The 57,671-nt window shown below is 70.6% G+C and carries 44 protein-coding genes (2 of these 44 cut by a window edge); 25 read left to right on the top strand and 19 right to left on the bottom strand.

Features of this window, described 5'->3' with window-relative positions:
* On the bottom strand, positions 1-84 hold the 5' portion of the coding sequence (locus OG780_RS13175; protein ID WP_328447825.1) for an aldo/keto reductase. 924 nt of this gene lie to the left of the window's left edge; 84 of the gene's 1,008 nt are visible here — the first part of the coding sequence; it begins with the start codon at positions 82-84; the stop codon falls past the left edge of the window.
* Between the two features lie 73 nt (positions 85-157).
* Between OG780_RS13175 and OG780_RS13170 the strand changes: the two genes are divergently transcribed.
* From OG780_RS13170 to serA, 6 genes are all read left to right on the top strand, one after another.
* The gene (locus tag OG780_RS13170) at positions 158-1,099 is read left to right on the top strand and encodes a 2-hydroxyacid dehydrogenase (protein WP_328447823.1); all 942 of its coding nucleotides are present in this window, start codon (positions 158-160) and stop codon (positions 1,097-1,099) included.
* 391 nt (positions 1,100-1,490) lie between these two features.
* A complete protein-coding gene (locus OG780_RS13165) occupies positions 1,491-4,691 on the top strand; it encodes an EAL domain-containing protein (protein ID WP_328447821.1) in 3,201 nt (1,066 codons plus the stop codon).
* Between the two features lie 227 nt (positions 4,692-4,918).
* Positions 4,919-6,775 carry an acetolactate synthase large subunit gene (locus tag OG780_RS13160; protein WP_328447819.1) on the top strand — a complete coding sequence of 619 codons (1,857 nt, stop codon included), beginning with the start codon at positions 4,919-4,921 and terminating at the stop codon, positions 6,773-6,775.
* Between the two features lie 20 nt (positions 6,776-6,795).
* Positions 6,796-7,323 carry an acetolactate synthase small subunit gene (ilvN, locus tag OG780_RS13155; RefSeq protein ID WP_037622651.1) on the top strand — a complete coding sequence of 176 codons (528 nt, stop codon included), beginning with the start codon at positions 6,796-6,798 and terminating at the stop codon, positions 7,321-7,323.
* A gap of 135 nt (positions 7,324-7,458) precedes the next feature.
* Positions 7,459-8,460, top strand: coding sequence for a ketol-acid reductoisomerase (gene ilvC, locus OG780_RS13150; RefSeq protein ID WP_326785360.1), 1,002 nt, complete (start codon positions 7,459-7,461; stop codon positions 8,458-8,460).
* Between the two features lie 309 nt (positions 8,461-8,769).
* Positions 8,770-10,359, top strand: coding sequence for a phosphoglycerate dehydrogenase (gene serA / locus OG780_RS13145; RefSeq protein WP_328447815.1), 1,590 nt, complete (start codon positions 8,770-8,772; stop codon positions 10,357-10,359).
* A 102-nt stretch (positions 10,360-10,461) separates the two neighbouring features.
* Here serA and OG780_RS13140 read toward each other — a convergent pair whose 3' ends face one another.
* Together OG780_RS13140 and OG780_RS13135 are read right to left on the bottom strand one after the other, a co-directional pair.
* Positions 10,462-13,434, bottom strand: a complete 2,973-nt coding sequence (locus tag OG780_RS13140) for an ATP-binding protein (RefSeq protein ID WP_328447813.1) — start codon at positions 13,432-13,434, stop codon at positions 10,462-10,464.
* Positions 13,435-13,725: 291 nt separating this feature from the next.
* A complete protein-coding gene (locus tag OG780_RS13135) occupies positions 13,726-15,321 on the bottom strand; it encodes an MFS transporter (RefSeq protein WP_328447811.1) in 1,596 nt (531 codons plus the stop codon).
* Positions 15,322-15,443: 122 nt separating this feature from the next.
* Here OG780_RS13135 and OG780_RS13130 point away from each other — a divergent pair, with 122 nt between their 5' ends.
* Positions 15,444-16,019, top strand: coding sequence for a TetR/AcrR family transcriptional regulator (locus OG780_RS13130; protein ID WP_326785356.1), 576 nt, complete (start codon positions 15,444-15,446; stop codon positions 16,017-16,019).
* An 84-nt stretch (positions 16,020-16,103) separates the two neighbouring features.
* Here OG780_RS13130 and OG780_RS13125 read toward each other — a convergent pair whose 3' ends face one another.
* Entirely contained in the window at positions 16,104-16,310 is a 207-nt protein-coding gene (locus tag OG780_RS13125) for a hypothetical protein (protein ID WP_328447807.1), read from the bottom strand.
* Positions 16,311-16,360: 50 nt separating this feature from the next.
* A complete protein-coding gene (locus OG780_RS13120; protein WP_328447805.1) occupies positions 16,361-17,605 on the bottom strand; it encodes a PucR family transcriptional regulator in 1,245 nt (414 codons plus the stop codon).
* Between the two features lie 164 nt (positions 17,606-17,769).
* Between OG780_RS13120 and OG780_RS13115 the strand changes: the two genes are divergently transcribed.
* Both OG780_RS13115 and pruA read left to right on the top strand, forming a co-directional pair.
* The gene (locus tag OG780_RS13115; RefSeq protein ID WP_328447803.1) at positions 17,770-18,696 is read left to right on the top strand and encodes a proline dehydrogenase family protein; all 927 of its coding nucleotides are present in this window, start codon (positions 17,770-17,772) and stop codon (positions 18,694-18,696) included.
* Between the two features lie 39 nt (positions 18,697-18,735).
* Complete coding sequence (pruA, locus tag OG780_RS13110; RefSeq protein ID WP_328447801.1) at positions 18,736-20,367, top strand: L-glutamate gamma-semialdehyde dehydrogenase; 1,632 nt, start codon at positions 18,736-18,738, stop codon at positions 20,365-20,367.
* A 115-nt stretch (positions 20,368-20,482) separates the two neighbouring features.
* Here pruA and OG780_RS13105 read toward each other — a convergent pair whose 3' ends face one another.
* Positions 20,483-20,689, bottom strand: coding sequence for a DUF5988 family protein (locus OG780_RS13105; protein ID WP_328447798.1), 207 nt, complete (start codon positions 20,687-20,689; stop codon positions 20,483-20,485).
* Positions 20,690-20,741: 52 nt separating this feature from the next.
* Entirely contained in the window at positions 20,742-21,647 is a 906-nt protein-coding gene (locus OG780_RS13100; RefSeq protein WP_328447796.1) for an alpha/beta fold hydrolase, read from the bottom strand.
* A gap of 197 nt (positions 21,648-21,844) precedes the next feature.
* Here OG780_RS13100 and OG780_RS13095 point away from each other — a divergent pair, with 197 nt between their 5' ends.
* Positions 21,845-22,387: a GNAT family N-acetyltransferase gene (locus OG780_RS13095; protein ID WP_328447794.1), complete on the top strand. Its 543-nt coding sequence runs from the start codon at positions 21,845-21,847 to the stop codon at positions 22,385-22,387.
* A 269-nt stretch (positions 22,388-22,656) separates the two neighbouring features.
* Positions 22,657-22,788, top strand: a complete 132-nt coding sequence (locus OG780_RS13090) for a hypothetical protein (RefSeq protein WP_103550476.1) — start codon at positions 22,657-22,659, stop codon at positions 22,786-22,788.
* 102 nt (positions 22,789-22,890) lie between these two features.
* Here OG780_RS13090 and OG780_RS13085 read toward each other — a convergent pair whose 3' ends face one another.
* Positions 22,891-24,459: a purple acid phosphatase family protein gene (locus tag OG780_RS13085; protein ID WP_328458088.1), complete on the bottom strand. Its 1,569-nt coding sequence runs from the start codon at positions 24,457-24,459 to the stop codon at positions 22,891-22,893.
* A 175-nt stretch (positions 24,460-24,634) separates the two neighbouring features.
* On the opposite strand from OG780_RS13085, the gene OG780_RS13080 reads away from it, so the two are divergent.
* The 4 genes from OG780_RS13080 to OG780_RS13065 all read left to right on the top strand — a co-directional run bounded on the left by OG780_RS13080 (position 24,635) and on the right by OG780_RS13065 (position 29,635).
* Positions 24,635-25,678, top strand: a complete 1,044-nt coding sequence (locus OG780_RS13080; protein ID WP_328447789.1) for a 3-isopropylmalate dehydrogenase — start codon at positions 24,635-24,637, stop codon at positions 25,676-25,678.
* Positions 25,679-25,965: 287 nt separating this feature from the next.
* The gene (locus OG780_RS13075; protein WP_328447787.1) at positions 25,966-27,054 is read left to right on the top strand and encodes a branched-chain amino acid aminotransferase; all 1,089 of its coding nucleotides are present in this window, start codon (positions 25,966-25,968) and stop codon (positions 27,052-27,054) included.
* Positions 27,055-27,210: 156 nt separating this feature from the next.
* Positions 27,211-28,281: a hypothetical protein gene (locus tag OG780_RS13070; protein WP_328447785.1), complete on the top strand. Its 1,071-nt coding sequence runs from the start codon at positions 27,211-27,213 to the stop codon at positions 28,279-28,281.
* A 13-nt stretch (positions 28,282-28,294) separates the two neighbouring features.
* Positions 28,295-29,635 (top strand): KamA family radical SAM protein, encoded by a 1,341-nt coding sequence (locus OG780_RS13065; RefSeq protein ID WP_328447783.1) that lies wholly within the window; start codon positions 28,295-28,297, stop codon positions 29,633-29,635.
* Here the strand turns inward: OG780_RS13065 and OG780_RS13060 are convergent.
* On the bottom strand, positions 29,582-31,015 hold the full coding sequence (locus OG780_RS13060) for a cytosine permease (RefSeq protein WP_328447781.1): 1,434 nt from the start codon (positions 31,013-31,015) through the stop codon (positions 29,582-29,584). The genes OG780_RS13065 and OG780_RS13060 overlap by 54 nt on opposite strands.
* A gap of 164 nt (positions 31,016-31,179) precedes the next feature.
* Between OG780_RS13060 and ureA the strand changes: the two genes are divergently transcribed.
* The 5 genes from ureA to cimA all read left to right on the top strand — a co-directional run bounded on the left by ureA (position 31,180) and on the right by cimA (position 37,196).
* Positions 31,180-31,884, top strand: coding sequence for an urease subunit gamma (gene ureA / locus OG780_RS13055; protein ID WP_328447779.1), 705 nt, complete (start codon positions 31,180-31,182; stop codon positions 31,882-31,884).
* Entirely contained in the window at positions 31,881-33,590 is a 1,710-nt protein-coding gene (locus OG780_RS13050) for an urease subunit alpha (RefSeq protein WP_328447777.1), read from the top strand. Before ureA ends, OG780_RS13050 begins: the two co-directional genes overlap by 4 nt.
* A 26-nt stretch (positions 33,591-33,616) precedes the next feature.
* Complete coding sequence (locus OG780_RS13045; protein WP_328447775.1) at positions 33,617-34,654, top strand: agmatine deiminase family protein; 1,038 nt, start codon at positions 33,617-33,619, stop codon at positions 34,652-34,654.
* Positions 34,655-34,670: 16 nt separating this feature from the next.
* On the top strand, positions 34,671-35,261 hold the full coding sequence (locus OG780_RS13040; protein WP_328447773.1) for a TetR/AcrR family transcriptional regulator: 591 nt from the start codon (positions 34,671-34,673) through the stop codon (positions 35,259-35,261).
* Positions 35,262-35,591: 330 nt separating this feature from the next.
* Positions 35,592-37,196 carry a citramalate synthase gene (gene cimA / locus OG780_RS13035; RefSeq protein WP_328447771.1) on the top strand — a complete coding sequence of 535 codons (1,605 nt, stop codon included), beginning with the start codon at positions 35,592-35,594 and terminating at the stop codon, positions 37,194-37,196.
* 88 nt (positions 37,197-37,284) lie between these two features.
* Here the strand turns inward: cimA and OG780_RS13030 are convergent, their stop codons facing one another.
* A complete protein-coding gene (locus OG780_RS13030; protein ID WP_328447769.1) occupies positions 37,285-39,147 on the bottom strand; it encodes a ricin-type beta-trefoil lectin domain protein in 1,863 nt (620 codons plus the stop codon).
* A gap of 289 nt (positions 39,148-39,436) precedes the next feature.
* On the opposite strand from OG780_RS13030, the gene OG780_RS13025 reads away from it, so the two are divergent.
* Together OG780_RS13025 and OG780_RS13020 are read left to right on the top strand one after the other, a co-directional pair.
* Positions 39,437-42,478, top strand: a complete 3,042-nt coding sequence (locus OG780_RS13025) for a glycoside hydrolase family 3 protein (RefSeq protein ID WP_328447767.1) — start codon at positions 39,437-39,439, stop codon at positions 42,476-42,478.
* 123 nt (positions 42,479-42,601) lie between these two features.
* Positions 42,602-43,957, top strand: coding sequence for a hypothetical protein (locus OG780_RS13020; RefSeq protein ID WP_328447765.1), 1,356 nt, complete (start codon positions 42,602-42,604; stop codon positions 43,955-43,957).
* A 171-nt stretch (positions 43,958-44,128) separates the two neighbouring features.
* Here OG780_RS13020 and OG780_RS13015 read toward each other — a convergent pair whose 3' ends face one another.
* On the bottom strand, positions 44,129-44,752 hold the full coding sequence (locus OG780_RS13015) for a YceI family protein (protein WP_328447763.1): 624 nt from the start codon (positions 44,750-44,752) through the stop codon (positions 44,129-44,131).
* 290 nt (positions 44,753-45,042) lie between these two features.
* Here OG780_RS13015 and OG780_RS13010 point away from each other — a divergent pair, with 290 nt between their 5' ends.
* The 3 genes from OG780_RS13010 (at position 45,043) to OG780_RS13000 (ending at position 47,652) form a co-directional block, all read left to right on the top strand.
* Positions 45,043-45,540, top strand: a complete 498-nt coding sequence (locus OG780_RS13010; RefSeq protein WP_328447761.1) for a hypothetical protein — start codon at positions 45,043-45,045, stop codon at positions 45,538-45,540.
* A gap of 252 nt (positions 45,541-45,792) precedes the next feature.
* Positions 45,793-47,400, top strand: coding sequence for an acyl-CoA carboxylase subunit beta (locus OG780_RS13005; RefSeq protein ID WP_328447759.1), 1,608 nt, complete (start codon positions 45,793-45,795; stop codon positions 47,398-47,400).
* A 57-nt stretch (positions 47,401-47,457) separates the two neighbouring features.
* Entirely contained in the window at positions 47,458-47,652 is a 195-nt protein-coding gene (locus OG780_RS13000; protein ID WP_261709981.1) for an acyl-CoA carboxylase subunit epsilon, read from the top strand.
* Positions 47,653-47,953: 301 nt separating this feature from the next.
* Here OG780_RS13000 and OG780_RS12995 read toward each other — a convergent pair whose 3' ends face one another.
* From OG780_RS12995 to OG780_RS12960, 8 genes are all read right to left on the bottom strand, one after another.
* The gene (locus OG780_RS12995) at positions 47,954-48,535 is read right to left on the bottom strand and encodes a GTP-binding protein (protein ID WP_151472110.1); all 582 of its coding nucleotides are present in this window, start codon (positions 48,533-48,535) and stop codon (positions 47,954-47,956) included.
* Positions 48,516-49,106, bottom strand: a complete 591-nt coding sequence (locus OG780_RS12990; protein ID WP_326785332.1) for a DUF742 domain-containing protein — start codon at positions 49,104-49,106, stop codon at positions 48,516-48,518. Before OG780_RS12990 ends, OG780_RS12995 begins: the two co-directional genes overlap by 20 nt.
* Before the next feature lie 94 nt (positions 49,107-49,200).
* On the bottom strand, positions 49,201-49,614 hold the full coding sequence (locus OG780_RS12985; protein WP_261709979.1) for a roadblock/LC7 domain-containing protein: 414 nt from the start codon (positions 49,612-49,614) through the stop codon (positions 49,201-49,203).
* Between the two features lie 11 nt (positions 49,615-49,625).
* Complete coding sequence (locus OG780_RS12980; RefSeq protein ID WP_328447750.1) at positions 49,626-52,871, bottom strand: sensor histidine kinase; 3,246 nt, start codon at positions 52,869-52,871, stop codon at positions 49,626-49,628.
* A 351-nt stretch (positions 52,872-53,222) separates the two neighbouring features.
* The gene (locus OG780_RS12975; protein WP_028802395.1) at positions 53,223-53,798 is read right to left on the bottom strand and encodes a GTP-binding protein; all 576 of its coding nucleotides are present in this window, start codon (positions 53,796-53,798) and stop codon (positions 53,223-53,225) included.
* Entirely contained in the window at positions 53,779-54,177 is a 399-nt protein-coding gene (locus tag OG780_RS12970) for a DUF742 domain-containing protein (protein WP_037624993.1), read from the bottom strand. The genes OG780_RS12975 and OG780_RS12970 overlap by 20 nt, the downstream gene beginning before the upstream one ends.
* A gap of 111 nt (positions 54,178-54,288) precedes the next feature.
* Positions 54,289-54,702, bottom strand: coding sequence for a roadblock/LC7 domain-containing protein (locus OG780_RS12965; protein WP_266765867.1), 414 nt, complete (start codon positions 54,700-54,702; stop codon positions 54,289-54,291).
* 9 nt (positions 54,703-54,711) lie between these two features.
* Positions 54,712-57,671, bottom strand: the 3' portion of a protein-coding gene (locus OG780_RS12960) for a sensor histidine kinase (RefSeq protein WP_328447743.1). The gene runs 709 nt beyond the window's last position; 2,960 of the gene's 3,669 nt are visible here — the last part of the coding sequence; its start codon lies off the right edge, out of view; the stop codon is at positions 54,712-54,714.

Here is a 57,671-nt window from a genome sequence, read left to right as displayed (position 1 = left end):
GGTGTAAGCCCAGCTCATCGGCATGCATCCGAGTCCGACCGCCCCCACACCGAGCGCCGCCGCCCCGATCGTTCTGCGCTCCACCTGGCCGTGATCCTCCTTCTGCCGGACCCCAACCTAACCTGTGCGCATGGGCGTCTGGCATAACCTCCTGACCATGACTTCCGATGTCTGGCTCCCCTTTCACGCGGACGAGATCGACGGACTCCCCGAGGGCCCCGACTACCGTTTCTGGGACGGCGGTCAGGAGTTCCCCGCGGATCCCGCCGACTGCGTGTTCTATGTCGTGCCCTACATGAAGCCGCCCGCCGTCTCGCGGCGGCCGATGGCCGAAATGACCTCGCTCCGGGCCGTGCAGACCCTCTCCGCCGGTGTCGACCACGTCCTGCCGGGCCTCAACTCCCTGCCCTCCGGTGTGGTGTTGTGCAACGCCCGCGGGGTGCACGAGGCGAGCACCGCGGAACTCACGCTCGCCCTGATCCTCGCCTCGCTGCGCGGGATCCCCGACTTCGTGCGAGGCCAGGACAAGCAGGAGTGGCGCACGGGCTTCCGTCCCTCACTGGCCGACAAGTCCGTTCTCATCGTGGGGTACGGGTCGATCGGGTCCGCCATCGAGGACAGGCTCGTGCCGTTCGAGCTCGCGCGGCTCGCGCGCGTCGCGCGCTCCGCCCGTGCCGCGGCGCGCGGTCCCGTGCGCCCCCTCGCCGAACTGCCCTCCCTGCTTCCCGAGTCCGACGTCGTCGTGCTGACCACGCCGCTCACGGACAGCACCCGCGGCCTGGTGAACGCCGACTTCCTGTCCCGGATGAAGGACGGCGCGCTCCTGGTGAACGTGGCCCGCGGCCCCGTCGTCGACACGGACGCGCTGCTCGGCGAGCTGAAGAGCGGGCGCATCACCGCGGCCCTCGACGTCACCGATCCCGAACCGCTTCCCCCGGGCCACCCGTTGTGGCACGCGCCCGGCGTGCTCATCAGCCCCCACGTCGGAGGGCCGACCTCGGCGTTCTGGCCGCGCGCCAAGCGACTGCTCGCGGATCAGCTGACCCGCTTCGTGAACCGGGAGCCGCTGCGCAACGTGGTCCTTACCACCGGCACCTGAGCGACACCCTGTCCGCTCGCCGTCCCGCCTCGGGCACGCTCCGCAGTTCTCCGGATGCGGGCAGTGCCGACATAGTCCCTGGTCGTTACGCAGCGTAGAGGAACTATGTCCCTGAGTGACGAGACTGGTGTATCGTCCCGACAGGGGCTGCGCCGCGCACCGTTCGGCGCCGGGGACGGACATTGAGACTGCGAGGGGGGCGACGGGCGATGCACGGCCTATGGACCAACGATCCGACGCGGCGGGGTCGCCGCCGACGACCCTGGCGCGCGGCCACGCACAGCCGCGGTCACGGCAGCCATCACCACCGCAGGCACCAGGGCCGCCGGAGGCACGGACATCCGGCGCACCGGGACCAGCGGGACCCCGGGGCACGGACCGGGTGGGCCCGGTGAGCTCCCCAGGAGCGCTGCTGACCCGTCGGACGGTGTTCGACGGCGGGACGGGCCTGTTCTCGCAACTCGTGCTGGCCCTGGTGTGCGCGGCCTACGCCGTCGGTTCCGCGCTCGGCTGGGGCTCCACGAGTCTGGCGCTGGTCATGGGCGACTTCGGGCTGAGCGCCGCCGCGGGCACCGCGGCGGTCTCCTGCTTCCTCTACGCCCGTGGCCGCCGCAGCCGCTTTCGGCCCGCGTGGCTGCTGTTCGCGCTCTCCTCGGTGATGGCCTCGCTCGGAAACCTGGTCTGGGGGTGGTACGAGGTCGTCCTCGACCGCCCCGTGCCCACCCCGAGCTACGCCGATCTGTTCTTCCTCTGCTTCGCGCCGCCCGCCATCGTGGGACTGCTGGTGCTCGCCAAGCGGCCCGTCACCAGGGCGGGCTGGGTGTGTCTCGCGCTGGACGCCTGGCTGATCGGCGGATCCCTGCTCACCCTGTCCTGGAGTCTGGCGCTCGCCCAGGCCGCGAAGTTCGACGGGCCGAGCGTCGCGCACACCGCGCTGTCGCTCGCGTACCCGCTGCTGGACATCGCGCTGGTCAGCATGGTGCTGGCGCTGCACTTCAGGCGCTCGTCGGTGAACAGGTCGGCGGTGAACACGGCGATCGGGGCGCTCGCCCTGACCGTGATGTGCGACGCGCTGTTCACCTCGCCCCTCCTGCACAACAGCTACCACTCGGGCCAGCTCCTCGACGCGGGCTGGTTCGCCGGCTCGCTGCTCCTCGCGTACGCCCCCTGGGTCGTCACCCGGCACGGGAACGAGGCGGAGGAGCACGGCACCGAGGAATACGCCGCCGAGGAGCACGCCGTCGAGGAGTACGGCAGCGGCGAGCACGGCATCGACGCGTACGGCCCGGACCCCCGCGGACCCGACGAGCAGGGATCGCAGGAGCACACGCGGGTGGCGCACGAGGTCATCCCGGGACAGCGCAGGGAAGGGCAGTACGGGCCCCCGGGAAGCCACACGTCGCCCGGACCCCAGGGGACCCGTCCGCCGTACGGACCGGGAGCCCCGCAGGAGGGGCCCGGATCCCGCGAGGGCCAGGGGCAGCACGAGGAGCCGGACCCCGCCCAGGGGCCGCAGCAGGGCGGATCCGCGCCCGCGGACTCCCAGGGGCACGGACCCGGCCGCTCTCCGGCGGCGCGTCCGATCACGGGATCGCTGGCCGCGCTGACGCCCTATCTGGCCGCCGCCGTCTGCACGTTGGGGATCCTCTACAACATCCTGAACGGACGCCGGGTGGACCGCGTGGTGCTCGTCACCGCCGGCCTCGTCGTGCTCGCCCTCGTGGTGCGCCAGGGCATCATGCTGCTCGACAACATCACCCTCACCCAGGAACTGGCCCAGAAGGAGAACCACTTCCGCTCCCTGGTGCAGGGTTCGAGCGACGTCATCATGATCGCCGCGCCGAACGGCATCCTGAGGTACGTCAGCCCGGCCGCCGCCGGGGTCTACGGCCGTGACGCCGAGGAACTCGTCGGCTCCGAACTCGCCTCGCTCATCCACCCCGAGGACCTCGGCTGCGTGGTCCACGAGGTGCGGCGCTTCCTCGCGGCCAGCCACACCGAGGAACCCACCACCCGGATCGAGTGCAGGTTCCGGTCCGGCGACGGCGGCTGGCTCAACGTGGAGTCCACCGTCAACCGGCACCACGGCGGCCTCATCTTCAACAGCCGTGACGTCACCGAACGCGTGCGGCTCCAGGCGCAGTTGCAGCACAACGCCGAGCACGACCCGCTCACCGACCTGCCCAACCGCGCGCTGTTCACCCGGCGCGTCCAGCAGGCCCTGTCCGGGCGCCGCTCCACCGACCGCGGCACCGCCGTCCTCTTCATCGACCTCGACGGCTTCAAGGCCGTCAACGACACCATCGGGCACCAGGCCGGTGACGAGCTGCTCGTCCAGGCCGCCCGCAGACTCCAGGACTCGGTCCGGCACGGCGACACCGCCGCACGGCTCGGCGGTGACGAGTTCGCGGCCCTCATCGTCGGTGACGGAGGCCGCGACCGTACCGCCCGTGAGCAGCAGGTACGGGAACTCGCCGACCGTCTGCGGATCAGGCTCTCCCAGCCCTACTGTATCGACGGCAACGATGTCCGGGTCGCCGCGTCCATCGGCGTCGGCTTCGCCGAACCGGGACTGGGAGCCGGTGAGCTGCTGCGCAACGCCGACCTCGCCATGTACCGCGCGAAGGCCGCCGGAAAGGGCCGCGTCGAGCTGTACGCGCCCCAGATGCAGCAGGACGTGGTCCGCAGGGCGGAGCTGGCGACCCGGCTGCGCTCCGCGCTCCAGGACGGCGAGTTCGCCCTGCTGCACCAGCCCGTGGTGTCGCTGGAGAACGGCCGGATCGCGTCGGTCACCGCGCAGGCGCGCTGGCGTTCCTCCCAAGGGGTGCTGTTCACGCCCGCCGAGTTCCTGCGGGTCGCCGAGGACGGCGAGAAGACCGCCGAACTCGGCCGCTGGATGCTCGACGAGGCCGTCGGGCAGGCCGCCGAGCGCACCGCCGCGGGGGTCGCCGTGCCGGTCTCGGTCCGGATGACCGCCCGGCGTCTGGTGGACCGCTCGATGCCGCTGGGTTCCGTGGAGTCCCTGCTGACCCGGCACGGGCTCGCCTCCGGTGGCCTGATCATCGAGTTGTCCGACACCGATCCGAGGGTCCCCCTGGACGAGCTGGAGCGCCGGCTGAACGCGCTCAGACGTCTCGGTGTGCGGATCGCCCTGGACGGCTTCGGCAGCGGCTACGCGGCGATCACGGCGCTGAGACGGCTCCCCGTGGACGTCCTGCGTCTCGACAGGAGTCTGGTCGAGGGAGTCGTCGAGTCGGCCCGGCTGCACAAGATCACCAGCGGGCTGCTGCGGATCGCCGCCGATCTGGGGCTGCAGTCCGTGGCCGACGGGGTGGATCTCCCGGAGCAGGTCGTCGCGCTGCGCGCGATGGGCTGCACCCACGGGCAGGGCATGGCCTTCTCCGGACCGCTGGACGAGTACCGGCTGCGCAGAGCGCTTTCTTCCGGCCACTATCCGGTGCCGAGCGGACCCGCCGAGCCGGTGTTCGCGGGCGGCGGGGGCGCCGGGGTGTATACGAGTGGAGTGCCCGTCGTCCTCGGGGGCGGAACGGCCCTCCGCTCACATAATGAGACTCCCGTCCCACCTACTTGACAGTCGGTGCGTGCCGGGGGGAGGGTCAATGCCATGCGCACCCGAATTCTCGTACTTGGAAAGCGCGTCGGCTGAAGCTAGGTGGTCACCGGAAAGTTCCGGAACACCCAGCGACCGCACCCGGCGCGCTCCCCTCGCTTGCCTCACGGCACGAGGGGTTTTTTGTTGCACAGGCATCAGTCGTACACCGCACAAAAGTCGCAAAAACCCTCAGCATCGAGAAGAGAATGCCGATGACCGAGCAGGCCACCGGGGCCCACCATCCGCAGCCGCGGCCCCGTTCCGGAGGACAGCAGTCCGCCCCCGAGCACGTCACGGGTGCGCAGTCCCTCATCCGCTCGCTCGAGGAGGTCGGGGCCGAGACCGTATTCGGTATCCCCGGCGGTGCGATCCTTCCGGCCTACGACCCGCTGATGGACTCCCGCCGGGTGCGGCACGTGCTCGTGCGCCACGAGCAGGGCGCCGGCCACGCGGCCACCGGATACGCGCAGGCCACCGGCAAGGTCGGTGTCTGCATGGCGACCAGCGGCCCCGGCGCGACCAACCTGGTCACCCCGATCGCCGACGCGCACATGGACTCGGTCCCGCTCGTGGCGATCACCGGGCAGGTCGCGTCCAAGGCGATCGGCACGGACGCCTTCCAGGAGGCGGACATCGTCGGCATCACCATGCCGATCACCAAGCACAACTTCCTGGTCACCAAGGCCGAGGACATCCCGCGGACGATCGCGGAGGCCTTCCACATCGCCTCCACCGGCCGGCCCGGCCCGGTCCTCGTCGACATCGCCAAGGACGCCCTCCAGGCCCGGACCACCTTCCAGTGGCCGCCCACCCAGGACCTGCCCGGCTACCGTCCGGTGACCAAGCCGCACGCCAAGCAGATCCGCGAGGCCGCCAAGCTGCTCAGCCAGGCCAAGCGGCCCGTGCTGTACGTCGGCGGCGGCGTCCTCAAGGCGCACGCCACCACCGAGCTGAAGGTCCTCGCGGAACTCACCGGAGCGCCCGTCACCACCACCCTGATGGCGCTCGGCGCATTCCCCGACAGCCACCCGCTGCACGTGGGAATGCCGGGCATGCACGGTTCGGTCACCGCCGTCACCGCGCTGCAGAAGGCCGACCTGATCGTCGCCCTCGGAGCCCGATTCGACGACCGCGTCACCGGCAAGCTGGACAGCTTCGCGCCGTTCGCCAAGATCGTCCACGCCGACATCGACCCGGCCGAGATCGGCAAGAACCGCGCCGCCGACGTGCCGATCGTCGGAGACGCCCGCGAGGTCATCGCCGACCTGGTCCAGGCGGTCCAGAAGGAGCACAGCGAGGGGAACACCGGCGACTACACCGCCTGGTGGAGCGACCTCAACCGCTGGCGCGAGACCTACCCGCTCGGCTACGAGCAGCCCGACAACGGCCAGCTCTCGCCGCAGCAGGTCATCGAGCGCATCGGACAGCTCGCCCCGGAGGGCACGATCTTCGCGGCCGGCGTCGGCCAGCACCAGATGTGGGCCGCGCACTACATCCAGTACGAGCAGCCCGCCACCTGGCTGAACTCCGGTGGCGCCGGAACGATGGGCTACGCGGTCCCGGCCGCGATGGGCGCCAAGGCGGGCCGGCCGGACCGCACGGTCTGGGCGGTCGACGGCGACGGCTGCTTCCAGATGACCAACCAGGAACTCACCACCTGCGCCCTGAACAACATCCCGATCAAGGTCGCCATCATCAACAACGGCGCCCTCGGGATGGTCCGCCAGTGGCAGACCCTCTTCTACAACCAGCGCTACTCCAACACCGTGCTGCACAGCGGCCCGGACGCGGACGGCAAGCAGCCGAGCGCCGGCACCCGCGTCCCCGACTTCGTGAAGCTGTCGGAGGCCATGGGCTGCTACGCCATCCGCTGCGAGTCCCCGGAGGACCTCGACAAGGTGATCGAGGAGGCGAACTCGATCAACGACCGTCCGGTCGTGGTCGACTTCATCGTCCACGAGGACGCGATGGTGTGGCCGATGGTCGCCGCCGGCACCTCCAACGACGAGGTCATGTTCGCCCGGGACGTCCGCCCCGACTTCGGCGACAACGAAGACGACTGAGAGAGAGCCGAGTCAGACCCATGAGCAAGCACACCCTCTCCGTCCTCGTCGAGAACAAGCCCGGTGTCCTCGCCCGGATCACCGCCCTGTTCTCCCGGCGCGGCTTCAACATCGACTCCCTCGCCGTCGGTGTCACCGAGCACCCCGAGATCTCCCGCATCACCATCGTGGTGAACGTGATCGAGGAACTCCCGCTCGAACAGGTCACCAAGCAGCTCAACAAACTCGTCAACGTCCTGAAGATCGTCGAGCTGGAACCCGGTTCGGCCGTTCAGCGGGAACTCGTTCTGGTGAAGGTGCGCGCCGACAACGAGACGCGCTCCCAGATCGTCGAGATCGTTCAGCTGTTCCGTGCCAAGACCGTCGACGTCTCCCCGGAGGCCGTCACCATCGAGGCCACGGGCGGCGCCGACAAGCTGGAGGCCATGCTCAAGATGCTGGAGCCGTTTGGCATCAAGGAGCTGGTCCAGTCCGGCACGATCGCGATCGGACGCGGGGCGCGTTCGATCACCGACCGGTCGCTGCGCGCACTGGACCGGTCGGCCTAAGTCAGGAAAACGCCGGTACACGGGCGGACGGCGCACACCGTCCGCCCGTATGCCGAGACCCGAGAACTTCACTTCCCCCGCCCGCCGTACGGTGGGACGCAACACCGGAAATACCGGAAAACAAGGAGAACCCCAGTGGCCGAGCTGTTCTACGACGACGACGCCGACCTGTCCATCATCCAGGGCCGCAAGGTCGCGGTCATCGGCTACGGCAGCCAGGGCCACGCCCACGCGCTGTCGCTGCGCGACTCGGGTGTCGACGTCCGCGTCGGTCTGCACGAGGGCTCCAAGTCCAAGGCGAAGGCCGAGGAGCAGGGCCTGCGCGTGGTGACGCCGTCGGAGGCCGCCGCCGAGGCCGACGTCATCATGATCCTGGTGCCGGACCCGATCCAGTCCCAGGTCTACGAGGAGTCCATCAAGGACAACCTCAACGACGGCGACGCGCTGTTCTTCGGCCACGGCCTGAACATCCGCTACGGCTTCATCAAGCCCCCGGCCGGCATCGACGTCTGCATGGTCGCCCCCAAGGGCCCGGGCCACCTCGTGCGCCGCCAGTACGAGGAGGGTCGCGGCGTCCCCTGCATCGCGGCCGTCGAGCAGGACGCGACCGGCAACGCCTTCGCGCTCACCCTCTCGTACGCCAAGGCCATCGGCGGCACCCGCGCCGGCGTCATCAAGACGACCTTCACCGAGGAGACCGAGACCGACCTGTTCGGTGAGCAGGCCGTCCTCTGCGGTGGCACCGCCGCCCTGGTCAAGGCCGGTTTCGAGACGCTGACCGAGGCCGGCTACCAGCCGGAGATCGCGTACTTCGAGTGCCTGCACGAGCTGAAGCTCATCGTCGACCTCATGTACGAGGGCGGCCTGGAGAAGATGCGCTGGTCCGTCTCCGAGACCGCCGAGTGGGGCGACTACATCACCGGCCCGCGCATCATCACGGACGCCACCAAGGCCGAGATGAAGAAGGTCCTCGCCGAGATCCAGGACGGCACGTTCGCCCGTAACTGGATGGACGAGTACCACTCGGGTCTGAAGAAGTACAACGAGTACAAGACCCAGGACGAGAACCACCTCCTGGAGACCACCGGCAAGGAGCTGCGCAAGCTCATGTCGTGGGTCAACGACGACGAGGCGTGAGCCGTACGACGGGGGGCCGGGGCGGCACGCTCCGGCCCCTTCGTCGAACCCCCGGTAACCCCGGTGGACACGGTGTTGGACATCCCGTCCAGCCACGGACGGGTGATCCTTCCGCGGAGGCGCAGGACGACCTCCGCGGCGCCACTACACTGCTGCACATCAACAACGCGTCAGGCCCACAGCGTCGTGCGTCTTCCACGCGGCTCGAGCGGCTCCCCAGAAGCGCAGGCACACCCCGGGGCCGCTGTAAACCCTCCACCGCCTGCGGCCGTCGGGACGGCCGTCCGCATTGGACTTGTGAGGACTCACGTGAGCTCGAAACCTGTCGTACTCATCGCTGAAGAGCTGTCGCCCGCGACTGTGGACGCCCTGGGCCCGGACTTCGAGATCCGGCATGTGAACGGCGCGGACCGCGCCGAGCTGCTGCCCGCCATCGCCGACGTCGACGCCATCCTGATCCGCTCGGCCACCAAGGTCGACGCCGAGGCCGTCGCCGCCGCCAAGAAGCTGAAGGTCGTCGCACGAGCCGGCGTCGGCCTGGACAACGTCGACGTCTCCGCCGCCACCAAGGCCGGCGTGATGGTCGTCAACGCCCCCACCTCCAACATCGTGACCGCGGCCGAGCTGGCCTGCGGTCTCCTTCTCGCCACCGCGCGGCACATCCCGCAGGCCAACACGGCGCTGAAGAACGGCGAGTGGAAGCGCAGCAAGTACACCGGTGTCGAGCTCGCCGAGAAGACCCTCGGTGTCGTCGGCCTCGGCCGCATCGGCGCGCTCGTCGCGCAGCGCATGTCCGCGTTCGGCATGAAGGTCGTCGCCTACGACCCCTACATCCAGCCCGCGCGCGCCGCGCAGATGGGCGTGAAGGTCCTCACCCTCGACGAGCTGCTCGAGGTCTCGGACTTCATCACCGTGCACCTGCCCAAGACCCCCGAGACCCTCGGCCTCATCGGTGACGAGGCGCTGCACAAGGTCAAGCCGACGGTACGCATCGTCAACGCCGCGCGCGGCGGGATCGTCGACGAGGAGGCGCTGTACGCGGCGCTCAAGGAGGGCCGCGTCGCCGGCGCCGGCCTCGACGTGTACGCGAAGGAGCCCTGCACGGACTCCCCGCTGTTCGAGCTCGACGAGGTCGTCTGCACCCCGCACCTCGGCGCCTCCACGGACGAGGCGCAGGAGAAGGCGGGTATCTCCGTCGCCCGCTCGGTGCGCCTCGCCCTCGCCGGTGAGCTCGTCCCCGACGCGGTCAACGTCCAGGGCGGCGTCATCGCCGAGGACGTCAAGCCCGGTCTGCCGCTCGCCGAGAAGCTCGGCCGCATCTTCACCGCCCTCGCGGGCGAGGTCGCGGCCCGCCTCGACGTCGAGGTGTACGGCGAGATCACCCAGCACGACGTCAAGGTGCTCGAACTCTCCGCGCTCAAGGGCGTGTTCGAGGACGTCGTCGACGAGACGGTGTCGTACGTCAACGCCCCGCTGTTCGCGCAGGAGCGCGGCGTCGAGGTCCGGCTGACCACGAGCTCGGAGTCCCCCGACCACCGCAACGTGGTCACCGTGCGCGGCACGCTCGGCGACGGCCAGGAGATCGCGGTCTCCGGCACGCTCGCCGGCCCGAAGCACCTCCAGAAGATCGTCGCCGTCGGCGAGTACGACGTGGACCTCGCGCTCGCCGACCACATGCTCGTCCTGCGCTACGAGGACCGTCCCGGTGTCGTCGGCACCGTCGGCCGCATCCTCGGCGAGTCCGGCATCAACATCGCCGGCATGCAGGTCGCCCGCGCGGCCGTCGGTGGCGAGGCCCTCGCGGTCCTCACCGTCGACGACACCGTGCCGCAGGGTGTCCTGACCGAGCTGTCCGAGGAGATCGGCGCGACGTCGGCGCGGTCGGTCAACCTCGTCTGAGGCGGATCCGCGACGGCTTGCCGTGCGCGAGCGAGGGCCGGGACACCCGCGGGTGTCCCGGCCCTCGTGCGTCGCGGGACGTCCGGGTCCGGGGCGGCCCGGTCACGCGGACGGTGTCGTCTCCGGCTCGATCAGGCCCTCGCGGTAGGCGATGGCCACGGCCTCGGTGCGGCTCGCGGCACCCAGCTTGGCGAGGATGTTGGAGACATGGACGCTTGCCGTCTTGCCGCTGATGAACAGCTCCTCGCCGATCTGGCGGTTGGTGCGCCCGTGGCCGAGCAGCCGCAGCACGTCGCTCTCCCGGGCGGTCAGCGCGGCGATGCGCTGCTCGGCGGCCGGTGACCCGGCGAGGCGGCCGCGCCGCAGAAGCGCCTCCAGGGCCTCGCGCAGCGGCACCGCGCCGAGTCGTACGGCGGTGTCGTGGGCCGCGCGGGCCTGTTCGCCGGCCTCCTCGCGGCGGCCCGCCGCGAGGAGGGCCTCGGCGAGCCGCCGTCTGCTCCTGGCCAGCTCGTACGGATCGCCGTAGCCGAAGGCCGCGACGGCCCGCTCCCAGGCCGCGACGTCCGGACCCGTGCGGGCGCGCAGCGACTCCGCCTCGGCACGGGCGAACCAGGCCAGGCCCTCGGGCCCCTGCTCGGCGCCCTTCCCGCCGCGGCCCGCCGCGGCTCCGGCCAGCTCCATCAGCTCGGCCGCGGTGTCCGCCCAGCGCTCGCCGCCGGCCACGTCACCGCAGTGGCGCGCCGCCTCCGCAGCGTCCGCGACCGCCGACAGCGCGAGCGCGGCGAGCCGCACCACGACCGGCGGCGGGCCGGTGCCGGAGACGTCGGTGAGGTCCTCGGCCGCGGTGCGCAGCCGCCGTACGGCCTCCTCGGCGTCGCCGCTCCGGGCCGCCGCGTCGGTCAGGACGATGCTCGCGACGAGCGTCGACATCCAGTCGAAGGGCCGGTCGAGCAGGGCGCGGGCTCCGGCGACGGCCGCCTCGTGCTCACCGCGGGCGAGGGCGACGTACAGGGCGGGGCCCGTCGCGAACCAGGCCGCCGCCGGCAGCAGTTCGGCGTCGTCGGCGGCCGCTCGCGCGCACGCGTCCCAGCGGCCCAGCGTGTAGAGCACCAGCGACTGGAGATAGAGCAGCTCCAGGGCGTACGGCGAGGGGAGGAGACCGGCGCGGCGGGCCCGGCCCACACCGTCGCCGAGCCAGGTCAGGCACTCCTCCAGGTCACCGGATTCGTAAGCCCCGATCGCCAGGTTGAACAGCGCCCGCATCTCCACCGGGAAGTTCCCGGCGCCGTGGGCCAGTTCACGAGCCCGACGCAGGCGTTCGCGGCCCTCCGGGGTGCGCCGGTTGTCCGCTTCCATGCCGACCAGGGAGATCGTCAGGTCGGCCTGGGCGTCGGCCAGCCGGAGCTGTTCGGCGGTGGCGAGCGCCTGCCGGGCGACCCGCTCGGCGTCCTCCTCCCGCCCCACCAGGCGGGCCGCCATGACATGGGTCGCCGCCGCCCACACCCAGGTGTACGAGGGCGGTTCGGCGGGGATCAGGGCGAGCGCCTCGCTGCTGTACGTGAACGCGTCCTTCAGGCTGTCGATCCGCATCAGGTTGCCCGCGAGGGTGTACCGGACCCGGGCGGCGAGCTCGGAGTCGGCGTCCGAGCCGGCCCTGGCGAGCGCGTCACGGGTGAGGTGGACCGCGCGATGCGTCTCCCCGGCGCTGGCGGCGGCGGCCGAGGCGCGCAGCGTGAGGGCGACCGTGCCGCCGTCAGGGCGGGCACCGGCGTCCACCGCGGGCCACAGTTCGAGCGCGGCCTCCAGGTGGCGCAGTTCCTCGGCGGGGGCGCCGACGCACTGGGCGTGATCGGCGGCTTCGAGGGAGGCGGTGAGCGCGTCGGCCAGGTCGTGGCTCTCGCGTGAGTGGTGGGCGCGCTCCGCCGCGTTCTTCGCCGAACGGGCCTCCCCCGCGAGAAGTCCGGCGAACTGGCGGTGCAGCCGGACCCGTTCACCGGGCAGCAGGTCCGCGTACACGGCCTCGCGGGTGAGTGCGTGCCGGAACGAGTACGTCGCGTCGTCCCCGGGGACCAGGAGCTGGTGGCCGACGGCCTCGCGCAGCGCCGACTCCAGTTCGTCCTCCGGGAGCTGTACGGCGCCACGCAGCAGTTCGTGCTCGACGCGCCGCCCCGCGACGGCCGCCGTCCGCAGCACCTGCTGGGCGGTGCCGGAGAGTTGCTCGATGCGGATGAGCAGGAGGTCGGCCAGTCCGCTGGGCATGGCGGGGGAGACGGGGGCGTCGTCGCCGGGCAGCGCGGCGAGCAGTTCCTCGGCGTAGAAGGCGTTGCCCTCGGCGCGCTCGACGATGCTTTTGACCGTGGTGTCGGAGACCGGGCCGGTGCGCAGCGCGCGCACGAGCCGGGCCACGTCGGCGTCGCCCATGGGCCGCAGCTCCAGCCGGTCGACGGCCGGCAGCCGGATCAGCTCGGCGAGCAGGGGGCGCAACGGGTGGCGGCGGTGCAGGTCGTCCGCGCGGTACGAGGCGAAGACCGCGAGACGCCGGGCGGGGCCGCCGGCCCCGGGCCGCTGGAGCACGCCCCGGCTGAGCAGGAAGCGGAGCAGGTCGCGGGAGGACTGGTCCGCCCAGTGGAGGTCCTCGAGGATCAGCAGGAGCGGGGTGATGTCGGCCAGGTCGGCGAGGAGACCCGTGATGGCCTCGAAGAGCCGGAGCCGGCCGCCGGCGTCGGGTGCGCCGCCGGGTCCCGGACCGGAGCCGGTCAGCCGGTCCACCGCCGGGTGGGCCGCGAACGCCGGAGCGAAGCGGTCGTCCTCGGCCGCGGCGCCCAGGATCTCCGTGAAGGGGAGGTAGGGCAGGCCCACGTCGCCGAGGTCCACACAGTGCCCGGTCAGGACGGTCGTCCCGGAGGCGGCCGCCCACGCCGCGGCCTCCGTCAGCGTGCGGGTCTTGCCGACGCCGGCGTCTCCGGCCACCAGGACCGCGCGCGGTTCGCCGCCCCTGGCGCGCTCCAGCACGCCGGTGAGCCGGGAGAGTTCGTCACCCCGGCCGATGAACGGCGTACCGAATGTCTGCGTCACACGCCCATCCTGGCACGCCCCGCCGACAACTCCCCGGCGTAGCCGCCCTGATCGCGGCACATGCCGGTGACCGGCCGGGGCGGGGTTCCGCCCGCGGCTTCCCGGTGCCGGGCGGGGTGTTGGGTTTCCGGGTGCGTGCCGGTGACTGGCAGGGAAGGGGGCCTTTCCTGCGCATGTGGGTGCCTGGCCGGGAGGGGGCTTTCCGGCGCATGCGAGTGCCGGGCGGGCCGGAGTTCTCCGGCCCGCCCGGCGGACGGGCGTTCAGGTCGCCGTTCGCCCGGTGGGCGGGCCTCAGGCGGGAGTCAGGCCGTTGTTCTGCTCCGGGGCCGCCGCCTGGAGCGGCTCGCCGGTCCCGGCGTCGACGGCGTCGCCACCCTCGCGCACCGCCACCTTGCGCAGGCTCGCCGTGGCGAGGGCGGCGGCGCCCAGCAACAGGACCGCGCCCGCCACGGCCGCCGCCTGCATGCCGTGGGTGAACGCCTCCCGTGCGGCGTCGGTCAGCGCTCGCCCGGCGTCGCCCGGCAGCTGTCCGGCCACGGCCAGCGCGCCGCCCAGCGTCTCGTGGGCCGCGGCCGGGACGCCGGCCGGGATGTCGTGGCGGTAGACCGCCGTGCCGATGGAGCCCAGGACGGCCATGCCGAGGGCGCCGCCGAACTCGGCGCCGGTCTCCAGCAGGGAGGCGGCGGCGCCCGTGTTGCCGAGGGGCACGGTGCCGAGGGCCAGGTCCATCATCTGCGACATCACGGTGACGATCCCGGAGGCGAGGACGCCCGCGCCGGCCAGCACGAGCCACAGGGAGTCGGTGCCGGCGAGGGCCAGCAGGCCGTAGCCGCAGGCGGCGACGACGAATCCGCCGGAGACGACGTGGGCGCGGTGGACGCCCTTCTGCACGAGCTGCGCGGCGACCGGCGCGGCCACACCCACCAGGACGGTGGGAAGCAGGGACCACAGGGCGGCCGCCATGGAACTCTTCCCGAGCACCGACTGGAGGTACTGGGTGGTGAAGAACGCCGAGCCCATCAGGCCGAAGGACGAGATCAGGTTGAGGGCGACCGCGGGTGCGAAGCCGCGGCCGCGGAACACGGCGGGGGAGATCAGCGGCGACTTCGCGGTGCGCTGGCGGTGGACGAACAGGGCGGCGAAGACCAGGCCGACGAGGACCGAGACGACGTACTCGGTCTTCCAGCCCTCGGACGGGATCTCCTTGACGCCGTAGATCACCGGCAGGACGGCGGCCATCGACAGCGGAACGCTCAGCAGGTCGAAGCGGCCGGGCTCAGGGTTCCTGGACTCGGGCAGCAGGAACGGGCCGAGGACCAGCAGCAGCGCCATCGCGGGCAGGTTGACCAGGAAGACCGAGCCCCACCAGAAGTACTGGACGAGGACTCCGCTCATCACCGAACCGAGGGCGATGCCGCCGGTCATGACGCCGGACCACAGGCCGATCGCCTTCGTGCGCTGTCCGGGGTCGGTGAACATCGTCCGGATGATCGCCATCGTCGACGGCATCAGGGTCGCGCCGCCCACGCCGAGGACCGCGCGGGCCGCGATCAGCATCTCGGCGCTGTTCGCGTAGGCGGCCAGCACCGAGGCGGTGCCGAACGCGGCGGCGCCGAACAGGAGCAGCTTGCGGCGCCCGACGCGGTCGCCGAGGGAGCCCATCGTCATCAGCAGACCGGCGAGCACGAACGCGTAGATGTCGAAGATCCACAGCTGCTGGGTGCCGCTCGGCTCCAGGTCCGCGCTGATCGAGGGGATCGCGAAGTAGAGGACGGAGACGTCCATCGAGACCAGGAGCAGCGGGAGCATCAGGACGCCGAGGGCGGTCCATTCACGGCGGCCGGCCAGGGCGCCGGGGGCGGGAGTCGTGCTCGTCGGGTTCGTCATGGCAGGGACTGTACGCACGTCTTAAACGCTTGTCTAGTACGGGCGTTTAAGACGTGCGTATCAAACGCTCGTCCTTGACGGTCGTATGGGACGGTTGTCTGAATCGGGGTAGGCTGGCCGGCATGGGACACCGTGAGGATCTGCTCGAAGGCGCCAAGCGCTGCCTGCTGGAGAAGGGCTTCGCGCGCACCACGGCGCGCGACATCGTCAAGGAGTCGGGGACGAACCTGGCGTCCATCGGCTACCACTACGGATCGAAGGACGCGCTCCTCGCGCAGGCCTACGTCGCGCTGGTGGAGGAGATGCCCTTCGACGGCGACGGGGTGACCGGGATCAACGGTGCGCCCGGCTCGCTGGAGCGGTTCCGCGAGGTGTGGTCGAACATCGTCGGCACCATGCGCGAGCCCGGCTCGCTGTGGCGGCTCAGCATGGAGGTCATGACCATCGAACTGCCCGAGGTGCGCGACCATCTGGCCCGCGCCCAGCGGGAGGGCGGGCGGGGCCTGGTCGCGATCCTCATGGGCGTGCCCGAGGAGGAGGTGACCGACGAGTCCGCGGACACGCTCGGCCGCTTCTACCTGACCCTGATGACGGGCCTCATCGCGCAGTGGACCTTCGACCCGAAGACCGCCCCGGACGGGGACGCCCTGACCGAGGGGCTGCGACGGGTGATCGAAGGGGTGCGCGAGGCGGGGTGAACGGGGCAGGGCCGTCGCCTGCCACGGGAGGACCGCCGCCACCCGGTGACGGCCCTCGTTCCCGGCCGGCCGCGACCGCTCCCCTCATTCCCGAGGGGTGGGGGCACGCAGGTCCCGGAGCGCCGGGATCAGCGCCGCCGGCATCAGGGCGCCCGTGACGGTGAACGCCACCGGGTACCCCACCGGTGCGGCCAGGGCGCCGAAGCCGAGGGCGCCGACGCCCATGCCGCCGTCGTAGGCGAGATTCCACAACGCGCTGACCGTGCCGTAGCCGGAACTGGAGCCGGGCACCCGCAGCGGGCGCCCCGGAGCCGAAACCCGTGCCGGAGCCGCCCCCCCCACTAGAGGCGGGCCCCCTTCAACGCCATGTGCAGCAGCAGCCGGTCCTCGCCGTCGTCCAGGTCGAGGCCGGTGAGCTGCTCCACGCGGGACAGGCGGTAGTAGAGAGTCTGGCGGTGGATGCCCAGCTCGGCCGCCGTGCGCCCGGCCTGGCCCGCACGGTCGAGGAACACCTCGGCCGTGCGCGCGAGTTCGCGGTGCGCGGTGCCCAACAGGGTGTTCACGGCGGGGTCGTGGGCCGCGTCCGGCGGCAGGGCGGTGAGGAGCCGGAAGGGACCGATCGCCCCCCACTCGGCGACCGGACCGAGCCGGGGCTCGGCCAGCGCCGCGCGCGCGGCCGCGGCGGCCTCGCGCCAGGCGGCCCCCAGCTCCCCGAGCCCCTCCCGGGCCCCGGCGACCCCGGCGGCCGCCGTCCCGCCCGGGGAGGCGGCTCCCGGACCGCCGCCGGGGACGGCGCCCTCGCCGCGGACGCCCGCGGCCTCCCGTACGAACCGGCCGGCCGCCGTCAGCGCCGGAGTCAGGACGTCGGGCGAACGCAGCCGGACCAGCAGGGCCAGGCTCTGGCCGGTGGTGCCCCACGGGATGGTGCACAGGGCGGTCGTACCCGGCACCGTACGGGCGGAAGGGGCGTCGTCCGGGTCGGCCGAGGGCCACGGGGCCACGCACACCACCGTGTGCAGGCCGTCGCCGCGCGGGCCGAGCGCCGTGCGCAGTTCGGCCACCGCCATGTCCCGCTGCCAGCCGCGCTCGGCGGTCAGGACGGCACGCAGCTCCCGGGTGAGATCCGCGCCGGCCTGGGCCTCGTCCGCGAGCAGCGCGCCGATGCGGGAGGCCACCTGCATGGCTCCCGCGAGCTGGGCGTCGGTGGGGCCCGGGTCGTCGTCGAGCAGCCAGACATAGCCGAGGACGACGCCCCGGTAACGTACCGGGAGACAGATCCGCCCCCGGTAGACCCCGGCCTCGGGGGTCGGCGGGATACGGACGGGCCCGGTCGCGCGGGTGATGCCGAAGCCCTCGAACCAGGTGCGGACCGCGGTGGTGGAACGCCGGGTGAGGATCGAGCGGGTGCGCACGGGGTCCAGGGCGGACGGGTCGAGGTCGCCCTCGCTGTCGTACGCGCCGAAGGCGATCAGCTCGAAATCGCGGTTCTCCAGTGTCGCCGGTACGCCGAGGAGGGCCGAGATCTCGTCGACCAGCTCTTGGTAGTCGCCTCTGTGTTCACCGCTCACCCCGGCATTCTCGCGCATTCCCGCGAACCCTTCATACATATGTCTGAGATCCGGGGCAGGGATGCGTGACAGCTGTCGATGGCCCAGGATCGGAGATATCCCTAGGTTTCACGGTGGTTCTCCGTGCCGTACCCGAATCGTCGGGACTCGGCCTCCTGCTGACTTCGTTGTGGAGGTGCCCCGTGCTGGGTCCCGTGATTCTCGCCGCCTCGCGCAGCGACAAGATGCGCCGTCTGATCTCGGCCGCCCCGGTGACCAAGCCGGTCGTCGACCGCTTCATCCCCGGTGAGACCGTCGACCAGGTCGTCCCGATCATCAAGGACCTCACGGGCAAGGGCCTGGAAGTCACGATGGACGTCGTCGGCGAGGACATCACGACCCCCGAGCAGTCGTACGCCGCCCGTGACGCGTACCTGGAGCTCATCGAGCGGCTGAAGCAGCTGGGCCTCGGCACCAAGGCCGAGATGTCGATCAAGCTGTCGATGTTCGGACAGGCCCTGGAGGGCGGCCACGAGCTGGCCCTGGCCAACGTCCGTCCGGTCGTCGAGGCCGCCGCCGCCATCGGCACCACCGTCACGCTGGACGCCGAGGACCACACCACCCTCGACTCGATGTTCGCGATCCACGAGGAGCTGCGGAAGGACTTCCCGCAGACCGGCTGTGTGATCCAGGCCTACCTCTTCCGCACCGAGGCCGACGCCCGCCGCCTCGCCGAGAGCGGCAGCCGCGTCCGTCTGGTGAAGGGCGCCTACAAGGAGCCCGCCGAGGTCGCGTACCAGCAGAAGTCCGAGACCGACAAGGCGTACGTCCGCATCCTGAAGATCCTGATGGAGGGCGAGGGGTACCCGATGATCGGGTCCCACGACCCCCGTCTCATCTCGATCGCCCAGGAGCTGGCGCGGACGGCCGGGCGCAAACTGGACGAGTACGAGTTCCAGATGCTCTACGGCATCCGCAGCGACGAACACCTGCGGCTCGCCGCCGAGGGCCACCGCATGCGCGTCTACACCGCGTACGGCACCGACTGGTACGGCTACTTCATGCGGCGCCTGGCGGAGAAGCCGGCCAACCTGCTCTTCTTCGCTCGTTCCATCCTCACCAAGGGCTGAGACCGAACCACCCGCTCGACTCAAGGAGTTACGGAAAAAATGGACGCTGTGACCCAGGTCCCCACCCCCGTCAACGAGCCGGTGCACGGCTACGCCCCCGGCTCGCCCGAGCGCGCCCGCCTGGAGGCCAGGCTCAAGGAGCTGGCCGAGAACCCGATCGACCTGCCGATGACCATCGGCGGCGAGCGGCGCATGGGCGGCGGCGACCGCTTCGACGTCGTGCAGCCGCACAACCACAAGGCGCGCATCGGCACCTACGCCAACGCCACGCAAGCGGACGCCCAGGACGCCGTCGACGCGGCCCTCGCCGCCGCTCCCGCCTGGCGCGCGATGGCCTTCGACGACCGCGCCGCGATCATCCTGCGCGCCGCCGAACTGCTGGCCGGTCCCTGGCGCGAGACGCTGGCCGCCTCCACCATGCTCGGCCAGTCGAAGACCGCCCAGCAGGCCGAGATCGACACCCCCTGCGAGCTCGTCGACTTCTGGCGCTTCAACGTCCACTACGCCCGCCAGATCCTCGCCGAGCAGCCGCCGGCGAACTCCCCGGGCGTGTGGAACCGCATGGACCACCGTCCGCTGGAGGGCTTCGTCTACGCGATCACGCCCTTCAACTTCACGGCGATCGCGGGCAACCTGCCCACCGCTCCGGCGCTCATGGGCAACGTCGTCGTGTGGAAGCCGTCCCCGACGCAGACCCACGCCGCCGTGCTGCTGATGCAGCTCCTGGAGGAGGCGGGTCTGCCCAAGGGCGTCATCAACCTCGTCACCGGTGACGGCATCGAGGTCTCCAAGGTCGCCCTGGAGCACCGCGACCTCGCCGGCATCCACTTCACCGGCTCGACCAAGACCTTCCAGTACCTGTGGAAGACGGTCGGCAACAACATCGAGAAGTACCGCTCCTACCCGCGTCTGGTCGGCGAGACCGGCGGCAAGGACTTCGTGGTCGCCCACCCGTCGGCGGACCGCGCGATCCTCAAGACCGCCCTGACCCGCGGTTCCTTCGAGTACCAGGGCCAGAAGTGCTCGGCGAGCTCCCGCGCCTACGTCCCGGCCTCCATCTGGAACTCCGGTTTCAAGGAGGAGTTCGCGGCCGAGGTCGACCACCTGACCATGGGTGACGTCACCGACCTGTCGAACTTCATCGGCGCGGTCATCGACGAGCGGTCCTTCGCCAAGAACAAGGCCGCCATCGACCGTGCGAAGGCCGACCCGACCTGCACGATCGTCGCGGGCGGCACGTACGACGACTCCGTCGGCTACTTCGTGCGCCCGACCGTCGTCGAGTGCTCGGACCCGGAGAACGAGGTCTTCACGACCGAGTACTTCGGCCCCTTCCTCGCCGTGCACGTCTACGAGGACGACAAGTACGACGAGATGCTGACCCAGATGGAGTCGGCGTCCGACTACGCGCTCACCGGCGCGGTCATCTCCGGCGACCGCGCGGCGGCCGCGTACACGATGGACAAGCTCCGCTACGCGGCGGGCAACTTCTACATCAACGACAAGTCGACCGGCGCCGTCGTCGGCCAGCAGCCCTTCGGCGGCGGCCGTGCCTCCGGCACCAACGACAAGGCGGGCGCCCCGCAGAACCTGATGCGCTGGACGCTGACCCGCGCCATCAAGGAGACGCTGGTTCCGCCGACCGACTACGGCTACCCGCACATGGGCTGACAGCCGAACGCGGCCGCCGGCCCCCGGGCCGGCCGCCCGTCACCCACTCCGCCCCCGCCCCACGGTCTCCCCCGTCCGTGGAGCGGGGGCGGTTCCAGTTTCCGGCCCCGCGGAGCTATCCGGGCAACTCCGTCCGCTCCCACCACTCGTACACGGGCAGCCTGCCCTCCGGCGAGTCCGCGTGACGCGGGGTCGGCCTGAAGTGTTCGTATCCACCGCGCAACTCGATCTTCACGTCCGATCCGGGGTCCGGGGCCGGGACGATCCGTTCGGGCAGATCGTCCGGGCCGCCCTCAAGCAGTGCTCTGGTCGTGTCGCTCATGCCGTCACCGTTTCCCGTTGCCGGAGCCCGATGTGGCATGCCTCGCCGAGGATCAGTCGTGCGGGTGACGCGCTTCGCGGCCGTCGGCCGTCGCGCCGCGGTCGAGGAAGTCCCGGACGAGGGCCGCGATCTGGGCCGCGTGCGTCTCCAGGGCGAAGTGCCCCGTGGGGAGCAGATGGATCTCGGCGTCCGGGAGATCGCGGCGGAAGGCGAGCGCGCCCTGCGGGACGAAGATCTCGTCGCCGCCTCCCCAGACGGCCAGGAGCGGGACCTGGCTGGTGCGGAAGTACTCCTGGAACGCCGGGTAGAGCGCGAAGTTGGAACCGTAGTCGGCGATCAGGTCGAGCTGGATCTCCGGCTGGCCGGGGCGGGCCATCAGGGCGGTGTCGTGCTCGTAGGCGTCGGGGCTGACCAGGGTCGGGTCCGGCACGCCGGTCAGGTACTGCCACCGGATCCCGTCCGGGCCGCTGATCGCCCGGACCGGCGCCTCCGTCCCGGGTGTGCGCTCCGCGATCAGCGCCAGCACCGGCGCCCAGGCGTCCGTGCCCAGCCCCTCCTCGTACGCGTTGCCGTTCTGCGTGATGATCGCGGTCACCCGCTCGGGGTGCGCGAGCGCCAGGCGCAGGCCGATCGGTGCGCCGTAGTCCTGGATGTAGAGCGCGTACTCCTTGAGGCCGAGCTGCTCGGTGAACTCCCCGGTGATCTCGGCCAGGTGGTCGAAGGAGTACGGGAAGTCGGCGGCCGCCGGGGCGTCCGAGCGGCCGAAGCCGAGGTGGTCGGGGGCGATCAGGTGGTAGCGGTCGGCGAGCAGCGGCAGCAAATCCCGGAACATGTGCGAGCTGGTCGGGAAGCCGTGCAGCAGGAGCAGGACGGGAGCGTCCGCGGGGCCCGCCTCGCGGTAGGCGATGCGGTGGCCGCCGACGGTGGCGGTGCGGTGGTGGACCGGGTGGCTGCGCATGATCGGATCCCCTAACCCCTGAAAGTCTTCTTGGTGGTGAGAACAGTCCAGCATGTCGCGCCTAACTGGTCAAGATGTTTTTAAAGGTTAGGCTTCCGGAGGTGTCCGCCGTGAAGGGCCGCGCCGAGATGTCCGTCGCCTGCCGGCCGGTGGGCCGGAGGGCTGGGATTCCCGTCTCCCGTGTGAATACTGGCCGCATGGCCACCCGACTGCGGATCGCCCATACGGCGGATCTCGGCCCCGCCGAACTCCGCGCCGCACGCGCCCTGTTGGAGGACGCCTTCGACGGTGACCTCAGGGACGAGGACTGGGACCACGCGCTCGGGGGCCTGCACGTCCTGGTCCGCGACGGCCGGGGCCTCGCGGCGCACGGTTCGGTGATCCAGCGGCGCGTCCTGCATCACGGCCGCTCGCTGCGGGTCGGATACGTGGAGGCGGTCGGCGTACGCGCCGATGTGCGCCGCACGGGGTTCGGCGGACGGGTGATGGCCGAGCTGGAGCGGATCATCGAGGGTGCGTACGGACTCGGCGCGCTCTCCGCGAGCGAGGACGGGGCGGCTCTCTACGCGGCCCGGGGCTGGCGGCTCTGGCCGGGTCATGTGTGCGTGCTCGCTCCGGGCGGGGCCGTCCGCCTCCCCGAGGAGGAGGGCGCCACCTTCGTCCGTCCCGGCACCGTGCGGGGCCCCCTCGACCCGGCGTACGCGCTGGTCTTCGACTGGCGCGAGGGTGACGTGCTCTGAGTGAAACCCCAGGTCGCGGCCGTGTGACGTAATCCGCCGTCTCAGATAGTAGGAAGTCCGAGTAATCGTGGAGACAGATGCGCGGTCCTCACCTAGCTTGGTAGGAGCCGAACGTCTCGCTCGACCAAGCGAATGGCGGTCGTGAGCCGGAGCCCTTGGCAGGCAACCCCTGCGGCACCGCTCCCCGCCCCTTCCGGCGTCTCGTAAATCCCTCATCGCACTTCCGGCCGCCCGTGCGGGCGCCGTCGGAGGCAAGGAGTCGATTCATCATGGCCGAGACGACCGTCCGCCGAGTCCGTCACCTCTCGCGCACGAGCAGCGAGTCCGACCGCAAGAACGCCGCCGCCGCGCTCCAGCGCGCCCTCGACCGCAGGGACAACGGCGGAGCGACGGGCCACTGAGGCCCGCCGTCCTCGTATCCGGGAGCCGCACCCGTGAAAGGTGCGGCGTGGGGCGGTGCCCCGCGCCCCGGCCGTGCCGGACGCCGCACGGTGTCGCGGTGTTCAGCTTCCGCGCCGCACCTCGAAGTGGTCGATGCGCTCGCCGCTCTGGGCCAGCGCCGACACCGTGAGCCGGGGCGAGGGGCCCGCCTGCGCCTCCACCGAGAGGAAGGAGAAGCCGGTGTACCGCACCCTGGACCACTCCACGGTGTCCGCCTTCCGCTGCTTCGACTTCGTCCAGTGGAAGGTCTCGACGGCCTCGCGCCGCGTGACCTTGCCCTCGTAACTGTCCTTGACCCCGATGGGGAAGCGGTACAGGCTCTTGCCCGCGCCGCCCGCCGTGACGTAGACGATCCCGTCCCGGGTCGGATCGGTCGAGGCGCCCACCGGCACCTGCTTGCCCACCTTGCCGCCCTTGATGGCGTCGGTGCGCTCGTACACATGGTTGTGTCCGTTGATCACCAGGTCCACCTGGTGCTTGGCGAACAGCGGCACCCAGGCGTCACGCACCCCGCCGTCCGAGGCGTGCGTCGACGTCGAGTAGGCGCAGTGGTGGAAGAAGACGACGACGAAATCGGCCTGACGGCGCAGCTCCCCGAGCCGCTTGTCGAGCCAGGCCGTCTGCCTGCCCTCCGAGTAGCCCTTGTTGGCCGGGATCTCGTACGACACGTCGTTGGCGTCCAGCGCGACGACGCCGACGTTGCCGTAGACGAACGAGTAGGCGCCCGGTGCGTTGCGGGGGTCGAAGCCGTTGCCGGGCAGTGTCCAGCGCGCCGACTGGCCGCCGTAGCCGTTCGGCGAGTACCAGGCCTCCATGTCGTGGTTGCCGGTCGTCACCATCCACGGAACCGTCTTCGCCACCGTCTCGGTCTGCTTGAGGAACAGGTCCCAGGCGGCCGGGTCGTAGACGTCCGACTCCTGGCCGAGCCCGATCCCGTCCGCGTAGCAGATGTCGCCCGCGTGCAGATGGAAGGCGGGACCGCGGCCGAGGAGCACCTTGTCGTTGGCCAGCGCGTCGGGGGTGACGCCCTGGTCGCCGAAGGCGGTGAACACGAACTTCTCGGGGTGCGCGGGCGCCGTGCGGAAACGCCCGATCGTGGAGTGCTGCGCCTTGCTCGCCGGGTCGAAGCCCTCGTGGCCGACGCCGTAGTAGTACGTCGTCCCGGGGCGCAGCCCGTCGAGCGCCGCGTGCAGGTAGTACTGGTCCAGGGCCGCCCGCTGCCCGGTGAGGCCCGGTGTGCGCAGATGGCGGACCTCGGCCTCGATCCTGTGGCTCAGGGTCCAGGGGGTCGGGCCCACCCGGATGTAGGGCTTCCTGACCGCGAACGGCACCTGCCAGGAGATCCGCATCTGGGTCTTCGGGTCCGCGCCGAAGGCGAGGTGGCGGCCGAACGGCGTGACGGCGGCGCCGGGGATCCGGCTGGTGGCCGGGTTCGGCGAGGAGCCGGACGTCACCCGCGCGGGGGCCTCGGAGCCCTGGGCGCAGCCGGCCGCCAGCCCGCCGCCCGCGAAGGCGCTCGCCGCGACGAGCGCCCGGCGCCGTGTGAGCCGTGTCCGCAGGTACTCGTACTGCTCCGGCATGCTCAGTTCGCGTGCGAGCTCGCGGGGGATGCCGACATCGGGGACGGGCAGCTCGGGGGAAGTCCCCGTGGAGGGAGCGGTCATGTCTGGAAAGTTCCCAGCCCGCGCCAACGGCGTTCATACATACGGGTGAACGTGTGTCGAAGGGTGGACGTGCCGCGACACCGCCCTGTCCGTATGGCGGACATCGCGTGTCATTCCATGGGACAAGGAGTACGGTGCCGTCATGTCTCGCAGCATCGATCTCGCAGTGATCCCCGGTGACGGCATCGGCCAGGAAGTCGTGGCCCAGGGGCTCAAAGTCCTCTCCGCCGTCCTTCCGCAGGACGTGAAGCTGGAGACCAAGGAGTTCGACTTCGGCGCCCGGCGCTACCACGCCACCGGTGAGACCCTCACCGACGCCGACCTCGACGCCCTGAAGGGGCACGACGCCATCCTGCTGGGCGCGATCGGCGATCCCTCGGTCCCGTCCGGTGTCCTGGAGCGCGGTTTCCTGCTCAAGCTCCGCTTCGCCTTCGACCACCACGTGAACCTGCGTCCCTCGAAGCTCCTGCCGGGGGTCGAGACCCCGCTGGCCGGTCAGCCCGAGATCGACTTCGTCGTGGTCCGCGAGGGCACCGAGGGTCCGTACACCGGCAACGGCGGCACCATCCGCAAGGGCACCGAGCACGAGGTCGCCACCGAGGTCTCCGTCAACACCGCCTTCGGCGTCGAGCGGGTCGTCCGTGACGCCTTCGCCCGCGCCCAGGCCCGCCCGCGCAAGAAGCTGACGCTGGTCCACAAGAACAACGTGCTGACCTTCGCGGGCCACCTGTGGACGAACATCTTCAACAAGGTGGCCGAGGAGTTCCCCGAGGTCACCACGGACTACCTCCACGTGGACGCGGCGACGATCTTCCTCGTCACGCAGCCCGAGCGCTTCGACGTGATCGTCACCGACAACCTCTTCGGCGACATCATCACCGACCTGGCCGCGGCCGTCTCCGGCGGCATCGGCGTCGCCGCCTCCGGCAACATCAACCCGAGCCGCGAGTTCCCCTCGATGTTCGAGCCCGTGCACGGCTCGGCACCCGACATCGCGGGCCAGGGCAAGGCCGACCCGAGCGCCACCGTCCTGTCCGTCGCCCTGCTGCTGCGCCACCTCGGCTACGAGGCCGAGGCGGCCCGGATCGAGGAGGCCGTCGCGGCCGACCTCGCCGAGCGGGTCGGCAAGCCCGCCCGCAGCACCGAGGAGATCGGCGACGCGCTCGCCCTGCGAGTAGCCGGCTGACCCGGCGCACCACCTACGTTCCGTAGCAAGCCGCCGGGTCGCATCCGCACCCGGCGGCTTTGCTGTGCCCTCGCCGGGTGCCACCATCAGTCCCTGGGTCATCCCCGGGGCGCTCCCGGGGCATTCCCCGGGCCGTATTCACACCGTTTCGTCCACGGTCCTCCGCGCGCGATAATCGAGGCGGAGCCGCGGAACGAGGGAATGCTCGGACGTCCTAGCACTGGCCACGGACGGTTCGGATGTGAGCGCGGCCCGTCACATACAACCGGTGAAGGACAAAACCACTCATGACGCAGCCCACGATCGAGCTCAAGCCCTCCGCCAGCCCGCTCTCCGCCGCCGAGCGCGAGGCGATCCTGGTCAACCCCGGGTTCGGCCGCCACTTCACCGATCACATGGTGACCATCAAGTGGACCGAGGGCCGTGGCTGGCACGACGGCCAGCTCGTCCCGTACGGACCGCTCTCCCTCGACCCGGCGAACATGACCCTGCACTACGCGCAGGAGATCTTCGAGGGCCTCAAGGCCTACCGCCGGCCCGACGGCTCCGTCGCGACGTTCCGTCCCGACAAGAACGCCAAGCGCTTCCAGGCCTCCGCCCGCCGGCTCGGCATGCCCGAGCTGCCCGTGGAGACCTTCATCGAGGCCTGTGACGCGCTCGTCCGCCAGGACCGCGACTGGGTTCCCGCGCACGGCGGCGAGGAGTCCCTCTACCTGCGTCCCTTCATGATCGCGACCGAGGTCGGCCTCGGCGTGAAGCCCGCCAACGAGTACCTCTTCCTCGTCATCGCCTCGCCCGCCGGCGCCTACTTCGCGGGCGGCGTGAAGCCGGTGTCGATCTGGCTCTCCGAGGACCGCGTCCGCGCCGTTCCCGGTGGCATGGGCGACGCCAAGACGGGCGGCAACTACGCCGCCTCGCTCCTCGCCCAGAAGGAGGCCGCCGCCAAGGGCTGCGACCAGGTCTGCTACCTCGACGCGGTCGAGCACAAGTGGATCGAGGAACTCGGCGGCATGAACCTGTACTTCGTGTACGGCGACAGGATCGTCACCCCGTCCCTCACCGGCTCCATCCTGGAGGGCGTCACCCGCGACTCCCTGCTGACCGTCGCCCGCGACCTCGGCTACACCGCCGAGGAGGGCCGCGTCTCCATCGACCAGTGGCAGACCGACGCCGAGAACGGCACCCTCACCGAGGTCTTCGCCTGCGGCACCGCCGCCGTCATCACCCCCGTCGGCACGGTCAAGCGCGACGGCATCGAGTGGCGCCAGTCCGGCGGCGAGCCCGGCAAGGTCACCCTCCGCCTCCGTGAGGCCCTGCTCGACATCCAGCGCGGCATCACCGAGGACACCCACGACTGGATGCACCCCCTGGGCTGATCCGCCCGCACCTTCAGCCGGTCCCCGTCTCCCCAACAGGGTTGCGGGGACCGGCTGTTCGTTCGACGCGTAGCGTCCCGGCGACACGGGTATCCACTCAGTCCACGGGGGGAGCGTGTCCTCCCGTGCGCCCGCACGGCCGCGGAGGGAGCGCAGGTGAGTGCAAGGTCGCCGCTGTCACGGCCGGGCCGGCTGCTGCGCACCTTGCGCACTCCCCGCCGACCGCAGAGCCTCACGGTCCTCGGCCTGCTCGCCGCCGTCGCCGCCCTCCTGCTGTGGACCAGCAGGCGGATGGTCAACTACGGGGAGAACCTCGCCCTCAACCTCGGCACCGACATCGTCGGCGTCGTCGTCACCGTCTTCGTGATCGGTCCGCTGATCAGCCGTGCCCAGGAGGGCCGGGTCCGCGAGCACACCCGGCTGGACTACGAATGGTTCAGCTCCCAGGTCTACGGCGCGACCTCGAACGTCAAGGTCCTCGACACCTTCTCCAGCGTCTTCGGCCCGCAGTTCTCCGAGCGGCTGTTCCGCGGCATCAAGGCGGCCACCGCGCACGGTGCCCGCGTCCAGATCCTGCTGCTGGACCCGGACTCGCTCGCGGTCATCCTGCGCGGCCGTGAACTGGGGGAGCGGAGCGCCGACATCCGCCGCGACATCATGCGCAACCTGCGCACCCTGGACCGGTTCGCGCTCCGGCTCGACGAGGAATCCCGCCCCCTCCTCGAAGTGCGCCTGTGTTCCACCTCCCCGGGCGTGACCCTCTACCGCTGGGACGACCGCTGTCTCGTCTCCTTCCTCACCGTGGGCCGCCTCTCCGGCGAAGGCGTCCAGCTCGAAGTGGCCGTCCGTTCCCCGCTCGGCACCTTCGTCGAGCAGCGCTTCGACGAGCTGTGGCAGCAGAGCAAGCCCATGGACCGGTTCACCCATCTGCCGGTGACCCTGGTCGACGCGACCGACGGGCGCAGGGCGTTCAGCTGCCGTTTCGTGTACGCGGACGACGCCGTGTACGTCGCGGGGCACGACCTCGTGTCGTACATGGCGCGTCACCGGCTGGACCAACTGTCGGCGCACAGCGACGCCTTGAGCGCCCCCGGCGCGCACGAACTGGTCGTGGTGGACGACGAAAGCGAGCTGCACGCCTTACTCATCCAGCACTTCACGGAGAAGTACGATGCGATCGCGACGGCTTTCGTCGAACTGCGGCCAGCGGCGTCGTTGACAGAATGAGGCTCCGGCACCAATGAGTTCAACGCTCCACCCGGCTCCGTACACGAGCACCCGCCCCCTCGACACGAGCCCCCGCTTTCGCGCCTTCACCCCTCGTGACCTGGACGGCCTGCTCCAGCGCGTGTCCCTGCCGCCCGCCGAACGGCTGGCGCTGCGGGCCGTGGCGGCCGTCCTGCCGTTCCGTACGAACAGCTATGTGGTGGACGAGCTGATCGACTGGGCGGCCGTGCCCGACGACCCGATCTTCCGGCTGACGTTCCCTCAGGCCGGGATGCTGCCCGAGCCCGACCTCAAGCAGATGGCGGACCTGCTCGCCCACGAGGCCCCGAAGGCCGAGGTGCTGCGCGCGGCCCACGAGATCCGGATGAAGCTCAATCCGCACCCCTCCGGCCAGCTCGACGCCAACGTCCCCGTGCACGAGGGCGTCCGCCTGACCGGTCTCCAGCACAAGTACCCGGAAACGGTGCTGATCTTCCCGCGCCAGGGTCAGACCTGCCACGCCTACTGCACGTACTGCTTCCGCTGGCCCCAGTTCGTCGGCGAGTCCGACCTGCGCATCGCCACCGACGACATCGCCGCCACGTCCGCCTATCTGCGCGCCCACCCGGAGGTCACCAGCGCCCTGATCACGGGCGGCGACCCGATGGTGATGAGCACCGAGGTGCTGCGCCGGTACGTCGAACCGCTCCTGGAGATCGACACGGTCCGCTCGATCCGCATCGGGACCAAGTCGCTCGCCTTCTGGCCGTACCGTTTCCTCACCGACCGCGACGCCGACGAGCTGCTGCGGCTGCTGGAGAAGGTGGTGGCGAGCGGCCGGAATCTCGCCCTGATGGCCCACTTCACGCACCCGCAGGAGCTGCGGCCCCCGGCCGTGCGCGAGGCGATGCGCCGGGTGCGCGACACGGGGGCCGTGATCCGCTGCCAGGGGCCGCTGGTCAGGGGGATCAACGACAGCGCCGGGGCGTGGGCCGAGCTGTGGAACGAGACGACCGCGCTGGGGGCGGTGCCCTACTACCAGTTCGTTGAGCGGGACACCGGCCCGCAGGGCTACTTCGGGGTGCCGCTGGCCCGCTGCCACGAGATCTTCCGCGACGCCTACGCCCAGGTCTCCGGCCTCGCGCGGACCGTGCGCGGTCCTGTCATGTCGGCGATGCCGGGCAAGGTCTGCGTGGACGGGACGGCCGAGGTGGGCGGCGAGAAGGTCTTCGTGCTCCACCTCATCCAGGCCCGCGATCCGGACCTGGTGGGGCGCCCGTTCTTCGCCGCGTACGACGAGCGCGCCACCTGGTTCAGCGATCTAAAGCCTGCTTTCGGCGCGAGCCGGTTCCTGCCGGGGCTCGACCCGGTGTGACGTCTCCTTCGCCGTGAGCGCCAGGTAGACGATGCCGCCGACCAGGCCGGACAGGACGAAGCTGCAGTCCACCCCGCCGGTCAGGGACAGCAGCGGCCCCTCGTACGACGGCAGGGACACGGCCAGCAGACCGACGAAGGCGCCCAGCGCCCAGGCCGCCGTGGCCCGGATGTTCCAGCCGGCCTTGTACCAGTAGACGCCGCCGCGGGAGCGGCGGTTGAAGACCTGGAGGGCGTCGGGGTCGTAGACGCCGCGGCAGCGGACGAAGCCGATCAGGGTGATGACCGCCCACGGGGTGCCGATCGCGGTCAGCAGCAGAACGAAGGAGGTCATCGCGGACTGGGCGTTCCAGGCGTAGTGGCCGACGAACACGCAGAGCATGGCGACGACGGCGACCGCGCAGGTGGCCCGGGCGCGCGAGGCGCGGGGCAGGATCGCGTCGAGGTCGAGGCCCATCGAGTAGAGCATCAGACCGGCGTTGCCCACCGAGCCCGCGGAGGCGGCCAGCAGCAGCGGGACCAGGTACCAGCCGGGGGAGGCGGACACCAGCGGGCCCGCGTAGTCGAGGGCCGCGCGGGCCCCGTACGCCGTGAAGGTGCCGAAGAGCTGGGGGACGAGGAGACCGGCGATCAGGCCCAGCCAGGTGCCGTGCAGGACCGTACGGGAGGAGTGGCGCCCGGGGGAGATGTAGCGGGTGTAGTCGCCCAGCAGCGTGATGAACGCGATCGGGCCCGACAGGCCGGCCGCGACCGCCGCGAGCAGCCAGGTGGGCCAGAACGAGCCGAGCAGATAGCCGCCGGCCTCCGGGAGCGCCGCGGTGCTGAAGTGCGGGGCGTACGCGATCACGCCGACCACCAGCAGGGCCGACATGCCGATCGCGAGGGCACGGGACATGGCGAGCAGCACGCGGTAGCCGTAGACGGCGCCCGCGACGGTGGCGGCGGCCAGCAGCGTGTACACGACGGCGTACGCCAGGCCGTTCGCCTCCAGGCCGAAGAGCCGGCCGAGGACGCCGACCATCACGTCGCCGCCGATCCACACGGTCAGCGCGGTGTAGCCGAGTGCGAGAAGCAGGCCGACGACCGAGCCGACCAGTCGTCCGCGCACGCCGAACTGCGCGCCGGAGGAGGTGGAGAGGTTGGTGCCGGTCCGCAGCGAGACCAGGGCCAGCGGCGCGGTGAGCGCCGTCCCGACGACCGTGCCTGCGACGATCGAGCTCACGGAGGACCACCAGTCGAGCCCGAACGAGGGCGGCAGCCAGCCGAAGATGATCACCCCGAGGCAGAGGTTGGAACCGAGCAGGATCGATACGAGGTCGCGCGGCCCGCTGGTGCGTTCCTCCTCGGGGATGGTGTCGACTCCGCGCTGTTCGATCGGCATGGCTGGTCTCCTTTGACGGCCGCCTGGCGTGGTGCGGGCAGCATCACGAGTTAGAGCGACGCTCAATGTGATGCCTCTGATGCTTATCCGTCAATGTTTCCCTTCCATGAATCCGACGTTTAGAGTGACGCTCTAAACGGAGGAAGGCGAGGAGGTGTCGCGGCGTGAGACTGACCCCCACGGAACGTGACCGACTGCTGCTGTTCTCGGCGGCCGAGCTGGCCCGTGCCCGCCGGGCGCGAGGGCTGCGGCTCAATGTGCCGGAGGCCACCGCCCTGATCGCGGACACCGTCTGCGAGACCGCCCGCGACGGCGGACGGCTGGCCGAGGCGGTCGAGGCGGCCCGGTCCGTCCTCGGCCCCGACGACGTCCTGCCCGGCGTCGCGGACATCGTGACCGAGGTGCACGTCGAGGCCGTCTTCGAGGACGGCTCGCGCCTCGCGGTCGTCACCGACCCCATCGGCGGCGGACTCGGCGAGCGGGCACCCGGCGCGCTGCTGCCGGGTCCGGAGCACGCCGAGCCCGAGGCCGCCGTCCGCCTGTCCGTGACGAACACGGCCCCCGTCCCCGTCTCCGTCACCTCCCACTTCCACTTCTTCGAGGCCAACCCGCGGCTCGACTTCGACCGGCCGGCCGCCTACGGCATGCGGCTGGCCGTGCCCGCCGGCTCGTCCGTCCGCTTCGGCCCGGGGGAGAGCGCCGAGGTGGGGCTGCTGCCCATCGGCGGAGCGCGCGTCGCGATCGGCTTCGCCGGGCTGGTCGACGGGCCGCTGGACGCGCCCGGCGCCAGGGAGGAGGCCCTGCGCCGGGCCGCCGCCTGCGGATACCTCGGCGTACCCGACACCCGTGACCAGGAGGCCGAGCGATGAGCCGCCCGGGAGGACACCCCGCCGAGGCCCGCCGCCTCACCCCCCACGAGTACGCCGCCACCCACGGCCCCCGCGCCGGTGACCGGGTCCGGCTCGGCGACTCGGGGCTGACCATCCGCGTCGAGTCCGACGCCCAGCTTCCCGGGGACGAGTTCCTCGCCGGATTCGGCAAGACCGCCCGCGACGGGCTGCACCTCAAGGCCGCCGCCGTCCGGGACACCTGCGACGTCGTCATCAGCAACGTCGTGGTGATCGACGCCGTCCAGGGCATCCGCAAGGTGTCCATCGGCATCCGCGAGGGCCGGATCCACGCGATCGGACGGGCCGGCAACCCCGACACCCTCGACGGCGTCGACGTCGTCGTCGGCACCGGCACGTCCATCGTCTCCGGCGAGGGCCTCATCGCCACCGCCGGAGCCGTCGACACGCACGTCCATCTGCTGTCGCCGCGCATCATGGAGGCCTCGCTCGCCTCCGGGGTGACGACGATCATCGGCCAGGAGTTCGGGCCGGTGTGGGGCGTCGGCGTCAACTCGCCCTGGGCGCTGCGCCACGCCTTCGGCGCCTTCGACGCCTGGCCGGTCAACATCGGCTTCCTGGGCCGGGGTTCGTCCTCCGACGGCGCGCCGCTGATCGAGGCGCTCGCCGAGGGCGGCGCGAGCGGCTTCAAGGTCCACGAGGACATGGGCGCCCACACCCGGGCGCTCGACACCGCGCTGCGCGTCGCCGAGGAGCACGATGTCCAAGTCGCCCTGCACAGCGACGGGCTGAACGAGTGCCTGTCCGTCGAGGACACCCTCAGGGTGCTCGACGGGCGCACCATCCACGCCTTCCACATCGAGGGCTGCGGCGGCGGACACGTGCCCAACGTCCTGAAGATGGCGGGCGTCCCGAACGTCATCGGCTCGTCCACCAACCCGACCCTGCCCTTCGGCCGGGACGCGGTCGCCGAGCACTACGGCATGATCGTCTCCGTCCACGACCTGAAGACCGACCTGCCCGGCGACGCCGCCATGGCCCGCGACCGCATCCGCGCCGGGACCATGGGCGCCGAGGACGTGCTGCACGACCTGGGCGCCATCGGCATCACCTCCTCCGACGCGCAGGGCATGGGCCGCGCCGGCGAGACCGTGCGCCGCACCTTCGCCATGGCCGGGAAGATGAAGGCCCAGTTCGGCGCCCCCGAGGACCACGACAACGAACGCGTCCTGCGCTACATGGCCAAACTGACCATCAACCCGGCCATCGCGCACGGCCTCGCCCACGAGGTCGGCTCCATCGAGACCGGCAAGCTCGCCGACATCGTGCTGTGGCGCCCCGAGTACTTCGGCGCGAAACCGCAGCTCGTCCTGAAGTCCGGCTTCCCGGCCTACGGAGTCGTCGGCGACCCGAACGCCGCCACCGACACCTGCGAACCCCTCGTCCTCGGACCGCAGTTCGGGGCGCACGGCGCGACACCCGCCGAGATCTCGGTGGCGTTCGTCGCCCAGGCCGCGCTCGACCAGGGCAACGACACCATGCCGACCCGCCGCCGCCGTGTGGCGGTCCGCGGCACCCGCGGCATCGGCCCAGCCGACCTGCGCCTCAACTCCCGTACCGGAGCGGTCGACGTGGACGGGCGCACCGGCCTCGTCACCCTCGACGGCGAACCGCTGCGCTCGGATCCCGCCGACTCGGTCTCCCTCAACCGCCTGTACTTCTTCTGATGGACACAGCCTGTAAGGAACACCCCATGTCTGCTGCCGCCGACGGCTTCCGCATGCCCGCCGAGTGGACCCCGCACGAGCGCACCTGGATGGCGTGGCCGGGCCCCAATCCCACCTTCGACAACCCCGAGGACCTCGCAGCCTCCCGTGCCGCCTGGGCGGAGGTGGCCCGCGCGGTCCGCCGCTTCGAACCCGTCACCGTGGTGTGCGGCCCCGGCCAGTCCGCCCCCGCCGCCGAACTCCTCGGCCCCGGCGTCGACACCGTCGAGCGGGAACTCGACGACGCCTGGATGCGCGACATCGGCCCCACCTTCCTCACCAACGGCCAGGGCGAACTGGCCGCCGTGGACTGGACGTTCAACGGCTGGGGCGCCCAGGGCTGGGCCCGCTGGGAGCACGACTCCAAGATCGGCGCGCAGGTCGCCGAACTGGCCGGAGCGAAGGCGTACGCCTCCCGGCTGGTCAACGAGGGCGGCGCGATCCACGTCGACGGCGAGGGCACCGTGCTGCTCACCGAGACCGTGCAGCTCGGTCCCGAGCGCAACCCCGGCTGGAGCCGCGAGCAGGTCGAGGAGGAGATCCACGCCCAGCTCGGCACCGAGAAGGCGATCTGGCTGCCGCGCGGCCTGACCGGCGACTACCCCCCGTACGGCTTCGGCACCCTCGGCCACGTCGACATCGTCGCCGCCTTCGCCCGGCCCGGCGTGATCGTCGCCCACTCCCAGCAGGACCCCGCGCACCCCGACCACGAGGTCGGCAAGGAGGTCATCGGGCTGCTCAAGGCCCAGACCGACGCGCGCGGCCGCGCCATCGAGGTCGTCGAGGTCCCGGCCCCGACGGTCCTGGAGGCCGACGGCCACTGGGCCGACTACTCGTACATCAACCACTACCTCTGCAACGGAGGCGTCGTGCTCTGCGGCTTCGACGACCCGCGCGACGAGATCGCGGCGGACATCTTCCGCCGGCTCTTCCCCGAGCGGACCGTGACCCTGGTGGACGCACGTACGATCTTCGCGGGCGGCGGTGGCATCCACTGCATCACCCAGCAGCAGCCGAAGGTCTGACAAACGGGAGTCACGGATGGCCGGTGCGCGGAAGAACGCGCCACCGCGCGAGGAGGTCCTCGCCGTCGCCATGGAGATGATCGCCGAGCGCGGTCTGGAGAAACTCACCATGGCGGCGCTCGGCCGTGAGGTCGGCATGAGCAGCGGCCACCTCCTCTACTACTTCCGCTCCAAGGACGAGCTGCTGCTGCGCACCCTGGAGTGGAGCGAGGGCCGCCTCGGCGCCGAGCGCGGCCGGCTGCTCGCCGCGCGCGGTACCGCCCGCGAGCGCCTGGACGCCTACGTCGACCTGTACGTCCCCGACGGCCACCGGGACCCGCACTGGACCCTGTGGCTGGAGGTCTGGAACCACTCCCAGAACGCGGACGACGACGCCCGCGAACGGCAGGCCGCCATCGAGGGCGCCTGGCACCGGGACCTCGTCGCGCTGCTCGCCGAGGGCGTTTCGCGCGGCGAGTTCCGCCCCGTCGACGCGGACCGCTTCGGCGCCCGGCTGCGGGCCCTGATGGACGGCTTCTCCATCCATGTGGCGATCGGTCTGCGCGGCACCAGCCGCGATCAGGTCCTGTCCCACGTGAAGGAGTTCCTCGACGCGTCGCTGGGCTGACCGGTCGTACATCCGTACCGGCCACGTAGCCCAGTGCTCGCATCCTGAGACACCGTGTGATCACGGAGGTGGTTTGTGCCACACTGCCCCCGTGCTCTCGTTCGCCACGATTATTGGCAGCAGGCGCGCCGGTCCGCAGTGACCGCCACGTACGACCAGGTGCGGGCGGACACCGTCGTTCTCGACCCGCGCGCAGACCTCTCGCACCCGCGAGGGGTTTTTCGCATTTCTGGCCCACCTTCAGCCGGGAGCGCAGCGCGCGGGATCATTGGAGGACGGTGGAGCCGGTCATTCCGGTAGACCGAGTTTCAATACAGGAGCCTTGAGACCATGACGGAAACCAGCGAAGTCGACGATTCCTTCCACGTCTTCGACACGACGCTGCGCGACGGCGCGCAGCGCGAGGGCATCAACCTCACCGTGGCGGACAAGCTGGCCATCGCGCGGCACCTGGACGACTTCGGGGTGGGCTTCATCGAGGGCGGCTGGCCCGGCGCCAACCCCCGCGACACCGAGTTCTTCGCCCGCGCCCAGCAGGAGATCGACTTCAAGCACGCGCAGCTCGTGGCCTTCGGAGCGACCCGCAGGGCCCGCGGCAAGGCCTCGGAGGACCACCAGGTCAAGGCACTCCTGGACTCCGGCGCCCCGGTGATCACGCTGGTCGCCAAGTCCCACGACCGGCATGTGGAGCTGGCGCTGCGCACCACACTGGAGGAGAACCTGGAGATGGTCCGCGACACCGTCTCCCACCTCGTGGCGCAGGGACGGCGGGTGTTCGTGGACTGCGAGCACTTCTTCGACGGCTACCGGGCCAATCCGGAGTACGCGAAGTCCGTCGTCCGGGCCGCGCACGAGGCCGGCGCCGACGTGGTGGTGCTGTGCGACACCAACGGCGGGATGCTCCCCGCCCAGGTCCAGGCGATCGTGCAGACGGTCCTGGCGGACACCGGCGCCCGGCTGGGCATCCACGCCCAGGACGACACCGGCTGCGCGGTCGCCAACACACTGGCCGCCGTCGACGCGGGCGCCACCCACGTCCAGTGCACCGCCAACGGCTACGGCGAGCGCGTCGGCAACTCCAACCTCTTCCCCGTCGTCGCCGCCCTGGAGCTCAAGTACGGCAAGAAGGTACTCCCCGACGGCGCGCTGCGGGAGATGACGCGGATCTCGCACGCCATCGCCGAGGTCGTCAACCTGACCCCCTCCACCCACCAGCCCTACGTGGGGGTGTCGGCGTTCGCGCACAAGGCGGGCCTGCACGCCTCCGCGATCAAGGTCGATCCGGACCTCTACCAGCACATCGACCCCGAGCAGGTCGGCAACACCATGCGGATGCTGGTCTCCGACATGGCCGGCCGCGCCTCCATCGAGCTCAAGGGCAAGGAGCTCGGCGTCGACCTCGGCGACGACCGCGAACTCGTGGCCCGTGTCGTGGAGCGCGTCAAGGAACGCGAACTCAAGGGCTACACCTACGAGGCCGCCGACGCCTCCTTCGAACTCCTGCTGCGCGCCGAGGCCGAAGGCCGGGTACGCACCTACTTCGAGGTCGAGTCCTGGCGGGCCATCGTCGAGGACCGCCCCGACGGCAGCCACGCCAACGAGGCCACGGTCAAGCTCTTCGCCAAGGGTGAGCGCATCGTCGCCACCGCCGAGGGCAACGGCCCGGTCAACGCCCTCGACCGCGCCCTGCGCGTCGCCCTGGAGACGATCTACCCCCAGCTCGCCAAGCTGGAACTGGTCGACTACAAGGTCCGCATCCTGGAGGGCAAGCACGGCACGCAGTCCACGACCCGCGTCCTGATCTCCACGTCCGACGGCACGGGGGAGTGGTCCACGGTCGGCGTGGCGGAGAACGTCATCGCCGCGTCCTGGCAGGCACTGGAGGACGCGTACACCTACGGCCTGCTGCGGGCCGGGGTGGAACCCGCGTCATGACCCGCCCGAACGCCGGAGGGCGCGCTTCCCGCACCCTCCGGCGTTCACGGCGTTCACGGCGTTTTCGCCGGTCCGGCGTACGTGACGGCTAGCGCAGCTGCCACTTCTGGTTCGCGGCCCCCGTGCACGACCAGATCTGCGCCCGTGTCCCGTTCGCCGACGAGTTGCCGGTCACATCGAGGCATTTGTTCGCCGCGGTGTTGACCACGTCACCCGTCGAGGAGTTGTACGACCACTGCTGGGCGCCGGAGCCGTTGCAGTCGTAGAGCTGGACCTTGGCGCCGTCGGACGTCGACCCCGAGGTGACGTCGAGGCACTTCCCGAGCGAGCGCACCGACCCGTCGGCCCCCACGGTCCAGGACTGCGCGGCGGTTCCGTTGCAGTCGTAGAGCTGCACCGCGCTGCCGTTGGCGCTCGACGCGCCCGCCACGTCGAGGCACTTGCCGGCCAGCCCGACGAACGCGCCCGACTGACCGCCCCCGCCCGACGGGGCGCCGGACCAGGTGAAGGTCGCCGAGGTCTTGCCCGGCAGTGAGTAAGTGGCGTGCTGGGAACCCCAGTTGATGGTCACCGTCTTGGCGCTCGACGCGTCGTTGTAGGCGATCAGCGCCTTGGTGCCGTCCGGGTTGCGCCAGGCGACGTTCGGGACGGCAGAGGACGCCGTGGAGGCGATCCGCTGCGCCCCCGGCCGGACGAACTTCGTCAGATGGCCCATCGTGTAGTACTCGACCGTGTAGTCGACCGTCCCGCTCGTCCCGTCCCCGTTGTGCACGGTGATGAGCCCCGTGCAGGTGCCGCAACCCCCGTTGTGCGGGCCCTTGTTCTGATCCACGGCGAGCGACCACTTGGTCACCGACTTCGCCCAGTTGCGGGTGTAGTCGACGATGTTGAGCATGTCCTCGCGCTGCTGGTTGGCGATCCAGGTGCCGCCGGAGTGCTCGGTCCCGAAGGCGTCGAGGCCCGGGTACTGGTTGTGCACGCCCGTCTGCTTGGCGATGTCGCCGCCGTACCCGTGCCAGGCGATCCCGCCGAAGTTCGGGTGCGAGCGGACCGCCGCGTCGTCGACGGTCTGGGCGGCGTAGGAGTCGTACACGTCCCAGTTCCAGTCGTGCGCGAGCACCTTGGTGGACAGACCGGCCGCCTGGAGCTTGGGCAGGAGCTCGCTCTTGGTGAAGTAGGCGAGTCCCGAGGCGTTCCAGCTCATCGAGGGATAACCCGAGCAGCAGGTCGGCTCGTTCTGGGCGGTGACGTACGAGACGGGGACGCCCTGGTCCCGGTACGCCTGGAGGTACTTCACGAAGTACGAGGCGTAGGCGCCGTAGTCCTCCGCCTTCAGCCAGCCGCCGTTCAGCGACCCGCTGTCCTTCATCCAGGCCGGTGCCGTCCACGGCGAGGCCATCACCGTCAGGGAGGGGTTGAGCTGGAGCGCCTGCCTGGTCAGCGGCACCACGTCGGCCAGGTCGTGCGCGATGGAGAACTGCGTCAGACCGGGGTCGCTCTGCCCGGCCGGCACGTCGTCGTAGCTGTAGCCGTAGCGCGCGAGGTCCGAGGCGCCCATCGGGTTGCGCAGGAAGGACAGCCCGATCCCGTCCGTCGGTGAGAACAGCTTGCGCATCGTCGCGTCGCGGGTGCTCTGCGACAGGGCGCCGCTGCTGTTCATCAGCCAGGCCGCGGTGTCCGTGAAGGACGCGCCGCCGCCGGTGAAGGTCTGGTACCGCGTGTTCTCGTCGACGGTGATGTTCTCACCGCTGCCGCCGCTGCCGGACTGGAAGGCGAACGGTGCCTGGGCCTGGAGCCCGCGGACGACATGACGTCCGCCGTCGTCGTCCGTCGTCGTCAGGTACGCGGTGACCTGTTCGCCCGCGGCGTGCGCGGGTGCGGCCGCCGTGAATCCCGCGGTGGCGAGCAGCCCGGCGACGATCAGCCGGGCCGCCCGAGTGGATCTCCTCATGGAGCGCCGCCCTTCTGGAGGTGGGGGGGGAGGCGTGCGAGGCGTGAGTAAATGACGGCTGCGGAGCCGCGTCAAGGGGTTGCGCGTTCAGACTTTGAAGGAACAACTGCTCTGATCCGGACGGGACTTGAGTCTGTACCGGTTCCGGTGTGAAGTCTTGACGGGTTGCCGGGGCACCAGTTAACTCACGCCCTGATCTAAGTCGTAAGAAGAGTGAGGGAACAGAGCAAGCACGTCATCGTCAGGAAGCAACGTCGTCAGAACGACGTGAGAGTCGAGGGGACCCCCATTGACCGGGCTCGATCGGAATTCCGTACGAAGAACCGCTCTGCTGGCCGGTGCCGCGCTGATCGCCGGACTGCTTCCGCTCGCTACGGCGGGAACGGCGGCGGCCGATGATCCCGCACCCGTCCCGGTCGACCGCTTCGAGGGCGAGGTGCCCTTCGCGAACCAGCCCGCCGAGGGGATCTTCACCTGGGGCGGCGACAGCGACGACCCGCCGAAGCTGGCCCTGACCGCACGGCCCGACGCGCCCGAGGGCGCCAAGGTCCTCACCGGTGACTACGACATCAGCGGCTACGGCGGCTTCACCCATGACTTCGCGGCCGACCAGCCGGCCCACGACTGGTCCGCGCACAAGGGCGTCCGCCTCTGGTGGGACGGCCGCGCCACCGGCAAGAAGATCGCCTTCGAGATCAAGGACGGCGGCGCCGACGGCGAGGCCTCGGAACTGTGGACGACCTCCTTCACCGATGACTTCAGCGGCTGGAAACAGATCGAGATCCCCTTCGCGGACTTCGTCTATCGCACGGACTACCAGCCCGTCGGCGGTATCGACCACGTCCTCGGCCTGACGCAGACGTGGGGCTACGCCCTCACCCTCCCGGTCGGCGTCCAGGGGCAGTTCGCCATGGACGACGTCGAGCTGTACGGCAAGGCCGACCAGTCCCTGCGCGCCTCCGTCACCACCGACGCGGCGGTCTACCCGGTGAAGGAGGGCGGCACCGCGCGGGTGAGGATCTCCGTCGCCACCACCGGCTCCGCCCCGATCGAGGAGCCCGTGACCGTCGCGTACGAGAGCGTGGGCGGCAGCGCCGAGCCGGGCAGGGACTACGCCTCCGTCAAGGGCGAGATCACCTTCCCGGCGGGCACGACGTCCGGCGCGAGCCGCACCGTCACCGTCCCGACCCTGCGTGACCGGTCCGCCGAAGCGGCCGAGACGATCCCCCTCAAGCTCACGGTGACCGGGGCCAAGGCTCCCGCCGAGACCCCGCAGGTCGTCGTCGACGCCCACGGGCTGCCGTATCTGAACCCGAAACTGCCCGTGAAGAAGCGGGTCGCCGACCTGGTCTCCCGGATGTCCCTGGAGGAGAAGACCGGCCAGATGACCCAGGCCGAGCGCGGCGCGATCGGCACGGGCGGCGACATCGCCGCCTACGACCTCGGGTCGCTGCTCTCCGGCGGCGGCTCCACGCCGACCCCCAACACCGCCGAGGCCTGGGCGGCGATGGTCGACGGCTACCAGCTGCGGGCGCAGGCCACGCGGTTCCAGATCCCGCTGATCTACGGCGTGGACGCGGTGCACGGCCACAACAACCTCGCCGGCGCGACGATCATGCCCCACAACATCGGTGTCGGCGCCACGCGTGACCCCGCTCTGGCGGAGCGGACGGGCGCGGTGACCGCCGCGGAGGTCCGCGCCACCGGCATCCCCTGGGACTTCGCCCCCTGTCTGTGCGTGACCCGCGACGAACGCTGGGGCCGCTCCTACGAGTCCTTCGGCGAGGACCCGGCGCTCGTGAAGTCCATGGAGACGGTCGTCCAGGGCCTCCAGGGTGCCCGCGACGGCAGCGACCTGAAGGACGACGACAAGGTCCTCGCCACCGCCAAGCACTTCGTCGGCGACGGAGGCACCGGGTACGGCACGTCCACGACGGGCTCGTACACCGTCGACCAGGGCGTCACCAAGGTCACCCGGCAGGAGCTGGAGGCCGTTCACCTGGCGCCGTTCCAGACCGCGGTCGACCGGGGCGTCGGCTCGGTCATGCCGTCGTACTCCTCGCTCGACATCATCGGCGACGGCCAGGGCCCGGTGAAGATGCACGCCCGCGCCGACATGATCAACGGCGTGCTCAAGGGCCGGATGGGCTTCGACGGCTTCGTCATCAGTGACTGGAACGCCATCGACCAGCTTCCCGGCGACTACGCCTCGCACGTGCGCACCTCGGTCAACGCGGGCGTGGACATGATGATGGTGCCGTACTCGTACAAGGACTTCCGCGCGACGCTCACGGACGAGGCGAAGGCGGGCCGCGTCACCGAGCGGCGGATCGACGACGCCGTGTCGCGCATCCTCACCCAGAAGTTCGAGCTGGGCCTCTTCGAGAAGCCGTACGCGGACACCAGCGGCGCCTCGCGGATCGGCTCCGCCGCGCACCGCTCCGTGGCACGGCAGGCGGCGGCCGAGTCCCAGGTCCTGCTGAAGAACGCGGGCGGCGTCCTGCCGCTGAGGAAGTCCCAGAAGGTGTACGTCGCCGGTTCGAACGCCGACGACCTCGGCAACCAGACCGGCGGCTGGACCCTCACCTGGCAGGGCTCGTCCGGCAACAACGCCAAGGGCACCACGATCCTCCAGGGCATGCGCGACGCCGGCGGTGACGTCACCTACTCCAAGGACGCCTCGGCACCGACGGGCGGGTACGACGTCGGTGTGGTCGTGGTCGGCGAGACCCCGTACGCGGAGGGCGTCGGCGACGTCGGCAACGGCAACGACCTGGAACTGACCGCGGCGGACAAGGCGGCCGTCGACAAGGTGTGCGCGGCGATGAAGTGCGCGGTGCTGGTCGTCTCGGGCCGCCCGCAGCTCATCGGCGACCGGCTCGGCGACATCGACGCACTCGTCGCCTCCTGGCTGCCGGGCACCGAGGGCGACGGGGTCGCGGACGTCCTCTACGGAAAGCGCGCCTTCACCGGGCAGCTCCCGGTCACCTGGCCGAAGTCGGAGTCCCAGCTCCCGATCAACGTCGGTGACACCTCCTACGATCCGCAGTTCCCGTACGGATGGGGTCTCACCACGCTGGCGAAGGTACCGGGGGGTGGCGCGGTCACACTGCGGGCGCTGGCCCTGGTGGCCTCGGCGGCGGAGCGGCACGGCGCCGACGGGACGGCCCGCGCGGCCGTGACGAAGGCCCGTCTGCTCGTCCAGCAGAAGATCGGCCCGTCGGTCACCGCGGCGAACGCGGCACCCTTCGCGGACGCGGATCACCTTCTGCTGACAGGCCACTACGGAGAGGCGGTGGCGAAGCTGGCCCAGGCGTACCGAGCGGGATAGAGGGAGAACGTGGAGGGCCGGCCGGGGCTGGACACATCAGCCCCGGCCGGCCCGCGTTCCGGCGGCAGCGGGACACCACTCTCCCGATGCCCGGTTTTGCTCCGGTTCGGGTAGCTTCAAGGCATGAGGGCCGCACACACCCGAGGACTTCCAGGCCTGCTGGTCGCACTGATACTCGCGGCCCTGGCGCTGGTGTGGTTCCCGGCGCCCCCGGCCCATGCCGCGACGGACGTCTCCACGGTCGCGGCGGCCCTGCGGAAGGGCCCTGTCTATGTGGACCCGGCCGCCTCCGGGCAGCTCTCCGCGTCGGAGGCCGACGCCCTCGCCGCCAAGATCAAGAAGGCCGACAAGCCGCTCTTCGTCGCCGTGCTTCCCGCGGGCTTCCCCACCGAGAACCTCTTCCGGAACCTGCGCACCGACACCGGCGTCACGGGCCTCTACGCGATCAGGCTCGGCGACCGCTTCGACGCCCGCGCCGACTCCGCGGTGATGTCCCGCTCGGCCGTACAGAACCTGGTCACCAGTGTCCAGGGCGTGTCGGACGCGAACACCCAGCTGAACCGGTTCACCGACCTCGCGCTCCCCGGCATCCACGGTTCGGCCCCCGCGAGCTGGGGCGGTGCCACGAACGGCGGAGGCGTCTCGGCGGGAGCGCTGATCGCGGTCGGCGCGGTGGCCGTCGTCGGCGGCGCGGGCGCCTACACGGTGGTGCGCCGCAACCGGCGCCGCAAGGAGGAGGAACAGCGCGCCGCGCTCGACAGGCTCCGCGTGGTCGTGGACGAGGACATCACCGCCTTCGGCGAGGAACTCGACCGCCTCGACTTCCACCCCGCGGAGGCCGGCGCGGACGACGTGATGCGCGCGGACTACGAACGCGCGCTGGACGCCTACGAACAGGCGAAGTCGTTCATGGCCCAGGCCCGGCGCCCCGAGGACGTACGCGCCGTCACCCAGTCCCTGGAGGAGGGCCGCTTCTCCCTCGCGGTGCTCGCGGCGCGCCGCGAGCACCGCCAGGTCCCCGAGCGCCGCGCGCCCTGCTTCTTCGACCCCCGGCACGGCCCCTCCGTCGCCGACGCGGCCTGGACACCCGACGGGGGCGCGCCCCGCGAGGTCCCGGTCTGCAAGGCGGACTGGATGCGTCTCACCGGCGGCGAACAGCCGGCGGTGCGCGAGGTCGAGACGGAGTACGGCCGCCGCCCGTACTGGGACGCGGGCCCGGCGTACGGCCCCTGGGCGGGCGGCTACTTCGGCGGCGGCGTGCTGCCGGGTCTGCTCGTGGGGACCGTGCTCGGCAGCATGATGGCGAGCCCCGGATACGGGGCCGCGTACGGCACCGGTTACGGGGACTTCGGCGGCGGCTACGACGGAGGCGATGTCTCCGGTGCCGACTTCGACCCCGGTGACTTCGGCGGCGGCTTCGGTGACGGCGGTGGCGGTGACTTCGGCGGGGGTGGCGGCGACTTCGGCGGCGGCTTCTGAGGGGTGAGGCACTCCGTTGAGGGGTGACGCACTCCGTCTGGGGGGTGACGCACTCCGTCCTGCCGTGCGCGGACCGGCCGCGGTCCGCGCACACGGCGACGCCGAGCGCCCCTGTCGGGGGAGCTCGGCGTCGGAGAAGGCGCTCGGCGGCGCGGGGCCGAAGCCCGGGGCTCAGCCGGCGTTCTTGATCGCCGAGATGTCGAAGTTCAGCTTGATCTTGTCGGAGACGAGGACGCCACCGGTCTCCAGGGCCGCGTTCCAGGTGAGGCCCCACTCGGAGCGGAGGATCTCGGCCTTGCCCTCGAAGCCCACGCGCTCGTTGCCGAACGGGTCCTTGGCGGCGCCGTTGAACTCCAGATCGATGCTGATCTGCTTGGTGGTGCCGAGGATCTCCAGATCGCCGGTGATCCGGTAGTCGTCACCGCCGAGGGCCTCCGCCTTGACGGAGCGGAAGGTCATCGCCGGGAACTCGTCGGTCTTGAAGAAGTCGGCGCTCTTGAGGTGACCGTCGCGGTCGGCGGACCCGGTGTCGATGCTGTCCATCGTGATGTCGAGGGAGGCCGTGGACCGCGACGGGTCGCTGCCGTCCAGGTGCAGCGTGCCCTCGAACTCGTTGAACGTGCCCTTGACGTTGGTCACCATCGCGTGCCGGGCGACGAAGCCGATGCTCGAGTGGGACGGGTCGATGGTGTAGTCGCCGGTCAGCGCGGCCAGGTCCGGGTTCACGGCACCGGCCGTCGCGGTGGCCGTCGCGGTGGCGGCGGTGTCGGTGGTCTTGCGGCCGAAGATGCCCATGAGGTGCTCCTTGGGGGACGGGCCGCGGTTCCGGTGAGAGCCACGGCGTCATTCTGTTGAATGTTCAACGAGGTAACGCGGGCAACCGTAGACCTATTCCGTTCAATTTTCAACAGCATCCGGAGTGTGCGTGCGTGATCACGGTGGGTCGCCTTTGTCCGGCCTCTGGCGGACGCGCGTAGAACTCGGGCACCATCTGCGTTGCACCCCCTGCACAGCCGCCCCACAGGAAACGCGGCCGGACGTCCGTGCGGCCGCCCCACGGTCCTCAGCAGGAAAGGTCTCCCCAGATGAAGCTCAGGTCCACGTTGACCGCCCTAGCCCTCGTCGTGGCCCCCGGTGTCGCCGTCGTCGGCACCGCCGGTGACGCCTTCGCCGTCAGCAAGATCAGTCACGCCACCGCGACCTCGATGTTCCGCCAGTCCGGCATCACCTGGTCCTCCTCCGGTGGCTGCTCCGACCGCAACAACTCCACCTGCACGTCGTTCGAGCAGCTCAACCTCGCCACCGCGCAGGGCGCCCAGACCCTCAAGGGGTCCAGCGGCTGCGCGCTCAACATCACCGGCGGCACCGAGGCCGGCCACGCGAGCGGCACCTACTCGCACTGGAACGGCTACAAGCTCGACTACGGCAAGAACACCTGCGTCACCGGCTACATCAAGAACACCTTCAGCTACATAGGCCTGCGCGGCGACGGCGCTCCCCAGTACAAGTCCGGTGCCGGCAACATCTACGCCGACGAGGGCAACCACTGGGACGTCCTCTACTACAACTGCGGCGGCTGCTGAGCCGTCGCCCCCCGGGGTGCGCGGACCGCCGAACGGGCGCCCGCGTCACCCCGGTGATGGCATGTGCCACTCATGGATGTGAGATGGCAGTCGGCCGAACAGTTTGTGAGACCTCCACAAACCCAAGCCCCTCCTGGCAGTCGGATCGCCTGCATGTGATGGTGGTTCTGTTCAGGGGCGCCAGGAAAACGGTCCGGAGACTGTGCAGAGTCGACGGGCCTGTTTCCTTGGTGGACTTCGTATGGTCGCTACATGACCGTTTTGGACGAGGCCGACACCGCGAGCTCCACGATCCCCGCAGGCGAACCGACGGACGCGCGTGGCCGTGTGGCCGAACTGCACGCCATCCGCGCGGAGGCGCTGCGGGGTCCCAGTGAGAAGGCGACCGAGGCGCAGCACGCCAAGGGCAAGCTGACCGCCCGGGAGCGCATCGAGCTGCTGCTGGACGCGGGCTCGTTCCAGGAGGTCGAGCAGCTGCGCCGGCACCGGGCGACCGGTTTCGGCCTGGAGGCCAAGAAGCCGTACACCGACGGTGTCATCACCGGCTGGGGCACGGTCGAGGGCCGCACGGTCTTCGTGTACGCCCATGACTTCCGCATCTTCGGCGGCGCCCTCGGCGAGGCCCACGCCACGAAGATCCACAAGATCATGGACATGGCCATCGCGGCCGGAGCGCCGCTGGTGTCCCTGAACGACGGCGCAGGCGCCCGTATCCAGGAGGGCGTCTCGGCCCTCGCCGGCTACGGCGGCATCTTCCAGCGCAACACGAAGGCCTCCGGGGTCATCCCGCAGATCTCCGTGATGCTCGGCCCGTGTGCCGGCGGCGCGGCCTACTCGCCCGCGCTCACGGACTTCGTCTTCATGGTCCGCGAGACCTCGCAGATGTTCATCACCGGCCCGGACGTGGTCAAGGCGGTGACGGGCGAGGAGATCACCCAGAACGGCCTCGGCGGCGCCGACGTCCACGCGGAGACCTCCGGCGTCTGCCACTTCGCGTACGACGACGAGGAGACCTGCATCGCCGAGGTGCGCTACCTCCTGTCGATGCTCCCGCAGAACAACCGCGAGAACCCGCCGCGCGCGGAGTCCGCGGACCCGGCCGACCGCCGCAGCGAGGTGCTGCTGGACCTGGTCCCGGCCGACGGCAACCGCCCGTACGACATGACCAAGGTCATCGAGGAGCTCGTCGACGACGGCGACTACCTGGAGATCCACGAGCGCTGGGCCCGCAACATCATCTGCGCGCTGGCCCGCCTCGACGGCATGGTCGTCGGCATCGTCGCCAACCAGCCGCAGAGCCTGGCGGGTGTCCTCGACATCGAGGCCTCCGAAAAAGCTGCACGCTTTGTCCAGATGTGTGACGCTTTCAATATTCCGATCATCACGCTGCTGGACGTGCCCGGGTTCCTCCCGGGTGTCGACCAGGAGCACGGCGGGATCATCCGGCACGGCGCGAAGCTGCTCTACGCGTACTGCAACGCGACGGTGCCGCGTATCTCCCTCATCCTGCGCAAGGCGTACGGAGGTGCCTACATCGTCATGGACAGCCAGTCCATCGGGGCCGACCTCACCTACGCCTGGCCGACGAACGAGATCGCCGTGATGGGCGCCGAGGGCGCCGCCAACGTCATCTTCCGCCGGCAGATCGCCGACGCCGCCGATCCCGAGGCCATGCGGGTCCGCATGGTCAAGGAGTACAAGGCCGAGCTGATGCACCCGTACTACGCGGCGGAGCGCGGTCTGGTGGACGACGTCATCGACCCCGCCGAGACCCGCGAGGTCCTGGTCAAGTCGCTCGCGATGCTGCACACCAAGCACGCGGACCTGCCCTCCCGCAAGCACGGCAACCCCCCGCAGTAACCCTGCGGATTCTCCGCGGTACCCCCGCGGAAACCTCTCTCATGGAGACTGAAACCTATGAGCAACGCTGACATCCGCGTCGAGAAGGGCCACGCCGAGCCCGAGGAGGTCGCCGCCATCACGGCGATCCTCCTGGCCCGTGCCGCCGCCGCTCCCACTGATGCCGCTCCCGCCCACCGCGCCCACCGCAAGGCGGGCTGGCGCCGACTGGAGCGGGAGCCCGGTTTCCGGGCGCCGCACAGCTGGCACTGAGGGTCTGACGCCGACAGCCCCGTCCTCCGATGGAGGGCGGGGCTGTGGTGTGTCCGGGAGTCCGGGGAGCCCCTCAGGGGCCGACAGGGGTCTCTGCGGAGGGCGTTCGGGAGACCCCGGCCGTCCCGCCGCCCAACGGGGCTGTACGGGGCAGGAGTTCGGCCGGGTGTCCCCGCCCGCGTGTGCCGGGCCGTACGCCCGGACCGCGGACGCTCTCGGGCCGGGGTGGCCGGCGAACGAGCAACGGCCCCCGCTTCTCCGGCCGGAGAAGCGGGGGCCGTTGCCGTACGAGCGGGGGCCGCTAGCGCAGGCGCGCCATGAGGGCGTGCTCGACCAGCGTGATCAGCGCCGACTTGGCGTCCGCGCGGTGGCGGGCGTCCGTCGTGATGATCGGGGCGTCCGGGCCGATCTGAAGGGCCTCGCGGACTTCCTCGGGCTGGTACGGCTGGTTGCCGTCGAAGCCGTTGAGGGCGATGACGAACGGCAGGCCGCTGTTCTCGAAGTAGTCGACCGCGGGGAAGCAGTCGGCCAGACGCCGGGTGTCCACCAGGACGATCGCGCCGATGGCGCCGCGGACCAGGTCGTCCCACATGAACCAGAAGCGGTCCTGACCGGGCGTACCGAAGAGGTACAGGATCAGGTCCTGGTCGAGGGTGATACGGCCGAAGTCCATGGCGACGGTCGTCGTCTTCTTGTCGCCGGTGTGCGTGAGGTCGTCGATGCCCGCCGAGGCGGACGTCATGACGGCCTCGGTGCGCAGCGGGTTGATCTCCGAGACGGCGCCGACGAACGTGGTCTTGCCCACGCCGAAGCCGCCCGCCACCACGATCTTCGCGGACGTGGTGGAGCGGGAAGGCCCTCCGCTAGAGCTTGCGAAGTCCACTGAGCACCCTTTCGAGCAATGTCACGGCTGGCTGGCCGCCGGCGCTCTCGTCGCCGCCCGGCTGATGAATGGCGACCAGGCCCGCCTCCGCCAAGTCGGCGACGAGGATCCTGGCTACACCGAGAGGGATGGTCAACAGGGCCGAGATTTCGGCCACCGACTTGATCTCCCGGCAGAGGTTGCAGATGCGCTGATGCTCGGGCAACTGGCCCTGCATCTGGTGCGGCTGCGCGGTCGTGTGCACCAGCGCCTCGATGGCGAGCTGGTAGCGGGGCCTGGTGCGGCCACCCGTCATGGCGTAGGGACGCACCAGGGGGTTGCTGGCACCCCCGGCGGGTGACGCCTCGGGGGAGCGCCGCTGCGGCTGCACGGGCTGGATGCGCGGCGCCGGCGGTTGGTCGTAGGGAGAGGGTCCGGGGCCCTGCGGACCCTGGGGCGGGTACTGCCGTCGCTGGCCGGGTGCGGAGGGAAAGTTGTACGGGTTCTGTGAACCGTCGCCCTGGCCGCCCTGCCCCTGGCCGGGGCCGTACGACCAGTTGCCCGAAGACGAACCGCCTGGGGGTGTTACCACTCTCTCTCCTCCTCCGACCGTGCCGGGCACCCAACGCTGGGACCGCGTCCCGAAACCTTACGGCCCCGGGACGCCAATTCGCACCGTCTGTCTATTAGTTGAGAAGGCTGCCCTGGAGCTCCGCACGAAGGTCCGGAGTGAGAACCGTGCCCGCACGGTCCACCAGAAGCGCCATCTCGTACCCAATGAGACCGATGTCCGCCTCAGGGTGTGCAAGTACTGCGAGTGAAGAACCATCCGAAACGGACATGAGGAAGAGGAATCCTCGCTCCATCTCCACAACGGTCTGGTTCACGTGGCCGCCCTCGAAGATACGGGACGCGCCCGCGGTCAAAGAGGTCAGACCGGATGCGACGGCTGCCAGCTGGTCGGCGCGGTCGCGGGGAAAGCCTTCGGACATAGCCAGAAGGAGTCCGTCGGCGGAGACCACCACTGTGTGCGACACACCGGGGGTGTTGTCCACGAAGTTGGTGATCAACCAGTTCAGGTTCTGTGCCGCCTGGCTCATCGGGCTCACAACTAACGCTCCTGGTTGTAGGTGCTGTCAGAACCGAAGCCCTGACCGTTCGTGTCAGTACCTGCACTGCGTCCCCGCTCCACGCCGCGGCGCAGGTTGCTCAGCCTGCCCCGGACGTCCTCAGGAGCGCGGGAGACCTGGGGGCCTCCCTGGGGGGTCGATTCCGCGGTTCCCTCGACCAGGTTGGCCTTGGGCACCCGCCGCGGCAGACCGGACGAGGTGACCCCGCCCGCCTTGGGCTTCTTCAGCTGCTCGGCGCGCTGCCACCGATCGTCGTTCGACGACCGCCAATCGTCACCCGTGTTCCCGGAGGACATGGGCGCCGACTGCTCCCTCGCCGGTTCCGCGGGGCGCCGGGCGTTGCCGGCGGGGGCGGGTCCGCGACGGGGGAGTCCCGCGTTGGTCATCGTGTGGGGGGCCGAAGAGGCCGGACCCGGACGACCAAAGCCTACGCTGTTCTGCTCGCCCGCGTCAGCGACCTGCGGGGATTCCGCTTGCGGAGCGTAGTCGGGCCGGTACCCGCCCTGGTACGCGTCCTGCTGCGCGTCCTGCTGCGGCCAGTCGTCCTGGTAGGACGGCTCACCGAAGCCCGGCACCGTCTGCGGGGCGGAGCCGCCCATTCCGGCGTGGCCCTGCTGGACCGGCTCCGTGTAGGAGGGCTCAGGGTAGCCGCCGTTGGACGGGAAGTACGCCTCGTCGTACGCGGCCTGCTGCGGTTCCTCGTACGACGTCTGCTGGTCGTACGTGGTCTGCTGCTCCTCGTGGACACCCTGGACACCCTGGGTGCCGTCGTACGCCTGGGCGCCGTCGAAGGACGCCTGCCCGTTGTCGTACGCGGAGGCGGGCTGCGCGTCGAAGCCGTCGGCGTAGGCCTGGGGGGCCTCGATGGCCTCCGGGCCCTGCGCCTGGGCCTCCAGGGCCGCACGGCGCTCCTCGCGCATCAGGGAGCGGCCCACGGGGTCCAGATCGCGGATGTCGTCCGGGACCTCGTAGCGGCTGTCGTCGAAGCCGAGGTCCGCGGCGGTCAGCACAGGCTGCTGCTGCGGGACACCGAAGTTCTCGCCCTGGAACGACTGCTGCTGCTGCTGCTCGGGAATGATCTGCGACACGGTGAACTCGTCGGCCATCGGCTGGTGCTCGCCACCGCCACCGTGGGTGATGGCGTCGGGGAGCATGACCAGGGACGTGGTACCGGCCTGCTCGCCCGAGGGGCGGAGCTGGACGCGGATGCTGTGGCGGTCGGACAGCCGGCCGACCACGAAGAGGCCCATGCGCTGCGAGATCGCGGCGTCCACGGTCGGCGGGTTGGCCAGCTTGTGGTTGATGTCCGCGAAGTCCTCGGCGGTGAGGCCGATGCCCTTGTCGTGGATCTCGACCATGACGCGGCCGTCGGGAAGACGGGTCGCGGTGACACGGACCTTGGTCTGCGGGGAGGAGAACGTGGTCGCGTTCTCCAGGAGCTCGGCGAGCAGGTGCACGAGGTCGGTCACGGCGCGGCCGTGGATCTCGGCCTCCGGGACGCCGGAGAGCTCGATGCGCTCGTACTGCTCCACCTCGGAGGAGGCGGCGCGCAGGACGTCGACCAGCGGGACCGGCTGGTCCCAGCGGCGTCCGGGCTCCTCGCCCGCGAGGACCAGGAGGTTCTCGCCGTTGCGGCGCATACGGGTCGCGAGGTGGTCCAGGCGGAAGAGGTTCTCCAGCTGGTCCGGGTCGGCCTCGTTGTTCTCCAGGTCGGTGATCAGGGTCAGCTGGCCCTCGATCAGCGACTGGTTGCGGCGCGAGAGGTTGGTGAAGATCGCGTTGATGTTGCCTCGCAGGAGGGCCTGCTCGGCGGCCAGTCGTACGGCCTCGCGGTGGACCTGGTCGAAGGCGCGGGCGACCTCGCCGATCTCGTCCGTGGTGTTGATCGGGATCGGCTGCACGCGGGTGTCGACCCGGCCGGGGTCGGTGCGCGAGAGCTGGTCGACCAGCATCGGCAGGCGCTGCTCGGCGACGTTGAAGGCGGCGCTGCGGAGCTGGCGCATCGCGCGGCTCATCTGGCGGGCCACCATGCCGGCCAGGATGAACGCGGCGAGCAGGGCGATCACGACGGCGGCGCCGGTGATGAAGGCGTCGGTCTGAGCGCTGTTGGAGATGTCACCGGCCTCGGCCACGGCCTTGTCGGCGAGGTCCGACTCGATCTGGCGGTACGCGTTGTACTTGGCGGTGTTGACCGCCATCCAGTTCTGGGCGGTGACGCCCTTCGAGGCGAGCCCGATGCGGTCGCTCTCCAGCGTGGACGGGAGCCCCGAGAGCTCCTTGACCATCTCGGTGTCGCCCGAGGGCGGCGGCACGTAGTTCGGGTCGGCGGCCGCGGCCTCGCGGGCCTTCGCGGTCAGCTCCGTCTTGATCTTCGCTGCCGCGGATTCGAGTTTGGTCGTGTCTTCCTCGGTGCCGCCACCCTTGTACTCCTCGATGGCGATGCCTTCGAGGTAGGCGTAGGAGGAGAGGGCGACGCGCTGGCTGGCGAGGCTGCTGGTGCCGGGACCCGGCTTGATCAGCATGTGCATGCCGATGGACCGCTCCAGCGACAGCGCGGCCTTGGACAGCGAGATCGCGTAGACCGTACGGCCGTAGCTGGTGATGTTGCCGGTGCCCAGACCGAGCTCGTTGGCGAACTCCATCAGCGGGTGCTGGATCTGGAGGTAGCCCTCCTCGGTCGTCACACCGGGACGCTTGGTGGTGTACGCCTCGTCCCGCAGCTTCTGGAGACCGGGCTCCACATTGCGGAAGACCGAGAGGCGGCGCTCCAGGCCCGGAGTCTTGGGCATGTCCTCGGCGGCCACCTCGAAGGCGTCGGCGGCCAGGTCGGTGTCGCGGCGGACCTTGACGACGGTGGCGTCCTTGGAGCCCTTGCCGGCCAGCAGGGGGTAGGCGCTGAGGTCACGCTCGACGAACAGCTTGTCGCCGTAGTTCAGTGCCGCCTGCACGAGGCGCGCCGTCTTCTCGGCGTCCTGCGCTTGCTGCCAGGTGTCGATCGAGCCCTTCACCTGGAAGCCGCCCATGACGAGGCCGACCACCACGGGTATGAGCAGGATCGCGTTCAGCCTGGTCGGCACACGCCAGTTACGCGGGGAGAATCGGCTCCCGCTCGGCGCGGGCGCCGGCGTGGGCTCCGGGCCGGCGACTTGTGCGGGCGCCGCTCCGCGCGCCGGCGGGGTGAAGTTGCCCCGTGCCGACGGCTCGGGACCGTTCATGCTTCGCCTCACTCGACCAACAACCTCTCGGCGTCGGCACCTACTGTGTGCCGCCGTATCTACCAGCGCCCTTGACTACTGGGCAGTTCAGCGCATTCCAGCACGTCAAGCAGCGCCCTTCCAAACACTCGGAACGGATGATTCCGAGTGGCGCTGACCACAGACAAAACGGTCATAAAGAGCGAGCCCCGTCAAAAGACGGGGCCTTCATGAACGCAGGGGTACCGGGCGACCGCTATGCGTGTCGGGGCCGGCGAAATTCTCTGTCGAAACGTTATGAACACTGAGGCCGGCCGTGTCAAATGACACAGCCGGCTCCAACGCGTCTACGACAACTTCCATACAGAGTCGTCTACTTGGCTGCTACCGCAGCCGTGCCATGAGAGCGTGCTCGACCAGGGTGATCAGAGCGCTCTTCGCATCTGCGCGGTGTCGCGCGTCCGTCGTGATGATCGGAGCGTCCGGGCCGATCTGAAGAGCCTCGCGCACTTCCTCCGGGTTGTACGGCTGGTGACCGTCGAAGCCGTTGAGGGCGATGACGAACGGCAGGCCGCTGTTCTCGAAGTAGTCGACCGCGGGGAAGCAGTCGGCGAGACGCCGGGTGTCCACCAGGACCACGGCGCCGATGGCGCCGCGGACCAGGTCGTCCCACATGAACCAGAAGCGGTCCTGGCCCGGCGTACCGAAGAGGTACAGGATCAGGTCCTGGTCGAGGGTGATACGGCCGAAGTCCATGGCCACCGTGGTGGTGGTCTTGTCCCCGGTGTGGGTGAGGTCGTCGATGCCCGCCGAGGCGGAGGTCATGACGGCCTCGGTACGCAGGGGGTTGATCTCGGAGACGGCACCCACGAACGTGGTCTTGCCGACGCCGAAGCCACCCGCTACGACGATCTTCGCGGAGGTGGTCGCCCGGCCTCCGTCAGAGCTTGCGAAGTCCACTGAGCACCCTTTCGAGCAGTGTCACGTCCGGCGCGCCGCCGTTGTTCTCATCGCCGCCAGGCTGGTGAATGGCGACAAGTCCGGCCTCGGCGAGGTCCGCGACAAGGATCCTGGCCACGCCGAGCGGCATGGACAGGAGGGCCGACACCTCGGCCACCGACTTCACTTCCCGGCACAGATGGCAGATGCGCTGGTGTTCGGGCAGCAGTCCCATCAGCTGGGCCGGATCGGCCGTGGTGCTGATCAGGGCTTCTATGGCCAGTTGGTACCGCGGCCGGGTCCGGCCACCGGTCATCGCGTACGGACGTACCAGCGGCTGGTCGCCTTCATCCCCGTACGACTCGGCGTACGGATCATGAGAGGCGGGGGGCGGGGTCATGAATCCTCCGGGCGGGACAGCAAGTCGGTCAGTCGTGCCGTCTGTTGGGGCCGGTGGGGGGATTGTGGCGGCCGGACGGTGATTTCGTGCGGTGTCTGGATCCGGCGGCGGTCAGTGAAGCAGACTGCCTTGTAGTTCGGCACGCAGGTCCGGCGTGAGGACGGCGCCCGCACGGTCGACGAGCAGTGCCATCTCGTAGCCGACGAGGCCGATGTCGCATTCCGGGTGGGAGAGGACCGCGAGGGACGATCCGTCCGAAACCGACATCAGGAAGAGGAAACCGCGCTCCATCTCCACGACCGTCTGGGCCACCGCACCGCCTTCGAAGATCCGGGAAGCCCCGGCAGTCAGCGAAGTGAGTCCGGAGGCGACGGCCGCCAGTTGGTCCGCGCGGTCGCGGGGGAAGCCTTCGGACATCGCCAGAAGGAGTCCGTCGGCGGACACGACGACGGTGTGGGACACCCCGGGGGTGTTGTCCACAAAGTTGGTGATCAACCAGTTGAGGTTCTGTGCCGCCTGGCTCATCGGGCTCAACTAACGCTCCTGCTGGTGAGTGGGGCTGGGGAAGCTGCCGGTCTGGCCGTTGGGAGCGGCCTGTCGACCTTGCTGAATGCCCCTACGGAGATTGGTCAGCCGGCCGCGTACGTCATCAGGCGCACGCGAGACCTGCGGACCGCTTTGGTGCTGTTGCTGCTGTGCCGTGCCCGCGACGAGGTTGGCTCGCGGGACGCGGCGCGGCAGGCCTGAGGTGGTGACCCCGCCTGCCGACGGCTTACGGGAACGCTCCGCCTGCTTGACGAGGTCGTCGTTCGGAGAGCTGCGCCACGTCGTGGTGGCGGCCGGTGCGGCGGCCGGCCGCTGCGGAGCCGGGGGAGTCTGCGGCTGCTGTGGGGCGGCCGGCGGGTATCCCTGGGAACCGTTGTTCTGGTGGGCGGTGCCGTTGGCCGGCGCACCGTCCGAGCCGTTCGCCTGACCGTGGAACCAGTTGGTCTCCAGCGTGTCGTACAGCGGGGTACGGCCGTCACCGGGGTTCGAGGCCGGGGGAAGCGCCTCGGGGACCTGCGGACGGGCGGGCGGCTGTGGGGTTGCCGGTCGCTCGTACTGTCCGGTGGACGAACCCTGCCCGTTGCCGTAGCCGGTTGCCGCGAACTGCCCGGTGGACGCGGGGTCCTGGGAAGGCGCGTAGCCCGGCTGGGCGAACTGGCCGGTGGACGACGGCGACTGGGAGGCACCGTAGCCCTGGGCGGCGAACTGTCCCGTGGCGGCCGGGTTCTGGCCGGTGGGGGACTGGTTGCCGGAGGCGTAACCGTACTGGCCGTTGTTCTGGCCGTTGTTCTGGCCGTTGTTCTGCGGCGCGCTCGCGCCGGGGCGCGGGGCGTCGAAGTCGGGACGGGCGAACTCCGCGGTGGAGGCGGGGCCCCGGTCCTCGACCCGCGGCATGCGGGACGTGGCGTCGGGGTCCTCGTGACCACGCGGGGTGTCGGGGGACGTACGCGGAACCGGAGGCTGCGCGTTGTCGTCGCTCCAGCTCGGCGTGCGGGAGCCGGCGTTGCCACCGGGCAGCTCGGCGCGCGCGGCGCCACCGCGTCCCGGAAGCTGCGGCCGGCGACGGCCGCTCTTGCCGTTGGACGGTGCCTTCGCGGGCGGCGCGGCCGGCGCGGCCGGAGCCGCGTTGCTGTCGCCGAAGGCGTTCTGGCCCGTGCCGCTTCCGTTGCCGAAGCCCTGCTGCTGCGAGCCGTTCTGGGCGGGGAAGCCCTGCTGCGGGCTCTGCCCGAAGGCGTTCGCACCGGCGGGAGCCTGCCTGCCCTGCTGGCCATGCGCACCGCCGGAGCCACCCGGGCGACCGCCCTGGTTGCTGCCGGGCAGCGCGGCCCGCGGACCCTGGCCCGCGCCGACCTGTCCGCGCTGCGGCGGGGCCCCGAGGGGACCGCCGGGGGCGGAGGGGGATCCGGCACCGAGCGAGGGACCGCTCGGGCGACGGGCCGCGGCCACACCGGCCGAGGCCTGCGCCGCGGCGGGGCCGCCGCCGGCACTCTGGCCCGGCTTGTTCGGCATGGGCTTCTTGCCGCCCTGGGCGACGTCCACCGGCAGCATGACCAGCGCGGTCGTACCACCGGAGTCGGACGGGCGAAGCTGGATACGGATGCCGTGACGCTGCGACAGACGACCGACCACGAACAGACCCATGCGTCGGGAGACGGAGACGTCCACCGTGGGCGGAGCGGCGAGCCGCTCGTTGATCGCGGCCAGGTCCTCGGGGGACAGACCGATACCGGTGTCGTGGATCTCGATCAGCACGCGGCCGTCGGGCAGGGCGTGACCGGTGACCTTGACCTTGGTCTGCGGGGAGGAGAACGACGTGGCGTTCTCCAGCAGCTCCGCGAGCAGGTGGACGAGGTCGTTGACGACCCGGCCGGCGACCTCGGTGCCCGGCACCGAGGCGAGTTCGATGCGCTCGTACTGCTCCACCTCGGAGGCGGCGGCGCGGAGCACGTCGACGAGCGGGACCGGACGGGTCCAGCGGCGACCGGGCTCTTCACCGGCGAGAACGAGAAGGTTTTCACCGTTACGGCGCATGCGGGTCGCGAGGTGGTCGAGCTTGAACAGCGAGGAGAGCTGGTCGGGGTCGGCCTCGCGGGACTCCAGCTCGGATATGAGCGAGAGCTGACGCTGGATAAGACCCTGGGAACGGCGCGAGAGGTTGGTGAACATCGCGTTGACGTTGCCTCGCAGAAGGGCCTGCTCGGCGGCGAGGCGGACAGCCTCGCGGTGCACGTCGTCGAAGGCCGCGGCCACCTGGCCGATCTCGTCCCGGGAGTGCACACCGACCGACTCCACGGAGGTGTCGACGTCCTGCGGGTCCGACTCCGAGAGCTGCTTGACGAGCTCGGGCAGGCGGTCCGAGGCGACCCGGGTGGCGGTGTCCTGGAGGCGGCGCAGCGAGCGGATCATGGACCGGGCCACGACGAAGGCGCCGACGAGCGAGACACCGAGGACGAGCAGGATCAGTACACCGGAGATGATCGCTTCACTCTGGGACTCGTTGCGCAGCTCACGGGCCTTCTGCTCCATCTCGCTGAGCAGCGTGGTCTCGATCTTCGACATCTGGTCGATCTTGGACGAGTCGTCGTCGAGCCAGTCCTTGTAGGACCGCTTGTTCTGCGACTTGAGGCCCTCGGAGTTGCTCAGCACACGCTTGGCGTACTGGTCGGCCGACTTGATCGTCGGGTTGTCACCCTCGATCGGCAGGAGCAGTTCCGTACTGCCCGCGCCGTAGATGTTCTTGAAGCTGCTGGTCTCGGACTCCTGGCTCTGCTGCGCGGACTGCGCGTACTGCTGGTCGTTCTTGGAGAGGGATCCGAAGACCTTCGGCTGCGTGGGAAGCGCGGCGGCGATGACGGCCCGCTGGACGGAGGCGTACTCCTTGGCGGAGGAGAACGCGGCCAGCGCGCGGGTGCGCTGGATCATCTCCGGGTTGCTGGTCGCCTCGGCCA

Source organism: Streptomyces sp. NBC_00386 (genome assembly GCF_036063235.1).
Lineage (GTDB): Bacteria > Actinomycetota > Actinomycetes > Streptomycetales > Streptomycetaceae > Streptomyces.
This window is presented reverse-complemented; position numbering and strand designations above follow the sequence as displayed.

Bases quoted from the DNA above. Each gene is read 5' to 3' on its own strand.
- OG780_RS13030 (WP_328447769.1), bottom strand. From the start codon at position 39,147: ATGAGGAGATCCACTCGGGCGGCCCGGCTGATCGTCGCCGGGCTGCTC.
- pruA (WP_328447801.1), top strand. From the start codon at position 18,736: ATGGACGCTGTGACCCAGGTCCCCACCCCCGTCAACGAGCCGGTGCAC.
- OG780_RS13105 (WP_328447798.1), bottom strand. From the start codon at position 20,689: ATGAGCGACACGACCAGAGCACTGCTTGAGGGCGGCCCGGACGATCTG.
- OG780_RS13020 (WP_328447765.1), top strand. From the start codon at position 42,602: ATGAGGGCCGCACACACCCGAGGACTTCCAGGCCTGCTGGTCGCACTG.
- OG780_RS13080 (WP_328447789.1), top strand. From the start codon at position 24,635: ATGTCTCGCAGCATCGATCTCGCAGTGATCCCCGGTGACGGCATCGGC.
- OG780_RS13095 (WP_328447794.1), top strand. From the start codon at position 21,845: ATGGCCACCCGACTGCGGATCGCCCATACGGCGGATCTCGGCCCCGCC.
- OG780_RS13010 (WP_328447761.1), top strand. From the start codon at position 45,043: ATGAAGCTCAGGTCCACGTTGACCGCCCTAGCCCTCGTCGTGGCCCCC.
- OG780_RS13005 (WP_328447759.1), top strand. From the start codon at position 45,793: ATGACCGTTTTGGACGAGGCCGACACCGCGAGCTCCACGATCCCCGCA.
- OG780_RS13015 (WP_328447763.1), bottom strand. From the start codon at position 44,752: ATGGGCATCTTCGGCCGCAAGACCACCGACACCGCCGCCACCGCGACG.
- OG780_RS13000 (WP_261709981.1), top strand. From the start codon at position 47,458: ATGAGCAACGCTGACATCCGCGTCGAGAAGGGCCACGCCGAGCCCGAG.
- OG780_RS13050 (WP_328447777.1), top strand. From the start codon at position 31,881: ATGAGCCGCCCGGGAGGACACCCCGCCGAGGCCCGCCGCCTCACCCCC.
- ilvN (WP_037622651.1), top strand. From the start codon at position 6,796: ATGAGCAAGCACACCCTCTCCGTCCTCGTCGAGAACAAGCCCGGTGTC.
- OG780_RS13045 (WP_328447775.1), top strand. From the start codon at position 33,617: ATGTCTGCTGCCGCCGACGGCTTCCGCATGCCCGCCGAGTGGACCCCG.
- OG780_RS13120 (WP_328447805.1), bottom strand. From the start codon at position 17,605: ATGCGCGAGAATGCCGGGGTGAGCGGTGAACACAGAGGCGACTACCAA.
- OG780_RS12970 (WP_037624993.1), bottom strand. From the start codon at position 54,177: ATGACCCCGCCCCCCGCCTCTCATGATCCGTACGCCGAGTCGTACGGG.
- OG780_RS13060 (WP_328447781.1), bottom strand. From the start codon at position 31,015: ATGCCGATCGAACAGCGCGGAGTCGACACCATCCCCGAGGAGGAACGC.
- OG780_RS12965 (WP_266765867.1), bottom strand. From the start codon at position 54,702: ATGAGCCAGGCGGCACAGAACCTCAACTGGTTGATCACCAACTTTGTG.
- OG780_RS13130 (WP_326785356.1), top strand. From the start codon at position 15,444: ATGGGACACCGTGAGGATCTGCTCGAAGGCGCCAAGCGCTGCCTGCTG.
- OG780_RS13040 (WP_328447773.1), top strand. From the start codon at position 34,671: ATGGCCGGTGCGCGGAAGAACGCGCCACCGCGCGAGGAGGTCCTCGCC.
- OG780_RS13135 (WP_328447811.1), bottom strand. From the start codon at position 15,321: ATGACGAACCCGACGAGCACGACTCCCGCCCCCGGCGCCCTGGCCGGC.
- OG780_RS13065 (WP_328447783.1), top strand. From the start codon at position 28,295: ATGAGTTCAACGCTCCACCCGGCTCCGTACACGAGCACCCGCCCCCTC.
- OG780_RS13090 (WP_103550476.1), top strand. From the start codon at position 22,657: ATGGCCGAGACGACCGTCCGCCGAGTCCGTCACCTCTCGCGCACGAGC.
- OG780_RS13170 (WP_328447823.1), top strand. From the start codon at position 158: ATGACTTCCGATGTCTGGCTCCCCTTTCACGCGGACGAGATCGACGGA.
- OG780_RS13075 (WP_328447787.1), top strand. From the start codon at position 25,966: ATGACGCAGCCCACGATCGAGCTCAAGCCCTCCGCCAGCCCGCTCTCC.
- OG780_RS13160 (WP_328447819.1), top strand. From the start codon at position 4,919: ATGCCGATGACCGAGCAGGCCACCGGGGCCCACCATCCGCAGCCGCGG.
- cimA (WP_328447771.1), top strand. From the start codon at position 35,592: ATGACGGAAACCAGCGAAGTCGACGATTCCTTCCACGTCTTCGACACG.
- OG780_RS13100 (WP_328447796.1), bottom strand. From the start codon at position 21,647: ATGCGCAGCCACCCGGTCCACCACCGCACCGCCACCGTCGGCGGCCAC.
- OG780_RS12985 (WP_261709979.1), bottom strand. From the start codon at position 49,614: ATGAGCCAGGCGGCACAGAACCTGAACTGGTTGATCACCAACTTCGTG.